Here is a 51407-nt window from a genome sequence, read left to right as displayed (position 1 = left end):
TCATGCTCTGCTTCACCATCACCATTCTTCTTGCCGGCATGACGCTCTTCGGCGCTACGCTCACCCTGCCCGGCATTGCGGGCATCGTGCTCACCATCGGCATGTCCGTGGACGCCAACGTGCTCATTTTCGAGCGCATCAGGGAAGAACTCAAAAACGGCATGTCCGCCATGGAAGCAGTGAAGGCCGGCTTCAGCCGGGCCAGCATTTCCATCATCGACTCGAACCTGACAACGCTCATCACGGCGGCCATTCTGTACCAGTTCGGCACAGGTCCCGTCCGCGGTTTCGCCGTCACGCTGTCGCTGGGTATTCTGGCTTCCATGTTCACGGCCGTCTTCGTCTCACGGGCCGTCTTTGAAACGTGGGTTTCCCGTTCCGGCAGCCAGAAAATCAGCATCTAGGCCAAAGAGGTCCTTTCCATGGCATTCGCACTTCTTTCCCGTCAGACCAACATCGACTTTGTCGGCTTCCGCCGCATAGCCTACAGCATTTCCGGCTTCTTCATCATCCTCGGCCTGATCGCCATTATCATGAACGGCGGCCTGCGCTACGGCGTGGACTTTGCCGGCGGCGTCATGGTGCAGATTGAGTTCGCCCAGCCCATTCCCGACGAACAGGTGAAGACCGCGCTGCAGAACGTCGACCTGCCCGGCCTCACCGTGCAGCAGGTGGACACCGAAAACCGCGACTATCTGCTGCGTTTCTCCATGCCCTCAGGGGAAAATCAGGATCTGCGCGAACAGGTTTCTTCCGCGCTCAAGTCCAGCATTCCCGACAACGCCTCGACCATCCAGCGTCTGGAATCCGTGGGTCCCAAGGTGGGCAACGATCTGCGCAACATGGCCATTGAAGCCCTGTTCTACGCCGTGCTGCTCATCACCGTCTACATCTCCGGTCGTTTCGAATACAGCTGGTTCATAGCCGGAGCCATGGCCCTCGTGCTCTGTGGGGCCGTGTACGGTGCCGCATATCTCGGCTTCAACAGACTGTGGGGCGTGGCCATCGGCATGATCATCACGCTCATCTGCTGTTGGAAGCTGAAGCTCAACTTTGCTCTGGGTGCCATTCTGGCCCTCATACACGACGTCATCGTCACGCTGGGCCTGCTCACGCTGCTCGGCGTGGAAATAGACCTCAACGTCATCGCGGCCCTGCTCACCCTCGTGGGCTACTCCATCAACGACACCATCGTCGTCTATGACCGCATCCGTGAAAACCTCCGTGCCGTGCCTTCGGACAGCCAGAAAAAGCCCTCCATGGGCGAAATCATCAACAAGTCCGTGAACCAGACGCTGTCGCGCACCATCATGACCTCGGCCACCACCCTGGTAGCCAGTCTGTCCCTGTACCTGCTCGGCGGCAACGTCATCCACAACTTCGCCCTCACCATCACCCTCGGCATCGTGTTCGGTACCTTCTCCTCCATCTTCGTGGCCTCTCCCATTCTCATCGCCTTCGGCGACGTGAATCTCTACCACGCAAAGACCAAGCAGAAGGATGACTACGAACGCCCCGGCGAACACGGCATCGTGTAGACTTCTGTTCCTGCGCACCCAAAGACCTCCGTTTTCCGCTTATGGAATTCGGAGGTCTTTCTTATGCCTCAACATCTTGAATTACTGTCTCGTCTTTCCTGAAATAGCGCTGCCCCACAGTAAAGACAGTTCCGGAGCTTTTTCCGGTCACGTTCCCCTCCCACATCACGAAATTAAGGCAAAAGGGCGGTCGCCATTTCGGCAGCCGCCCCTCTCATGCCAGTACCGTTTCCGAGCTCAGTCGAGATACTCGGTAAGATCGCTGTGCAGGATATGATCCAGCTCCGTACGGTCGGAAGCCAGTGTCTCAGTAAACAGGAACCCGAACACCGGACCGGTGTGATAGTCTATGCGACGAAGCTCCATGACGTTGCGGAAGGATGCGCAGAGTCTGTCATAGTTGAACACGTCGCTGTCCTTGAGAGTCGCCGGAGGATTCAGCACGATGAACGAATAAATCCTGTCTTCCTTTCCTTTCAGAAGCGTATCCCAGTCGGGACGGATGTCGTTCAGGAAATAGTCGTAGGTGCGGAAGCCGTAGGCATGCAGAGACAGATCGGTCAGACACCATCCGGCAAAGCGCAGAGGATTGGCCTCAATGGGAATGATGCGGCCACGATCCACGCGAAGTTCCAGATGGATGGGCAGATTGCGCGCGCCCATCTCTTCGTTCATGCGGTTGAAGAAATCCGTGAACGGCTGAAGATGCTCACGAATAATGGAAGCTCCGGAGCAGTACAACCTGTCGCTCACGTCTTCGGCCGAGGCGAACTCGTGATGGAAAATATTGACGATGACCGCGCGGCCCTCGCCGTCATAGTAGAAGTCTACGGCGTATTCCTCGCCGCCTATGTACTCTTCAAGAATAAAGCGGGTGTTCGCCACCACGCTTTCATCGTAGCTCTTCTTCCAGTCGCCGGAATGAAGGCGTATGTCTTCCAGTGCCTTCTTCCAGTCTTCTTCATTGAAAATGGTGTACACGCCCACGCTGAAGAAGCCCACGGAAGGCTTGAGAATGAAAGGGGTCTTCAGCGTGCTGAAGTCGATGCTCTCAAGGTCGGCGGCGGCCACTTCCCGGAACATGAAATCAGGGTATATTTTCGAGAGCATGCGGCGAAAGGCGGCCTTGTCCTTGCAGAGGGCAATGCCCTTCTGAAGTCCCTTGTCGGGGGAATGCCTGAGCACCCAGGAAAGGGAATTTTCGCAGGTAGTGTAAATGCGGTCGCCTCCGGCAAGAAGCGCGTCGGCCTCCTCATCGGAAACGAGACGGAAGGTGCCTTCGGGCGCTGCGGCAAGCGCCGCCTCGTTGCGAAGCACGGGGACGCGGCTTTGGGAAAGATATTCCCGGAGCTCCCGGGACACATACTGTTTGTCAAGAATGATCATGCAATCCTCACAAGGGAAAATGGCAGCGCACGGCATGCCCAGGGTTGAGCTGAACGAGCGGAGGCTCCTCTTCCCGGCACAACGGTCTCGCATGAGGACAGCGCGGATGGAAGGCACAGCCCGCAGGAGGAGAAAGAGGGCTCGGCATCTCGCCGGAAAGAATCTGACCACGCCCGCGGCGCGAAGGATCGCGCGACGGCGCGGCGGCCATGAGCGCTTCCGTGTACGGATGCGCGGCATGGGAGAAAAGTTCATCGCAGCGGGCCACTTCCACGAGGCGGCCGAGATACATGACCGCCACACGATCGCTCATGAAGCCTATGACGCCGAGGTCATGGGAAATGAACAGATAGCCGAGGCCCATGTTCTGCTGCATGTCCTTCAAAAGATTCAGCACCTGTGCCTGAACCGAGGCATCCAGCGCCGAAACGGGCTCGTCGCACACGACAACGCCGGGTCCGGCCACAATGGCCCTGGCCACGGCCACGCGCTGCCGCTGTCCGCCGGAAAACTCATGCGGATACCGGTCGATGTGCTCGCTCTGGAGCCCAACCTGCACGAGCACGTCCTGCACTTTCTCCCTCCACTCCTGTCGGGAAAGAGGTCTGCCTGCGGCCTTTGCCGCCAGACGAAGCGGCTCGGCGATGCTTGCCCCCACGCTCTGACGCGGATCGAGCGAGGAGAACGGATCCTGAAAGACCATCTGAATGCGACTTGCGCGCTCAAGAGCGGACCACGCTCCGACGGGACGCCCGGAAAGAAGCACGTCGCCGGAAGAAGGAGGAAGAAGTCCGACAGCCATGCGTGCAAGCGTAGACTTGCCGCAGCCGGATTCGCCCACAAGGCCCAGCGTTTCACCGGGAAACAGATGCAAGCTCACGTCGCTCACGGCCTTCACGCTGGCCGGACGAGGATCGAAAAGACCTCGCTGTACGGTAAATGCACGGCTTACCTGCCTGAGTTCGAGCAACGCGTCCATGACTGTTCCTGTTTTTGTTCTTCATGCGCGGGGGAGCAATTCCGCCCGGGCAGCCATCCTACCTTAGCCTTTCCCGTGCCGCAAGGGGATAAAATCTCTGGACATGGAGCCGTTCCGGCTTTAAGTAGGAAAGGAAGACAAGGAACCGCGACGGCGTTCAACGCTCCAGGCCGGACAGGACGGCCGACCGCAAACTGCGGTCAGAGCTGCCGCGGCTCCTTTTTGCTTGTCAGGCTCCAACGACGCAATTACGGACAATGAAATCCCCAATCTTCAGGGAGTTATTTCGTATGGTTCACCGCATGATTACCTCTTTGTGCATGCTCGCGGCCCTTTTCGCGCTTCCCCTTTCCGCAGAAGCCGCAGCGCCCTTCACCTTTGCCGACGTGCAGGCAAAAGCACAGGATCTGGCCGGAACGAAGTACGTTCCCATCACTCCCGTGCCGGAATTTCTCTCCAAACTCAATTATGACGAATGGAGATCCATCCGCTACCTGCCGGAAAAAGCGCTCTGGGCCGAGGAATCCCTTCCGTTCACCGTGCAGTTCTTCCATCCCGGCCTGTACTACGACAGGCCCGTGCGCATGCACATCGTGAACGATGAAAGCGTAGAAGACGTGTCCTTCGATCCTTCGCTGTTCCAATACGGCAGCGAGGAGCTCTCCAAACAGGTCGCACAGGCAAAGGAGCTGAACTTTGCCGGATTTCGTCTGCATTATCCGCTGAACAGAGCCGATTACAAGGACGAAGTGGCCATCTTCCTCGGCGCATCCTACTTCCGCGCGCTTGCCGCAGACACTCACTACGGCATCTATTCCCGCGGACTCGCCATAGACACGGCCATGGCACAGGGCGAGGAATTCCCCTACTTCAAGGAATTCTGGATAGTGAAGCCCGCCCCCGATGCCAGGGATATCACCATCTATGCGCTCATGGACAGCGAAAGCATGGCGGGAGCCTACCGCTTCATCATCACGCCCGGCTCGCCTACCGTCATGGACGTGAAATGCGCGCTCTTCACCCGCAAGGATGCCAAGAACATCCAGAAAATAGGACTCGCCCCTTTGACGAGCATGTTCTTCTACGGCGAAGAAAAGAACGGACGCCCCGGCGACTACCGTCCCGAGGTGCACAATTCCGATGGTCTGCTCTACGTCAACGGCGACAATCACTGGTTCTGGAGCCCTCTTGCCAACCCCAAGCGCCTCAGCGTCAACACCTTCCCGCTTCAGAATCCCCGCGGCTTCGGCCTTCTGCAGCGCGACTTCGATTTCAAGAGCTATCAGGACATCGAGGCGGCCTACGAGCGTCGTCCCTCCCTGTGGGTGGAGCCCGAAGGCGACTGGGGCCCCGGTACGCTGAACCTTGTGGAAATCCCCACGGAAGATGAGATGCACGACAACATCGTGGCATTCTGGACACCCGACAAGCCGCGAGACAAGAACAATCCCGACCAGCCGGAAGCCGAGCTCCGCTACCCCGACACGCAGATGTACAGCTGGAAACTGTACTGGATGAAACCCGAAACCCCGCAGCACGACCGCGGTCAGGTGACCTCCACCCGCATTTCCAGAAACGGCGACACCATGACCTTCCATGTAGACTTTGCTGGCGGCGAGCTGGCCACACTGCCCGAAGATACGGGTCTTGCCAGCATCGTGGAAACGCCCGAACCCATTCCGCTGCTCGACAAGAAGCTTCTGCGCAACCCCGCCACGGGAGGCTGGAGACTCACCTTCACCGTGCGTCTTCCCAAGGAAGACGGCGTGATTCAGAGCCTCATGTCCGCCCGCAAGGGCCCCGTCATGCTGCGCTTCCGCGCACTGCTCAAGAAGGGCGAAAACCTGCCCGATCCTCTGACTGAAACCTGGATCTACGACTGGCAGCTCCAGCCGCAGTAACGGGAACGGCTCCGGGAACATTCCCGGAGCCCCGACGTCGGCACAAGCGAAGCGCATGAGCATGCCCGTTGTGCCGCCGCCTAAAAACCTCTTTCAAAGGTCTTCTCATGAACACCTATCAGGACATGGATTTCCGGGTCCGTGACCGCATTCTTCTCTATGCGCGCGGGCTTTCCCTCTCTCCGAAGGAAAGCGTGGAACTGGCATTTGAAAGCCTGAAACGCTGCGAATCCGAACATCCGAGCTATGACGAGGCACTTGCCTGCCTGCATGCCATTCTCTCCGAAAAAGGCCGCGATCTCATCCCCGGCGACGAGGCTCCCCACCTCATGTCCGCCCCGGGCATGACCCGCAGTTCGATGCTGGCGGAAGAACTCGACCGCACGCCCTGGCTCAGCATCTTCAAAAAAACGCTGAGCCGCCTTTTCCGCATTTTCCGTCCTTCGGGCATGGCCGCGCGCGCCACCTGGAAGGACAGCGCCGACAGGCAGCGCCAGCAGCTCGAATGGGAACGCGTGGCGGGTCGCCGACGTACGCTGCTCATGACGCTCATTCTCGTGCCCGCCATCATCGGCGCATATCTCATGTACAGCATACTGCCGCAGCAGGGCATAGAAGCCGTCAAAATCATGACAGCCGTGCTTTTTGCCATTCTGTTCGGCTGGATTTCCATAGGCTTCTGGATGTGCGTGGCAGGCTGCTGGGTACTGTCGAACAAGGTCGACCGTTTCACCCCCACGAAAGGCTGTGACGCCATAGACATTCCCGACTCCACGAGAACCGCCATTCTTTTCCCCGTCTACAACGAGGACACGCGCAAGTACATGGCAGGCATCGCCGCAACCTGGCATTCTCTGGTGCAGACGGGCGAAAGCGACAAGTTCGACATCTTCATTCTCAGCGACTCCACCAGCCCCGACGCCTGGGTGGCTGAAGAGGAAGCCTGGTACGAGTTCTGCCAGAGAGAAAACGTCTTCAACCACATCTTCTACCGCCGCAGGCGCAACAACACAAAAAGAAAGAGCGGCAACGTGGCTGACTTCTGCCGCCGCTGGGGCGCGCAGTACAAGTACATGATTGTCTTTGACGCCGACAGCGTCATGAGCGGCAAGACCATGGTGCGCATGGTGAAGTCCATGGATCTGCACCCGGAAATGGGCATGATTCAGACGCCGCCGCTCGCCGTGAACATGAACAGCCTCGTGGCCCGCGTGCAGCAGTTCGCGAACCACCTCTACGGCCCCGTGTTTGCCACGGGCCTGCACTTCTGGCTGCTCGGCGATGCCCAGTACTGGGGACACAACGCCATCATACGCGTAGACCCGTTCATAAAGCACTGTCAGCTTCCCACCCTGCCCGGACGCGGGCCTCTGGCCGGCGACATCCTGAGTCACGACTTTGTGGAATCCGCCCTCATGCGGCGCGCGGGCTACGGCGTATGGCTGGCCTATGACCTCGACGGCTCCTGGGAGGAAAGCCCGCCCTCGCTCATCGACGAACTCATCCGCGACCGCCGCTGGTGTCAGGGCAACCTGCAGCACAGCCGCCTCATCTTCTCCGGCGGCATATTCCCCACGCACCGCGCGCTGTTCATCAACGGCATCATGTCCTACGCCTCGGCGCTTCTGTGGCTGTTCTTTCTTGTGTTCAGCTCCATTCAGGCCGTTACCGAAGCGTTCATTCCTCCGTCCTACTTTCCGAACGGTCCCACGCTCTTCCCCGTGTGGCCAACCTGGTATCCCAAATGGGCGCTGCTGCTGCTCGGCAGCACCTGCATCATGCTGTTCATGCCCAAGATATTCGCCATCATCCTTACCCTGCGCAAGGGAGGAGCCAAAAACTTCGGCGGCGCGTTCAGCATGTGCATGAGCGTACTCGGCGAAGTATTCATCTCCACCCTGCTTGCTCCGGTACGAATGCTCTTCCACAGCTTCTTCGTGGTCACCACGCTGCTCGGCTGGAAAGTCTCATGGAATACGCAGAACCGCAGCGACACGGGCACGAGCTGGAGCGATGCCATACGCTTCCACTGGTGGGGCACGCTCATCGGTCTTCTTTGGGGCGGCGTGATGTGGCTCATCAACCCCGGCTTCTTCGTATGGTTCTCTCCCATTGCCATCGGCCTTGTGTTCTCCATTCCTCTGTCGGTATTCACAAGCCGCGTCAGCTGGGGACTTGCCGCCAGGCGCATGGGCCTGTTCATCACATCCTCGGAACTGAAAGCCGAACCGGAACAGGCAGACATGCACAGGGAACTTGAACGCCCCGAGCGGTATTCTCCCTTCACCATCGAGCGCGGCCGCGGTTTCACGCGCGCCGTGGTCATTCCCCGCGTGCACGCCCTGCACATCGCGCTCATCCGTCGCCGCAAGTGGGAACGCCCCATCGGCGAAGAGCGTGAAAAGACCCGCCGCGCCCTGCTGGCCAAGGCTCTGGAAAAAGGCCCCTTCGGACTTTCCAAGCAGGAAAAGTCGGCGCTGCTCATGGATCCGCGACTTTTGAACGAACTGCACAAGAAAGTCTGGCAGCTCAACCCCGAAAAGGGCCACGACTGGGGCGTAGCGCAGAACTAGCAACTCCTCCCGGAAAAGCAGGTTCCAAGTCTCCATTTCCGCCTGAATCGAAAGGCGGAAACAGCACAGAAAAGACAAAAAAGCAGGCTGCAATCGAAGAGGCCGGAAAGCGAAAGCTTTCCGGCCTCTTGGCGTTAAAGCAACTCCCGGGATAATGTCCAGGCCAGACGCTCCCTCAGGCAATGCCTTGGAAGCATGCCATGCTGCGAAGATCTTTCCCCCGGTAAAAACACCTTTCTTCGATTGTCATGCTCATGTAAGACGCCATTTCTGAACGTCCCGTCCCTTTCCCAGACGTCATTTTCAGACGCTGAGCGGCGGACTCAGCCCTTTTCTTTAAGCCTGAAGCAAGAAGGGCATACTCAATTCAAAAGCGCTCAAAAAATTCAGAGCCGGAAGAACGGACATGTTCCATTCTTCCGGCTCTGAATAATCTGCATTTCTCTTCCCGCGTTTTTCCCTCAGAACAATCCTGAAAGAAAACAGCGGAAAGCACGCCCGGAAACGCGACGACGTTCCGGAGCGACCGGGCTAGTCGAGGGAGGCCGCCTCTTCCACAACCTCGAAGGCTTCGATGATGTCGCCGATCTTGATGTCGTGGAAGTTTTCGAGCCCCACGCCGCACTCAAGGTTGCGCACCACTTCGCGGGCATCGTCCTTGAGACGCTTGAGGGATGCGACCTTGCCGGTGTAGACCACCACACCGTCACGCAGCAGACGCACGTTGGCCGTGCGGGTGATCTTGCCGTCGGTGACCATGCAGCCGGCGATGAGGCCGACCTTGGGCACGGAGAAGGTCTGACGAACTTCCGCCTGACCGAGGTAGACTTCCTTGGAGACGGGAGCCAGCAGGCCGGCCATGGCACTCTTGATCTCATCCACCAGCTTGTAGATGATGTCGTAGAAGCGGATGTCCACCTGCTCCTGCTCGGCCACTTCCTTGACCTTGGCCGTGGGACGCACGTTGAAGCCGATGATGATGGCGTTGGAAGCAGCAGCCAGCATGACGTCGGATTCCGAAATGGCACCGGCGCCGCCGTGAATGATGTCGATGCGGACCTTGTCGGTGCTGAGCTTGCGCAGAGACTCGGTAATGGCTTCCAGAGAACCCTGAACGTCGGCCTTGAGCACCACATTGAGCACCTGCGCTTCCTGCGCGTCGGCGCTCTGCTTGAGGAAGTTCTCAAGGGTCACGCGGGACACCTTGGCCAGTTCCTTCTCGCGCAGCTTGGTGGCGCGGGATTCGGCGATGCGGCGGGCCAGCTTTTCGTCTTCAAGACACACGAACTCGTCACCGGCTTCCGGCACGCCTTCAAAGCCCTGAATTTCCACAGGCATGGAAGGACCGGCTTCCTTGATCTTGCGCCCCTGATCGTTGAACAGGGCGCGCACGCGACCGGAGAACACGCCGCACACGAAGACGTCGCCCTGATGGAGCGTGCCTTCCTGCACCAGCACGGTGGCCACAGGGCCGCGGCCCTTGTCGAGCTTGGCTTCCACCACGTGACCGCGGGCGGGCTTGTTGGGGTTGGCCTTGAGTTCCAGAATTTCGGCCTGCAGGGCAATGAGTTCCAGAAGATCGTCGAGACCCTTGCCGGTTTTGGCTGAAACCATGCCCACCACGGTGTCGCCGCCCCAGGCTTCGGGCTGAAGACCGAGCTCGGAAAGTTCGCGAAGCACGCGGTCGGGATTGGCGGTTTCCTTGTCTATCTTGTTCACGGCCACCAGAATGGGCACGCCGGCAGCACGCGAATGGTTGATGGCTTCACGGGTCTGCTCCATGACGCCGTCGTCGGCGGCCACCACAAGCACCACGAGGTCGGTCACCTGAGCACCACGGGCACGCATGGCGGTAAAGGCCGCATGACCGGGCGTATCGAGGAACACGATGTCGCCGCGCTTGGTCTTGACGAGATAGGCACCGATGTGCTGCGTGATGCCGCCCGCTTCGCCGCTGGTCACGCTGGTCTTGCGGATGGCGTCAAGAAGCGAAGTCTTGCCGTGGTCGACGTGACCCATGATGGTCACCACCGGAGGACGGGGCTTGAGCATTTCAGGCGTATCCGCCACGGAGGGCACCAGGTAATCTTCTTCGGAGAAGCCCACCTTTTCCACTTCGTAGCCGAACTCCGAAGCCACCAGCGTAGCCGTGTCAATATCGAGGGCATTGTTGATGGTGGCCATCACGCCAAGACCGAACAGAACTTTGATGATCTCGCTGGACTTCACGCCCATCTGATGGGCGAGATCGGCCACGCGGATGGATTCCTCGATACGAATCTTGCGCTTGGCGGCCTTCATGGGCTGCGTGGACTGGCTCGGCGCCTGATGCTGCGGCTTCTTGGGCTTGTGCGAACGGCGGGTACGAACCATGCCCTCGTCATCATCCATGTCGGGACCGCCGTGACGACGGCTGAAATCGTCGGAATCCTGAGGGAAGTCGGAAGTGCGGCGGTTCTTGTTGTTGCGCTTCTTGCGGCTCTGCTCATTATCCATGGGCGGCTGCTGCCCGAAGGGAGGCGTGAAGGAAGCGCCGCCGGAAGAACGACCTGCCGGACGATTGCCGGAAGGACGGTTGCCGCCGGAACGACGATTGTCGCGGCTGTCGTTCTCGCGACCGTCGCGGGCATCGGGACGAGCATTGCGGTTGTCGCGGCGACCGCCGTCGCGACGGGAGTCTCCATCGCGGGAAGGACGGCTCTCGGAAGGCGCCGCGGGACGGATGATGCGGGCCTGTGTAGGATCGGGGCGGGAAATCACGCGCACGCGGGGCGCGCTGTCGGCGGCAGGCTGAGCCTTTCTGTGGGCATCCTCGCCCTCATTCTCCTCGGAAACGTGACGACGTTCCTGCACGGGGGGCAGAAGGCTGGGCTGCGAAGAGCCTTCAGGCTCGGCGGAAGCGGCAGGAGCCCTGCGGGCGCGCTCGGACTTCGGCGCTTCGGCCACCGCGACCACCTTTGCTTCAGGCTTCGATTCCTGAGCGGCAGGCGTCACCACCGTGGCGGGACGGGGCGAAACGATGCGCGCGGCGGGAGTCTCCACCTTGCGGGCACGGGGAGCCTTGTCGACTTCCTTTTCCGCAGCGGGCTTCTCAACAGCGGCGGATTTTTCCACCACGCGGGCTTCGGCTGCGGGCTTTGTTTCGGCACTCTTGACCACGGCGGCCTTTTCAGCCGCAGGCTTCTCGGCAGAAACCGGCTTTTCCTCCACTCTGGCGGCAACAGGAGCCGGAGCCGCGGGAGCGGGTTCCGGCGTCACCACTCGAGCCGGACGCACGATGCGCGCCACGGAAGCGGCCTCACGGGGAGCTCTGGCCTTTCTGGGGGCCTTTTCCGCGGCAGGTGCGCTCTTCGGCTCCGCGGCTCCGGTTTCGGGAGCGGCGGGAGCGGCGTTTTCCACCGCGGCGGCAGGTGCCGCGGCCTTCTCTTCGACTACGGGAGCGGCAGGAGCTTCCGCCGCTGCCGGCTTGGAACGACGACGTATAATAACGTCTTTGCGGACAACTTCCACAGAGGCCTCCGACTTTTTAACCTTGACTTTTTCGTATTCTTCCGGGGAGATGGAACCTTTGACCGTCTTTTCTATCCCGGCCTCGCGCAGGCGGGCCACCAGCTCCTCGGGCTTCATGCCCTGTTCGAGCGCGGCATCCTTTATCTTTATCTTATCCATTCTTTCTCCCCTTGTGAGATTTGCGCCTGAATTTCATGCCCGCAAAACGCGCCCGGCAAGCCGGGTCGTCGCATACATACCAGCCTCTGCCCGGCCTTGTCTGAGCTTCATCTGCTTCAAGCCCGTTCCCGGCGGCGGCGCCTTCTGGGGCAGACACATGACGCAGGAGCTGCGACTTGGCAAAGCGCCGTCTGCATACGACACACATGCGTACGGGTCCCTGCCAATCCTCCATGCTCTATTCCTCGCCGGATTCCGTTTTTTCCTCGGCTTCGCCTTCAACCACGGGGCTGAGGAAATTCACGGCAGCGCGCAGATCGGCAATGCGCGCGGAGGCCAGTTCAAGCTTTTCGGCAAGTTCCTCGTCCGAAGCCGCACGCAGGGCGTCAAGCGAACGGAAACCGGCTTCCATGAGTCTGTCCACGGGAATCTCGGCCACGCTGGCCACCTGTTCCAGTCCGCGACCGGCGGCGTTGGCTTCGTGATAGCGGGATTCGGTGAAGATATCGATCTTCCAGCCGAGGAGCTTGGCGGCCAGCTTGACGTTCTGACCCTTGCGGCCGATGGCATTGGTGAGCTGATCGTCGGGCACGGTGACTTCCAGAAGATTGGAAGCTTCGTCCACGTTGATGCGGGACACGATGGCCGGAGCCAGAGCATTGCGGGCATATGTGGCAATATCGGGACTCCACACCACGATGTCTATGCGCTCGCCGTGCAGCTCCTGCACGATATTCTGAATGCGGGAACCGCGCACGCCCACGCAGGCGCCCACGGCGTCAATGTCGCGCTCACGAGAGAGCACGGCAACCTTGGCGCGGGAACCGGGATCGCGGGCCACGCCCATGATCTGCACGCTGCCGTCGTCCACTTCAGGCACTTCGCGGCGGAACAGCGCGGCCATGTAGTCGCGGTGTGCACGGGAAATGATGACCTGCGGACCGCGGCCTTCACGACGCACGTCGATGATGAGCGCCTGAATGCGGTCGTTGCGCTTGTAATGTTCTCTGGGAATCTGCTCCTCGCGGGGCAGCAGGGCTTCGGTACGGCCGAGATTGATGACCCAGCCTCCCTTATCGCGACGCTGAACCATGCCGCTCACGATCTCGCCCACGCGGTCCTTGAACTCTTCATAGATGAGTTCCTGCTCGGCGTCGCGCATGCGCTGAATGATCACCTGCTTGGCGGACTGGGCGGCGATGCGGCCGAGATCCTCCACCTTGAGACGGAAGCCCATTTCGTCGTCGATCTGAATGGAGGGATCGTGCTGACGGGCGTCCTCCAGGGAAATCTGGGTGAGAGGGTCTTCCACCTCGTCCACGACGAACTTGAACTGGAACACCTCAATGTCGCCGGTGTCGTCGCTGTAATGCACTTCCACGTCCAGATCGTCGCCGTACTTGCGGGTCACGGACGTGCGCACGGCTTCTTCAAGCGTGCTGATGAGCATATCACGATCCAGCCCTCTGTCCTTGCTGATCTGTTCAATGGCTTTCTTCAGTTCCAGGCTCATGCTTGCTTACCTCCGCCTTTGCCGGCCGCCTTTTTCGCGTTCTTTCCGGCTCCGGGCTTGCTGGTGTCAGGAAAAACAGGGACAAGGCGCGCCTTTCTCACCCAGTCCCATCGAATGGAAACATTGGAAGGAGCGGGCTTTTCTCCCTCGGCAGGAGCAAGAAGCACCTCCATGACGAAAGAATCGCCCGCAACGCTCACGAGCGGCCCCCTGAACTTGCGCCTTCCGGCGATGTCGGGATGGGGATCGGAAAGCATCACATCCAGCTCGCGCCCCGCATAGGAAGCAAGCTGGGAAGGCTCGAAAAACAGCCGGTCCATGCCGGGGGATGAAACTTCCAGAACCCACGCGTCGGAAAACACTTCGTCCACGTCGAGCGCCAGTCCCACCATGCGCGAAATTTCCGCGCAATGATCCACGGACACGCCTTCCAGCACACCGTCCTCACCGCTGCCGTTTTCCATGGCCGAGCTTCCGGCCGGAGCATCCACATACACGCGCACCACCGTGCGCCCGCCGGACACGACCTCGATGCCCCAGAGCATCAGGTCGAACGACGCGATGACAGGCTCGGCCGCCTCGCGCACGCGACGGACGAGCTGTTCAGGAGAAAGACCTTTTCCCATGTATCATACCTTATATAATAAAAAAGGGAGGCCGTCGTCAGGCCACCCTACCAGAACCGCCTTGCGCGGTGCATCAGGATGTAAGAAAGGCAAGACCCGAAATGAATCTTACCTTCCACTGCGTGAAGACGTTTTACCCGCGACGCCTGGCGTTGTCAAGAGCTCCTTCGAGGCCGCTTCCTGCACAAAAAATTTTTTGGGCCGCCCCGGAGCCGCGCCCTCAGACGAATCTCATGATAAGAGTATCGGATAAGCCTCAGTTCTTTTCGGAACGATGCTTGACCCACTCCTTCCGGCAGGCTAGGCTCTTCTTCTCGGGTCGGGAAAAGAATACCCAAACGGCTTGGGACAGTGATCAAAAACGCTGTCCATCGGTATGGAACCCGAGTTTTTTTGTCTGTATAATCGCGCTGTTGCCACAAAGCCGAGCATACGGCGCACACCCCTGGATCCCCAGGAATTTTCAAGTTCATCAGAGGTTGCAGAGTTTATGATTCGCTTCATCAAGAAACGCGACTCTAGAATTGTCCCCTTCGACATAGCCAAAATCGACGAGGCGATCTTCCGAGCGGCCAAGGCGCAGGGCGGTACCGACCGTGCCATGTCCCGCAACCTTGCCGATCAGGTGCTCGATATGCTTGAGGCCGAAGGCGACGATACCCCTGACGTGGAACATGTGCAGGATCTGGTGGAAAAGGTTCTCATCGAAGCCGGCCATGCCCGCACGGCCAAGGCCTACATTCTCTATCGCAACGAGCGCACCCGCGTACGCGAAATGAAGACCAGGCTCATGAACACCCTGAAGGATCTTTCCTTCACCGATGCCAAGGAGCTCGATCTCAAGCGCGAAAACGCCAACATCGACGGCGATACGCCCATGGGCACCATGCTCCGCTACGGCAGCGAGGCCGCCAAGGCGTTCTACAAGAACTACCTGCTCTCGCCCGAATACAGCCGCGCTCACGAAGAAGGCGACATCCACATCCACGATCTGGACTTTCTTTCCCTCACGACGACCTGCTGTCAGATCGACATCAAGAAGCTCTTTACCGGCGGCTTCAACACCGGTCACGGCTTTTTGCGCGAACCCAACAGCATTCAGTGCGCGAGCGCCCTTGCCTGCATCGCCATTCAGTCCAACCAGAACGATCAGCACGGCGGCCAGAGCATTCCGAACTTTGAGTACGGCCTCGCCCCGGGCGTAGCCCGCAGCTTCATCAAGAACGTCGATCTCGCCCTCGACATGCGCGATGCTCCGGAAGACTTCCGCAAAGACGTGAAGACCGCTCTTCGCAAGTATGCCTTTCCTACCGGGGAATACGCATCCTTCCGGTCCATTCTCGACAAGGACGGCCTTGCGTTCGTGAAAGAACAGCTCATGACGAAACTTTCCGAAAAGGAAGTCTCCCACGTCATCGACAAGGCCATCACCAAGACCGACAAGGACACTTATCAGGCCATGGAAGGGCTCATTCACAACCTGAACACCATGCACAGCCGTGCCGGCGCTCAGGTGCCCTTCAGCTCCATCAACTACGGCACGGACACCACTCCCGAAGGCCGCATGGTCATCAAGAACACGCTCCTTGCCGAAGATGCCGGTCTCGGAAACGGCGAAACGCCCATTTTCCCCATCCACATTTTCAAGGTGCGCGAAGGCTACAGCTTCAATCCCGAAGACCCCAACTACGACATGTTCAAGCTGGCCTGCCGCGTGTCGGCCAAGCGCCTGTTCCCGAACTTCTCCTTCATGGATGCGCCGTTCAACGCCCCCTATCTCAAGGGCGACGACCCCAACCATGAAGTCGCCTACATGGGCTGCCGTACCCGCGTCATGGCCAACCGCTACGATTCCGAGCGCGAAACCACCTTCGGCCGCGGCAACCTGTCGTTTACGTCCATCAACCTGCCCCGTCTCGGTCTCAAGCATCGCGGCGACGTGGAAGGATTCTTCGAGGAACTCAACGAAAAGATCGACCTCGTGTTCGGCCAGCTGCTTGAACGCTTTGAAATTCAGAGCCACAAGCGCTGCCGCAACTATCCCTTCCTCATGGGTCAGGGCATCTGGCTGGATTCCGACGAGCTTGCGCCCAACGACGAAGTGGGCGAAGTGCTCAAGCACGGCACGCTGACCACCGGCTTCATCGGACTTGCCGAATGCCTCAAGGCGCTCATCGGCGTTCATCACGGCGAATCCGAGGAAGCTCAGGAACTCGGCCTGCGCATCGTGCGCACCATCCGCGAGCGCTCTGACGCCAAGGGCGAGGAAACGGGTCTCAACTTTACCGTCATCGCTACGCCCGCCGAAGGTCTTGCCGGCCGATTCGTCAAGTACGACCGCAAGCTGTTCGGCAACATTCCGGGCATCACCGACAGGGACTACTACACCAACTCCTTCCACATTCCGGTGTACTTCCCCATCAATGCCTTCAACAAGATCCGTCTTGAAGCTCCGTACCACGCCTTTACCAACGGCGGCCACATCAGCTATGTGGAAGTGGACGGCGACCCGCTCAACAACCTCCAGGCCTTCGAAGACATCGTCAAGGCCATGAAGGAAATGGGCATAGGCTACGGATCCATCAACCATCCCGTCGATCGCGATCCCGTATGCGGATATACCGGCATTATCGGCGACGTCTGCCCCCGTTGCGGGAGGCACGACGGTGAAGGCATTCCCCTTTCCGTTCTGAAACAGCTCAAGGGCTATATCCGTGACAGCCGCACCAGCGACGAAAAAAGCGAAGCCCCTGACAAAATTGCGAATATCAAACTTTAAGGAGCGTTCTCATGATCCATTGCAAGTCCGATGTGGCTGCCACCACCGATCAGATTCTCGTCGGTTCCAATGTCAAGTTCGAGCGTATCCGCCGCATTACCGGCTACCTCGTCGGCACTCTCGACCGCTTCAATGACGCCAAGGCCGCGGAAGAACGCGACCGCGTGAAACATTGCAGCATGGACAGCTGGAAGTAACTTTTCGCTGCACAAAAAAACAGAGCGGGGACGGACCGAAGGGGCCGTCCCCGCTTTTTTCTTTCCTGAAGTCGAACATATCGCCGACAAGGGATAAAACTCTCGTGAATACTCACGGCAACACTTCAAGAACACAGCAAAAAACGCATCAGCATGTGACACAGTTCCCGCCAGTATTCAGACGGCGAAAAAGCCAGGCCCCCTCCGGCAGCGACGAAGTAGACTGCTTTTGATTCCGCACTTCTGCAAAGAGGAGAGTTCTCCGCACCCAGCGCCACGATAAACCCGTCTCAGACGCCGCAGAAAACTCTTTTCTTCCTTTTCCACGGATGATACCGACAATCGAACCACGAGTCTCAAAACAGATGCAGACGCGTTTTCCGACGACGTGAGAATCCCAGAAGCTCCCCGCAGAACTCCGCCCCGCCTCCGAACTTCGGGCCTCAAAAGGCGCTCAGGCCAAGAACACAAAAGCCCGTCGTCTCCGAAGAAACGACGGGCCCGACAAAGTCTGCAAACGACGGCGCTACCGTTCCACCTGATTGTTCAGCTCATCCAGTACCGGCTTCCAGCCGGCGGCTCTCGAAGCCGACAGATTGATGATACGCTGATTGCGAGAGCCGCGGAAACGCAGTTCCAGCGACTTTTCCGCCTCAATAAAAGGGCCGTCCACCAGAAGATCCAGAAGAGAGAGCAGTTCTCGACACCCGGGCTTCGGAAGCAGCTGTTCAAAGGTGTAGCCGCTGAATGCCATGAGATGATAACCGCGTCTCTTCAGCTCTTCAGCCAGGGGCAGCAGAGCCGTTGCCTGTTCAAAAGGCTCGCCTCCGCTGAAAGTAATGCCGTGAACCAGGGGATCGCACTGAACGCGGGAGAGAATGTCTTCGGCCGAAACCAGCGTTCCTCCATCGAAATCCCACGTCTGCGGGTTCTGGCAGCCTTTGCAGTGCGTGCGGCATCCCTGAAGAAAAAGCACGAAGCGGAGTCCCGGTCCATCCACGATGGACTCTTCGATAATGCCTGCCACGCGAAGCGTGACATTCTTCAGCGCTTCCATGCTAATCCTTGTTCGGTTCGGGGATGACGGTCTCTTCCGTTTCCTGGGCGACCGTGCCCTCCGTGTCGTCCACGCGCCCCTGAAGCCAGAAGACCATGTCCACGTCGTCGCCTTCCCTGGGCTCGTAGCCTTTAACGCACACACGTTCCGGAGCATAGATGATGGCATAGAGGGGATTATCGGAATTACCGAAGCCCACGCCGAAACGGTATATCTTCATCTGGGAATTTTCCGGACCGAACATGAAGCTGTCGACTTCAAAGATGTTGGCGCGGCACTGATACTCGCAGCAACGGTCGGTAATGTCGATGAGCGTCCTGCCCTTGAGCGGAATCTTGAGAGCTGGCACGTCGAGACGCGTCTTGTCGGGATGCTGCTTCATCCATTCCAGTGCGTGCTTTTCGTAGGCCGGTCCTTCCGTCACGGTCAGCTCGTCGAGCAGGGCACGGCGAATGCCGAAGCAGAGACCGGAAAGCAGAATCTGACAGCTTTTGCCCTTGACCTCGCCGTCCGCATCACGGAAAAAGAGCGGATCATAGAACCAGAACGGAGGAAAATTCTCGCCCGCCGCGAGGATTTCCCCCGCGTGATTGTCCTTCCAGGGGTAGACGTCCTGAATGGTCATGGTGTTGGCAAAGCCTTCCATGAACGGGGCCACGGCCCCGACGGAAAGCTTGCCCTCCGGCTTGCCCGCCATGAGCACGGACGTGCGCAGAAGGGAGTCGCTGGGCCAGGCCATGAGCATGCGCTCCACCTTATCGTCCCTCATGCTCCATGCGGGACGGGTTCCTCCGAGCTCCAAAGTGGTGGCAATGACACCGTTGATGTCTTTAAGGGCAACTCCAAGGGCGAACCACTTGTCCCCCATGCTTTCAATATGCTGCATATGACGTTCCATTGAATTGATGAAGATTCAGACGCGGCCGTACACGGCGCAAAACGGCGTCCTGTAGAAGAATAGCACAGAGGCCGCCGGCAGAACAATAGGGAAGTCTCCCTAAAAAAAATGCCGTAGGCGTACGCCTGCGGCATTTTACAATATTTCCTGACAAAAAACTACATGGAAGAAGCCCGAAGCTCAATGGCCTTTTGGACGGCCTCACGGGAGGCCATTTCACTGTCCAGAGAAACAGGCACGTCAGTATAATAAATGGCTCCCGCCGAAATGTCGAACTTTGCCTGCTGATCCCGCGAATGACGAAGGGGAGGAACCACGTCGTATACCCACGGGAGGAATTCACCCAAAAACAGCCATGTGACAGCGCTGAGCACAACGAGCTTCAGCCATGCGACCTTTCTGCTGGAAGAGGAGAGAGAAGTCATTTCAAGTCCACAGTCCGCACCGCCAGAAGGCGGTACGGACGACGTTCAGTGTTGCAGTTAGATGCTGGCGGTGATTTCCGGGAACACCTTGTAGAACATGATCCAGGCCATGAAGAGCGTCAGAGCCAGGTTGAAGGACTGACCGCAGACGTACAGGATGATGGGCTTGCCGCCCTTGAAGTAGCCGGCAAGTTCCTTGAAGTTGGTGGCCAGACCGATGGAGATGAAGGCCAGGGCGAAGAACCAGCCGCGCAGAGGCACGGTGATCTTGTTGGTACCGTTGGAGATCAGGGCATTGCCGAGATCCGCGCCGAGGTTACCGGCGATGGTGGACAGCACGATGGAGGCGGTGAGGAAGCCGATGACGAACTTGGGGAAGCGGTTCCAGATTTCCATGGGACCGACCTTCATGCCTTCTTCATGGGCTTCAACCCTGGTGGCGAAGTAAATGGCCACGCAGAAGGCGCTCACGCCGATGAGGACGTTCTGGATCATCTTGATGGTGGCAGCAACCTGCAGAGCCTTGGGGCCGATGAAGGCACCGGCGGCGGCCACGGAGCCCGTCGCGTCGATGGTGCCGCCGATCCAGGCGCCGCCGAGCACTTCAGGCATGCCCACAGCCTTGATGAAGGCAGGCATGGCGATCATCATGATGGCGGTGAACACCATGGAAAGACCGACGGACAGCGTCAGTTCTTCCTTCTTGGCGCGGCAGGCGGCAGCCACGGCGATGGCGGCGGAGGTACCGCACACGGACATGTCGGCCGAGATGGTGATGTTCAGGGTCCTGGAGGGCATCTTCAGAACGGTCTGACCGAAGATGTAGGTGGAGATCAGCACGATGGGGGTGACCACCCAGGCCACGAAGATGCCGGGGATGCCGATGGCAAGAATCTTGTTGAACAGAACTTCGGCGCCGAGCAGCACGAGACCGGCCTTGATGAAGTATTCAACCTGCACGGCGGGCTTCATCCACTTGGGCGTACCGATGGTGTTGGCCACCACCATGCCGACGATGATGGACCAGATTTCGGCGTTGAGGCCGTAGGTCGCCGTAGGCTTGTAGCCGCCGAGGAAGTTGGCGAACAGGCACAGCACATACACACCGAGGAAGCCGATGAAGTACTGAACCATGTTGAAGCCCATGACGCCCATGCCAATGGCGGTGATCACGCCGAGGCTGATGCCGAGAATGATGAGGCCGGGAATGAGGTTGGTGTCGGAACCGATCTTGGCCTTGGCCTTGGCGGCGGCACTGTCGGCCTTCTGCCAGTCGGCGATGGCGGTTTCGGCGGCCTTGTTCAGATCGGCATTCTGATAGGAGGCAGCGGAAGCGGCATCCTGAGCGATCTTGGCGGCGGCCAGAGCGTCGGCGGCAGCCTTGGCGGCGGCATCGGCGGCGGGCTTGGCCGATTCATCCGCATGCGTCATGAAGGAATCCATGGGATTCCCGGACCACTTGGCGGGCGTCTTGAGGTAACCGATGATGGTCTTGGCGGCAGGCAGCTTGTTGCCTGCAACGGCCTTCTTGCCGGCCTGAGCCTGAATAAGCTCGATGGTTTTGATAGGCTTGGCCTTTTCAGCAGCGATGACGGCGTCATACTTGCTGAGCTGGGCTTCAATGTCGGCGCGGCCATTCATCATGATGAGGCCGGAGATGATCAGGATGAAGAACCCGATCCATATCGCCCAATAGTCTTCCTTCAGCCAAAGATCAGACCATTTTGCGCGGCCATCGTCAACGACTATGTTTTCATTAGCCATAAAAAGTCCCCTGCTTAAAAAATTAAAAACAAACTCTCCTCAAGCCCATTTGTACCTTCAATAACAAACTCATGCTCTATTGACAAGTATTTGTCTGCCACTCTCCCTTTTTGCCGGGAAAACTCCCTGTTTTATCCGACTCCACCATCATGCAATAAAAAAACCGGCGCCGATTCATCTTGCGGAACATTGCGCCGGTCTGGTGCAGATGGTGAAAAACAACTGCTCGTGCAGAAAAAAACGCTCTATGCCTTTTCCGCTTCCTTCTTTTCGAGGGCTTCGGTAATCATCTTCCAGTAGTCGTCGGCGACGTCGTAGCCGAACTCACAGGCCTTCTCTGCGTATTCCTTGGCCTTTTCCACGTCTCCGAGCTCAAAGCATGCCAGCGAAAGATTGTTCCAGGCAGGAGCGAAGGACGGCTCCTGCTTGAGAACCATGCGGCTCATTTCCGCACTCTTTTCATATTCGCCTTTCATGTACAGAGCAGAAGCGAAGGAGGCGCGGGCCTGCAGGTAGTTCGGATCCCAGGTGAGCGCCTTGTGCAGGGCAGCAATGGCATCGTCCACTTCGCCTTTCTGCAGATGCACGAAGCCGATGTTGCCCCAGGCAACGGGGAACTTGGCGCGGCACTGCGCGGCTTCCTTGTTGTACTGCATGCATCCGTCAAGATCGCCGCGACGCAGGCAAAGTCCGCCGAGCTGCACGAAAGCCTCGGCCATATGACCGGAATTACGGACGGCGTTCAGGAAGCATTCCTCGGCCTCGGCATAGTCGCCGAGAGAAAGCATGGCCACACCGAGATTGTAGTGGTGTATGGCACACTTGGGATCTTTTCCTATTTCTTCCTGAAGATCGTGAATATACTCATGAATATCGTCATAGCGGTCTTTCATTGGATATGACCTTCCTTCTTTAGGAGTTCGTGATACCAGGCGGCAAACTCATAGGCGCCCAAAAATTTGTCCTGCTTGTTGACCACACCTATGGCCGCTTCCATGGCCCCCTGAATGAATGCCTCACCGGGATCGGATTCACCGGCAAGCTGTGCCTCGCATTTTTTCGACTTCATGAATTCCTTCATGAGCTGCTGGGCCGTACGCTTGGTGATGTCGGTGCGTATTTCAATAGGGTCGTTGGGTTCGGGAAAAGGATCCCAGTTCTCATAGCCTATACGGTCGATGAACTTGCGCCGCCTCGGAGATATCTTCTCATACAGGTCCCGCTTGAGCTTTTCCTCATCAGCGGTAAGCTCACGGGGCTTTTCATTGCGCAGAAGCGAAGCGATGGACATGGCTACTCCTTCGGGGCCGGACCAACACCGAGATAGGCGTCGTCATACTTTGTGATGAGTGCCATGGACACAGGAACATACACGCGGTGCAGTTCACGGAAACGGGAGCCCACGGCTGCACCGATGCGGCGGCTCATGTCGGACAGACGGTCCTGAATTCGGTCAAGAGCCACAGTAGGGTAGGACTGTCCTTTCTTGAAGCGGCATTCTCCGCAAACATGGGCCTTGCCGTGAATGGAAGTTGGAATACCATAAAGACGGCAGGTGATGGGCCTGTGTTCATAGAGCAGGCAGGTATCGTCCAGGCCGAGCAGCGGGCAACGGATGCGCTCCTTTGCGGCCTCAAGCATGATTTCCTCGTCGCTCATGCCCTGACGGGCCTGCTGAAAATAATGATGCTTGAGGCGGGCGAGCTGGCGGTCGACGTCGCCTGCGGCCTGAAGCACGGCGGAACGGCGAATGCCGAAGTCAAATTCCTTGTTGAACGCCCGGTTCAGCGCCATGGCCTCCACAAGGGAAAGATCGAAGGCCGCATGGCAGCAGCTGCTGCAGCCCGAGGCGCAGGCCACCTCTTCAGGAAACTGGTTCTTCACTCGCTCGAAAAGCTGATCTGCCTGCGCGGCAAGCTGCGCGTACTCCTGAAAAATAGCGTCCAATTCCGGGTTATTCATCATAGTTCCCACTGAAAAACGTTTAAAAAGCCGCCGGATGAGCAAAACCCATCCGGCGGCAACAGGCTCACATTGGCCGCCGCACTGCGGCGGTTCTGTCAGCTTTGCGGATGACTCCGATCATCCGCCGACTCCCGCGAAAACGCGAGAGCCCGGACGGCCTGAGCCGCCCTCGCCGAGGAAGACCTCGAGCGTTAGTCTTCTTCGATGGCGATGGCGTCGTGTTCGCAAACGCCGGTGCAGGATTCGCAGCCGAGGCATTCTTCAGCGTTGACGGGATCGCTCTTGCCGTCGTGCATTTCCCACACGGAAACGGGGCAGATGTCCACGCACTGGCCGCAGCCGACGCACTTGTCCGCATCAAAAGTAATCTTGTAGCCCATAACAGCCTCCAATGTTCGGCCGAAACGTTGTTCGGCGCAAGTTAAGAATTCCGAGTTGAGCATCGGACACCTGTCTGGAGTATCCGATGCATGAGGGATAGCCTGTGCGCCACACGCTGTCAAGCGGCTTCTCCCAAAACTGCCGGCTCCGCAGATATCCGGTGCCCGGCTTCCGAAAGGACATGCTTTCGGAAAGCCTGACCGCGCCTCTGCGAACATCATGTCTTTCCGCCGAACTTCCGGCATCCGTCTCGCGGCGGCCGACTTCGGCATGACGAATCTAGTCTCTGGCATCCAGGCCCGCAGCCCTGGCCACGGCAAGAGCAGCCGCCCGGGTGAACTCTCCGGCAGGCATGGCCGCGCGCTCCTCTGCAGTCAGCAGAAGCTGCGGATGATTCACCAGGTCGGGACGGGCCTTCACGCCGTATTCGGCGGGGAAGGAGTCCTCGAAATACATATTCTGGAATCCGGCGAACTTCAGGGCGTGCGCCGTGGAATCAAGCACGCAGAACTCGTCCTTTTCAAGCAGGCCGAGCTCATCGGCGCGCAGCATGCCGGCAAAGCTTTCACCGCCCTGCGTACAGGCGATGTGCCCATGGCGGTTGGCGAGAATCATGCCGTCCATGATGGCCTGCTCGGTCACCTGCACCACGTCGAAACGACCGCCGAGGGCCTCGAACTTCTCCACGAGATTTCTCACGCGGGGGAAGGACACCGGGTTGCCTATCATGGCGGCCTGCGCCACGCTGGGCTGCACCTCTACGGCATGATATTCGCGCGTTTCCTTCGGCTGGCTGTAATATCTCCACACGGGATCAGCGTGTTCGGACTGCACGCCTACAATGTGGGGCAGACTTTCGATGATGCCGAGGCGATGCATTTTGAGGCAGGCGGAAATCATGGACGTGATGTTGCCCGCATTGCCTATGGGCATGAACAGAGCCTTATCCGCCATGTTCCAGCCGTACCACTGAGCCACTTCGTAGGCGTAGGACTCCTGCCCGAGGACTCTCCAGCTGTTCTTGGAGTTGAGCAGGGCCACGCGGTAATGTTCGGCCAGATATTCGACGACCTTCATGCAGTCGTCGAAAACGCCCGGCACTTCCAGCACCTGCGCGCCGGACCCGAGAGGCTGGGAAAGCTGCGCGGGCGTCACCTTGCCGTGGGGCAGGAGCACCACCGTGCGTATGGGGGCGCCCACATAGGCGCCGTACATGGCTGCCGCGGCCGACGTATCACCCGTGGAAGCGCAGATGGTGAGCACCTCCTTCCATCCGTTCCTGCGTACGAGCGACCTGAGATAGCTGTACGCTCCGGCCATGCCGCGATCCTTGAATGAGGCGCTGGGATTCATGCCGTCGTTCTTGTAGGCAAAGCGGCGGCCTACCTGTTTCTCAAGCGCGGCGGAAGCCTCAATGGCGGGAGTATCGCCTTCGCCGAGGTAGACGATGTCCTCTTCCTCCAGCACGGGAGCCATGAGCTCATAAAAGCGAAATACGCCGCGAAGGGCCGTGGTGCGCGTGGCGCGGCGGGCGTCAAAAAGGTCGCGCCAGTACTGCGCGCCCCTGTCCTTCATGTCGTCGAAATCGAGATCTTCGAGAAGAAGGACTCCTCCGCAGTCGGGGCAGGTATAGAGAAGGGCGTCCACCGGATGACGATGACCGCAGTTCATGCATACATATTCCATGCGCGCGCGGCGCGTGGGGAAATCCTGAGACATATCACAACTCCTGAGTGATGGTCGAACATGGAACGGCAAGCATAGGACGTTTGCCTTCACGCCGCAACCATCATCCTTTCGCAGGGCAGAGAAAACGCACGCGGGGTCGCAGTGCTAGACCTTACGCACGGAAACGCCGGCTTTTTCCATGTAATCCTTCAGCTCGGCAATGCCGTACTGACCGTAATGCACGATGGAGGCTACCAGCGCGGCGGAGGCCCCGCCTTTTGTCACGGCATCCACGAGGTGCTGAGGCGCGCCCGCGCCGCCGGACGCGATGACCGGAATGGTCACGGCATCACATATCATGCGCGTAAGATTGAGCTCGTAGCCGTCGAGCGTGCCGTCGGCATCGATGGAGTTCACGCACAGCTCGCCCGCGCCGAGCTCTTCGCAGCGGCGGGCCCAGGCAACGGCGTCGATGCCCATGGGCCTGCGGCCGCCGTGGATGACGATTTCATAACCGGAAGGGCAGGTTTCGCTTACAGGTACCTGCTTCACGTCCATGCCCACCACCACAGCCTGCGAGCCGAAGGCGTCGGCGCCGCGGCTGATGAGATACGGATCCTTCACGGCCGCCGAGTTGACGGACACCTTTTCCGCTCCGGCAAGAAGCACGGCGCGCATGTCCTCAACGGACGCGATGCCTCCGCCCACGGAAAAGGGAATGAAAATGTTGCTTGCCACCTTCTCGACCACGTCGAGAAAGATGCCGCGTGCCTCGCAGGAAGCCGTGATGTCGTAAAAGACGATCTCGTCCGCGCCTTCCTCATAATAGCGGCGTGCCGTTTCCACGGGGTCGCCGATGTCCACGTTTCCCTTGAACTTGACGCCCTTGGTCAGGCGTCCGTTGCGCACGTCGAGGCAGGGAATGAGACGCTTGCTCAGATGGCTTTTTTCAGACACGGGCTGCCTCCTGGCAGTAGCGGTAGAAATTCGTCAGGATGCGAAGTCCGGGACGGCCGCTCTTTTCGGGGTGGAACTGCACGGCCCAGAGTCCGGGACGGCCGTACATGGCCGTGAACTCTCTGCCGTAATGACTGGTGGCAATGACAAGCTCAGGCGCCGGCTCGGTATAGTAGCTGTGCACGAAATAGAAACGTGATCCGGAATCCACGCCTTCAAGAAGCTCGGAGGGACGAACCACATTCAGCGTGTTCCAGCCCATATGAGGAATGCGTATGGGCTCGTCGCCGTCGCGCCATTCCGGACGGAAGCGATGGCACTCGCCCGGAACGATGCCGAGAGCTGTCGTATCGTTCTCCTCGCTGCGTTCCAGAAGAATCTGGCAGCCGAGGCAGATGCCGAGCAGTGGCTTGTGCATGGCAACGACCTCGCGCAGCACCTTGTCCATGCCTGTGGAAACAAGCTGACTCATGGCCTGACCGGCCGCGCCCACGCCGGGAAAGACCACGCCTTCCGCAGCAAGAATGACCGAAGGATCGGCCGTAATTTCAGCGGGTATCCCCAGAGCACGCAGCGCTCTCAGAACGCTGGTCTGGTTCCCCGCCTTGTAATCGAGAATGGCAAGCATCGGGATGACCTGTCTTAGAAGGATAAGCTCTCAGAGCTAAAAACTGATGCCGGTACGGGTTCGGCCATACATATGGGAAGGCCCGCTTCCCGTCCTGAACACCGTGGACATTTCTCCATCAACCTTGACGCTGTCGAAGCTGTCTTCCTGAAGACATCCCGTCAGACAGACCGCAAGCAGCGCTACAAGAGCCAGAGGAACAAGAAACGTTTTCATGCCGCGTCCTCCTCAGGTCATCATAACCAAGACGTAAAACAGCGCAAGTCCCCTCCAATACGGAAGACAAAAAAAGGATTGTTGAAATAATATATTATTTTCATTGATTTTAATACGAAAAATTAAAGAAAAGCCACGCATGACTTGACAGTTTTGCACGTCGGGTGCAAACATTCGTTTTACAATAATGAAAAACCTGCCTCAAAGGGCAGGTTTTGCAACAGGAGAATTTTCCCCATGAAGAAGTCCCTTAACGTTGCTGTGTGCGGCGCTACCGGCGCCGTCGGCCGCGAAATGCTGAAAACCCTTGCCGAGCGCCATTTTCCCTGCGCCTCCATCACCGCTCTCGCCTCCTCCCGTTCCGCCGGAACCCGCGTCCCCTTCGGAGACGATGAAATTACGGTGAAGGAGATGACGAAGGACTCCTTCAAAGGCATCGACATTGCCATCTTTTCCGCCGGCGGCAGCGTGTCCACGGAATTTGCTCCTCATGCCGTGGCTTCCGGCTGCGTAGTGGTGGACAACTCCAGCGCCTGGCGCATGGACGACCGCTGCCCCCTCGTCGTTCCCGAAGTGAACCCCGACGACCTGGAAAAGCACAACGGCATTATTGCCAACCCCAACTGCTCCACCATTCAGATGCTTGTCGCCCTGAAGCCTCTGCACGACGCCGCGAAGATCAAGCGCATCATCGTGACCACCATGCAGGCCGTGAGCGGTACCGGCAAGAAAGGCATCGACGAGCTTGAAACCCAGGTGCGCCGTCTGTTCAACATGCAGGACGTGGAGCCTAAGGCCTATCCCCATCAGATCGCCTTCAACTGCCTGCCCCACATCGACGTGTTCCAGGCCAACGACTACACCAAGGAAGAAATGAAGATGGTGAACGAGACGCACAAGATGCTCGATCCGAACATCCGCGTCACCGCCACCTGCGTACGCGTGCCCGTGTTTTACGGCCACTCCGAATCCGTGAACATTGAGACAGAAAAGAAGCTCACCGCTGCCGAAGCCCGCGTGATTCTCTCCCAGGCCCCCGGCGTGCAGGTCATGGACAATCCCCGCGCCAATCTCTATCCCCTCGCCATCGACGCCGCGGGTGAAGACGACGTCTTCGTCGGCCGCATCCGCGAAGACGAAAGCTGCGAGAACTCCCTGAACCTGTGGATCGTAGCCGACAACGTCCGCAAGGGCGCGGCTCTCAACGCCGTGCAGATTGCGGAAGAGCTGCTCAAGCGCGACCTCGTGTCCGTAGCCAATCCCGGAATGTTCCTGTAGTCCTCCAACCGACAGGACGAGGCCGCCGCTCCGCAAGGAACGGCGGCCTTCTTTTTTGTCGACCGAACAAAAGACGCGGCTTCCGCATGGCTGAAAAGTGCCTGCCCGCTCATTCTCCCGCATACGCAAAACGGCCGGAGACGACGTTTATCGTCTCCGGCCGCGACACGTTTTCAGCAAAAAGAAACTAGATGACCTTGTTCAGGCTGTATTCCAGAATGCCTTCGGCCCCCAGAGCATGCAGCTGAGGAATGAGATCGCGCACCACGTTGGTGTCGACCACGGTTTCCAGCGACACCCAGGCAGGATCGCGCAGGGAAGCCACGGTGGGGGAGTTCAGCGCGGGAAGAAGGCCGAGAATGGCATCGAGACGAGCGGTGGGAGCGTTCATCTTGAGGCACACGAAACTTTCGGCCCGCAGAGCGCCCTGAAGCAGAAGGTCTATCTGCTCGATCTTGCGACGGCTGGCCGGATCATTCCATACCTCGCGGTTGGCAATGAGCACGGTATTGCTGGCCATGACCTCGTCAATGACACGCAGGCCGTGCGCACGAATGGTGGTCTCGGTTTCCGTCACTTCCACGATGGCGTCGGCCAGGCCTTCCACGACCTTGGCTTCGGTGGCACCCCAGGAATAGTTGATCTGTACCGGAACGCCCTTTTTCTCGAAGTAGCGGGTGCTCACCCCCACAAGTTCCGTGGAAATGCGCTTGCCCTCAAGATCGGCTGCGCACTGATAGGGAGAGTCTCCGGCCACGGCAAGCACCCAGCGGGCCTTGCGGTTGGACACCTTGGAGTAGACGAGGTCGGAAATCACCACCACGGGGGCGTCGCTGTCTTCCCTTCCGCCGTAGGGCACGCCTCGCTCTTCCAGCCAGTCCTTGCCCGTGAGAGCCACGTCCAGAATGCCGTTCTGGATGTACTCGGGAATCTCCTGCACGCGGCAGAGACGCGCGGTGAGTTCGGGATCGTTGATGTCGGGAAAATAGTTGCGGACGTGCTTATGAATCTTCCATCCGGCCTTGTCGAAAAGGGCGATGGTTGCTTCTTCCAGAGAACCTTTGGGAATGCCGAGCTTGAGCTGAGATTTCATGCTGAGAGCCTCTATTTCTTATACACTTCGGCGGGGTCAAAAATCTGCGGGCAGCAGACGGACACTTCGGAGCTGCCGGGCGTGATCCGCCGGTAAAAACAGCTGCTTCTGCCGGTATGGCATGCGGCGCCGCCTATCTGTTCAATTTCCAGCACCACGGCGTCGGAATCGCAGTCGAGACGGATGGCCTTAACAATCTGCACGTTGCCGGAACTTTCCCCCTTGTGCCACAACTTCTGACGGCTGCGACTCCAGTAATGGGCCTCGCCGGTGGCAAGCGTGGCTTCCCATGCCTCTCGGTTCATCCATGCAAGCATGAGCACTTCGCCGGTGGCGGCGTCCTGAGCAACGGCGGCAATGAGGCCCCCGGACTTGGAAAAATCGGGAACAAAGTCGGACGGAGCTTGGAACATGAGTCGGTATCCTTATAAGGGTTGTGCAATGAACGTCGTTGTAATCCGCAAAGATGACGACCGTATGACTATTTTGCAAAGCCCACGGCACGACGCTCACGGATGACCGTAACGCGGATCTGGCCGGGGTAGGTGAGATTTTCCTCGATCTTGGCAGAAATGTCCTTGCACAGAAGATAGGTGCTGTCGTCGTCCACGTTGTCGGAATTGACGATGACGCGCAGCTCTCGGCCGGCCTGAATGGCATAGGACTTGGCCACGCCTTCGAAGGAATCAGCGATGTTTTCGAGATCTTCAAGGCGCTTGACGTAGTTTTCAAGCAGCTCCTTGCGCGCGCCGGGCCTTGCACCGGAAAGAGAATCCGCAGCCTGCACGAGCACGGCAAGGGCCGTTTCGGGATGCACATCCTCATGATGGGCGGCAATGGCGTGAACGATGTCCTTGCCTTCCCCGTACTTCTTGGCGATGTCTGCGCCGATGAGGGCGTGAGAACCTTCCACTTCGTGGTCCACGGCCTTGCCGATGTCATGCAGCAGACCGGCGCGCTTGGCGCGCTTGATGTCCATGCCGAGTTCTGCAGCCATCATGCCGCAGAGGGCGGAAACTTCAAGGGAATGCTGAAGAACGTTCTGCGTGAAGCTCGTACGGTACTTGAGCTGACCGAGCAGACGGATGATGTCGGGGCTTATGCCGTGCACGCCAGCGTCGAAGGTGGCCTGTTCGCCTACTTCGCGAATCTGCACCTCCAGTTCCTGCTCGCACTTGTGCACGACATCCTCGATACGGGCGGGATGAATGCGGCCGTCCTGAATGAGGCGCTCGAGCGCCATGCGCGCCACCTGACGGCGGATGGGGCTGTAGGCGGAAAGAATGACGGTTTCCGGCGTGTCGTCGATGATGAGATCAACGCCCGTGGCGGCTTCCAGAGCGCGGATGTTGCGGCCTTCGCGACCGATGATGCGGCCTTTCATGTCTTCGCTCGGCAAAGTGACGGCCGTCACCGTCTGCTCGCCCACATAGTCGCCGGCATAGCGCTGAATGGCGCAGGCCAGAATTTCCTTGGCCTTGCGGTCCGCAGTCTCGCGGGCCTCGGTTTCGATGACGCGCATCATCTTGGCCGCCTCGTGACGGGTACGCGCCTCGATTTCCTCAAACAGGCGGGTCTTGGCTTCTTCGGCCGTCAGACCGGAAACTTCCTGAAGACGGCGCTCCTGCTCGTCGAGCCTGGCTTCGACCTGACTTTCCTTTTCGGCAATCACGCGCTCGCGCTGCGTCTGTTCCTTCTCCTGGGCAAGGATGTCATGCTCCTTCTGCGTGATGCGCTCCATCTTCTCTTCCATGCGGTCGCTGATGTCCTGGAGCTTCTTCTCACGGTTCTTGAGGGCACGTTCCTGATCCTTGCACTCCATTTCAAAGGCGTGCTTCTGGCTGAATATTTCGTTCTGCCCCTGCAGCAGGATTTCCTTTTTCTGAGCCTGTGCTTCCTTGCGGGCTTCTTCCACGATGCGGCTGGCGAGATCGTTGGCTTCGCCTATGCGCTTGCTGGTCACATGACGCTGTATGAAAACGCCGATGAGCGCTCCGGCCACGAGACTGACCAGCGCAAAGGCGTAGATAATGATGTCATCCATGATAATTCCTGTGATATGTTGACGGGCAAAGCACGACAGTCCGGAACGGCCGAAGGGCACGCCGAAGCATCGCGGACAGGCCGCGTCCCGAAGGGGAAAGTCTGGAAATTCCGTCCCGCGGACGGACAAGAAAACTCAGAGGAAGGAAAAAAGAACCCGGGATGCCGTGAAAAGCTGCTGGCACGAGACCTTGTGGTCTCCAAGTGGGCGCCTGTCCGAAACTTCAGGCTGCCCGCCGTTGCGGGTATGCACACCATTTCGGAGACTGGCTCCCTGCTAACGCTAGTGAGGCCGGCGCAAGCCAGCTTCCCACGCACACCCCAGGGAATATGGGTACCGGACGAGGACGGAAGTCTGCTACTTGCCGCCATCCTCCGGCGTGTTCTCCTTCAAGTTCTGCAGAAGCTCGTCAAGCCGCGAATTCATGCGACTTTTCTGCTCCTGCAGTTCCAGCAGGTCGTCCGCCATGCCTATGAGAAGCATGACCAGCAACCTGTCTCTGCCGAACTGACCGCCCTGCGCCTTTACCTTGCCATATCTTTCCTCGACGTACTGTCTGGCCTTTTCCACACGATCGGGAGCAGCCTCGGTACGGAACGCGACCTGAAGGTCGCAAAGGTCAAGATGATAGCTGTGCATGGCGGCTGCCTGCCATTAACCGTTCTGCTGCGGTTCTGCGGCAGGCAAGGTATCCTGGATACGGCTGATCAGCGCGTCGACCCTGTTGCAGGCCTCGTCGCGAACGCTGCGTTCACGATTGAGCTGTTCCTGAAGTTCCTCGGAAGCCATCTGTCCGAGCTCCAGATCTTCACGAAGACGCTTGCCTTCCTCGCGGAGCTGATGGTTCTCCTCCCGGAGTCGGTCCAGTTCCTGAATGAGACTATCAATACGCTGAGCCAGCAGTTCCAACTTTTCCATAACTCGTCTATCTCCTTGAGAACCGGCGGGACGCAATCAGCGCCGGTTCCGAGCATTTTTGTACATGCCGGAAACTTCCGGCCATTATCGCAAGGCGCAGAGAACATGATTATGACGGCAATGTTTCCTCTTGCGCTCTTTCCTTATTGATAAGCTATGGCGGCCGGATGAGCAAGTACATAGAGCGCCCATTATTGGCAAAGTTCGCAGAAAAAACAAAAAAGACGGCTTCCGGTCGTCCCGCCGGAAAATTTTGTCGCGAAACTCGCGTCCGGCAACCGCACCGGGTGAAAAAACGCGCTCCCGCAACGGCTGCTGTGCGGCAAAAGAGCCTCGAGGCAGCTGTTCTCACGACCACCAGGCGTGAGCGACCGTGATTTTCCGAAAATCCATGCCCACTCAAAGAATGCATGTCTGACGTCACGCGTTAAAGCGACTGGAAAAGAGCGCAGCACGCCAACTCCGATGAAAGCAGAATCTTCCGACCGCTTCGGAATATATTGTGAAAAAATATTTTATTTCGAGGCGAGCGCCATGCGGCTCATAACCGAAACAGCACGAAAAAAATAATAAAAACTTAAATATAATAAAATGTTATAGAAAAAAAACACTTTTCTAAAAAAGCCCCTCAAAAAAGAAACGTCCGATCTCCTTTTGCCATCCAGAACTGCCGTCGCCTCACAACGCCCCCCCGTCATGCTCGTATCAGAAACATTGGAGCCTCACGCCGTACGACGACGCCCCGACAGACTCCCGGCTGATTTTCCGCCTCAGAAAAAGGCTCGCCGCTTCGAGAAGGTGCGCGAAAGCTGCATAAAAAAGGCACAGATCCGTCCGCCATGCAGAACGTCAAACAATGACGACGCCCCAGCGTCAGACAAGAGCTTCTTTCATCACCTGGCCTGACCTTGAGGGGAAAACGACGTCCATCATGAAGACACGATCTTGCAGCGTTCGAAAGCCTTCATCCTGCACTCTGGCGGACTCGAAACCACAGAACAAAAAGCCCTCGTTTCTTGAAAAAACACGCCGACGCGCCATATTCCCTTGAGAAGAATAAAAAAAGCCCGTCAGAGCAAAGTCCGACGGGCTTGAAAGGCGAAGCAGAACGACTCAGCGCTGCTTCGTGGAGATGTTGAACGTCAGGGAGTAGATCTGATGGAAGAAGTTGACGTATTCCACGAAGACATGGTCCGGCACGGTGATTCGGGCGGCGGAGTAGTTCAGAATGCCCTTGATGCCGGCATCAACGAGCTGGGTAGCTGCACGCTGGGCACGTTCCGGCGGTACGGTGATAATGCCGATCTCTATGCCGAGTTCAGGCACCTTTTCCATAAGGGTCTTGGTGCAGTAGACTTCCAGCCCGTAGAGCTTTTCACCGATCTTGAAGGGGTCGCAGTCGAAAGCGCCCACGATGGTGAATCCGTGACGGCGAAATTCCTGATAATTGAGCAGGGCCCGGCCCATGTTGCCCACGCCTACGAGAGCGGCGCGCCACTCGCGGTTGGCATTGAGGCATGCTTTGATGACTTCCAGCAGATACGACACGTAGTAGCCTACGCCGCGAACGCCAAATTCGCCGAAGTAGGCGAGATCCTTACGGACCTGTGACGCGTTGACGTCGCAAGCGCGGGACAGGGGTTCGGATGAGATGACCTGGACGCCGTCCTTGTCCATGGCTTCAAGAACCTGGAGATAGGTGGCGAGCCGCTGAATGGTAGCGCGGGGAATGTGTTCGTATTTAGGAGTCTGATTCATTGTCTTGGCTGGCCGGTTAAAAGAATAGGGGCGGAAAGGAATATATCCTCCCCGCCCGATAAATGCAACTACATCTTCACGAAGAGCAGGATGAGCGCCACGAGAAGGGCATAAATGACGAGGGATTCGATGAAGGCGAGACCCAGGATGAGGGACTGGGAGATCTTGCCGGAAGCGTCAGGATTGCGGGCGATGCCTTCGCAGGCGGCCTTGATGGCAGCACCCTGGCCGCAGGCGCCGCCGGTAGCGGCGAGGCCGATGCCGAGAGCGATGCCGGCAGCGGCGAGACCGAAGCCGCTGGTGACGCCGCCGTCAGCGGCGAAGGCCACGGCAGCCATGGAAACGAGCATGAGGGTGGTCAGGGTCGTAAGAACGATCTTGCGCATGGTGAAACTCCATTACAATTATGAGTGTTGAGGCCGTAAGGCCATTCCCCCGAAGTAGGTCGGCTTAGTGGGCGTGTTCCACAGAGCCCTGGATGTAGATCATGGACAGAATGAACAGGATGAAGGCCTGCAGCACCTTGCCCAGAAGGAAGAGGAAATACATGGGTACCGTGCCGAGCAGTACGCCGACGTAAATGCTGGCACCGAAGCCGAAGAAGATGATGAGCGTCATTTCTTCCGCGAAGATGTTGCCGAAAAGACGGAGCGACATGGACAGCGGACGGGCGAGATGGGAAATGATCTCAATGGGGAACATCAGGGGAATCAGCGGCTTGCTGGAGCCGGTGAAGTGATGGATGTACCCGAATCCCCAGGTGCGGATGCCCACATAGTTGTAATAGATGAACACGCACAGCGCGATGGAAATGGTGGTGTTCAGGTTGGCGGTAGGAGCGTCGCAGCCGGGCACAAGACCCAGCAGGTTCATGGTGAGAACGTAGATGAAGATGGAGGCGAGCAGGGGCACGAAACGGCGACCTTTTTCCTCGCCGAGGTTGTTCAGAACGAACTTTTCCAGTCCGTCCACGAGCGCTTCGAAGAAAATCTGGAACTTGCCGGGCACGATGCTCAGCCTCTTGCGCAGCACGAGGCCGGTAACAAGCAGAATGGCCATGCCGAGCCAGGTGAAGAACACATACTTGGTTTCAATGGTCATGCCCGCGACCGTGATCTGATCCATATGAAAAACGGTCGACAAGAGAAGCGGGTGCGCCAGTCCAGATGCTGCCATGGAAAACCTCCTGTATGTGCCCCAGGCTTTTCAACCCCGGAAAATCAGAGAGACCGGAATGAGTATCATCACTGCAGAAAGGCCGACCGCAAGGGCAGCCGGACTCGCCTGAAAAAAGACTAATGCTATATACACGAAAAATCCGGTAATGAAAAGCCTCAATTGCGATCTGATGAGCAAACCTTTTTTCACAATGCGGGCACGGGAAAGCCCGTTCTTGTCCTCCTGCGGAATGGATGCAGGAAGCGACGCCTGGATAAAAAGGGCAAGTGTATAAAAATTCCAAAAGGATAGCATGGCCATGGTGCCGCTCCAGACCACGGCGGTCGTCCAGGGAAGAAGGGCCATTCCCACGGCGAAAAGCATGAGAGAAAAAAGAAAAAGATTCCTCGCCGCCCGCCGCAGAGGGGCGTGAATGAATCCGCTTCTCCACAGACGGCGGTCCACTTGTTCAATTATGCTCATGCTCATCCTTTTTTCCGTCTTCCTCATACTCCCGAAGCTCCCGACGGAGAGCCTCAAGCGACTCCCCGAGCTCATCGAGATCCCGTTCCGAAGGATCGGCCGTACCGGCAAGTATGGAAGCCGTCAGAACCTCCTTCCGTCCGGCCATGCCCTCTGCGGCGGTGACGGATTCCGCAGTGTCGGGAACGATTGAGGCTTTTGCCGGATCCGGCGCGGCTCGTTTGCGCTCCTTTTCCCCGGCCTTCCGCTCCGCCTCGCGTCTGGCCTTTTCCGCCGCGTCGCGCTCGGCGTTGCTTCTCGCCAGATAGCGGGCGTCTATCCACACGTTGCGGAAGCCTGCGGCAAGGCCGAGCAACAGGCCCACGGACGCACCCACAGGCCAGGAGTCAAGCCATTTGTCCACCAGCCATCCGAGAACGCCGCCCACGATGGGGCCGGACACCATATGCAGTCCCATGGTGCTGGCCGTGCCGAGCAGGCTTATCTGTCCCTTCGGTTCGCTCTGTTTTTTCTCCTCGCTCATGCGGGCCTCCATCCATTAAATGCGCTTGGAGTTGGGCGCTGTCTGTGTTAGGTATCGTCCTGTGCCGATGCCGTCAATCGAAAAGGCCGCAGTCCTTCCGGCGCAGTCTTCGGACGCATCTGCACCTTCCCATCCCTTCAACTCTCTTCCTCAGAGGTTCTCATGCCCATTAAACCCGGCGACACTGTTTCTGTCCATTATGTTGGCACTCTGAACGACGGTTCCGAGTTCGACCGCTCCCGCGAAGGCAGCCCCCTGCGTTTCAAGGTCGGCTCAGGCCAGGTGATTCCCGGCTTCGACAAGGCCGTGACCGGCCATGAAGTCGGCGACAAGTTCTCCGTGACCATTCCCGCAGCGGAAGCCTACGGCGAAAGACAGCAGCAGCTTCTCTTCTCCGTTCCTCTGGACAAGGTGCCGCCTTCCATCAAGCCGCAGGTGGGCATGATGCTCCACGTTTCCACCGATCAGGGCGAGCTTGAAGTCGCCGTTCATGAAGTGACCGACAAGCACATCGTGCTCGATGCCAACCATCCCATGGCCGGCAAAGACCTCACCTTTGCGCTGGAAGTCGTTTCCATCGACTGACTGCGCGGGGCATGAGCCCCTTTTTGAGAACACAGGGCCCGCATGACGGGCCGCTTATCTTTCTTCAAGGAGTTCGCATGAGTTCTGCCAATGCCAGCCGCAGTCATGCCGTTCTTTCCGTCGCCACCAGACGTCATGACGCGGAATTCATAGCGGGAGGCCGCCCCTCGGCGACCGAAGCCCACACCGATCCCACCGAATATTACGGCTGCAACGTCTTTGACGACAAGGCCATGCGGCGCTACCTGCCCAAGGCCGTCTACAAGTCGCTGCGCACCACCATAGACCTCGGCAGACGCCTCGATCCCGCCGTGGCCGACGTGGTGGCCAACGCCATGAAATCCTGGGCCATGGAACGCGGTGCAGACCATTACACCCACGTGTTCTATCCCCTTACCGGCCTCACCGCGGAAAAGCACGACAGCTTCCTCGATCCCGACGGCAAGGGCGGCGCGCTTGCCCAGTTCAGCGGCAGCGCCCTCGTGCAGGGCGAAGCCGACGGCTCAAGCTTCCCCTCCGGCGGCCTTCGCTCGACCTTCGAGGCCAGAGGCTACACAGCCTGGGACGTGACGAGTCCCGCCTATCTCATGGAAAGCCCCGCGGGCATGGTGCTGTGCATTCCCACGGTGTTCCTCTCCTGGACGGGCATAGCGCTCGACAAGAAAACCCCCATTCTGCGCTCGAGTCAGGCCCTGAACCAGCAGGCCGCCCGCGTGCTGCGCCTGTTCGGCGTGAATCCCACCATGCCCATCACCTCCAACGGCGGTCTTGAGCAGGAATACTTCCTCATCGACGGAACCTTCGTGTCGGCAAGACCCGACCTGCTCATCGCCGGACGCGCCCTGTACGGCGCCCGTCCCCCCAAGGGACAGGAATTCGAGGATCAGTACTACGGCGTCATTCCGAGCCGCGTGCTCGGCTTCATGGCCGACGTGGAACGCCAGCTCTACCGTCTGGGCATTCCGGTGAAGACCCGCCACAACGAAGTGGCGCCCAGCCAGTACGAAATCGCCCCCACCTTCGAGTCCGGCAACCTTGCCTGCGACCACAACCAGCTCATCATGACCGTGCTGCGCAAGACGGCCCGCCGTCACGGCATGTCCTGCCTGCTGCATGAAAAGCCCTTCGACTGCATCAACGGCTCGGGCAAGCATCTCAACTACTCCATAGGCAGCCCCGAAGTAGGCAACCTCTTTGCTCCCGGCGACAATCCCCACGAAAATGCGCAGTTCCTCGTGTTTCTGTGCGCCGTCATCCGCGCGCTGCATCGCCATGCGGGATTTCTGCGCGCCGTGGTGGCTTCCGCGTCCAACGACCGTCGTCTCGGCGCCAACGAAGCCCCGCCCGCCATCATGTCCCTGTTCCTCGGCGATCAGCTCACCGACGTGCTCGAACAGTTCCGAGTGGGACAGGTGGTCGGTTCCGCGCACAAGCGCATGATGAACGTGGGCGTGGACACTCTGCCCCCTCTGCCCGCCGATCCCGGCGACCGCAACCGCACGAGCCCCTTCGCCTTCGTGGGCAACCGCTTCGAATTCCGCGCTCTCGGTTCCTCCATGTCCGCTGCCGACTCCCTCGTGGTGCTCAACACCATGATGGCCGAATCGCTGGACTACGCCGCCACCTTCCTTGAAAACGCCATGCACGGCGAACATCTCACCCTGGGCGAAGCCGTGCAGAAGCTCATTGAAAACGTGATGGAGGAAGACAGCGCCGTCATCTTCAACGGCAACGGCTATTCCGAAATCTGGCAGCGTGAGGCCGAACGCCGCGGTCTGCCCAACTATCCCGCCACGCCCGACGCCGTGCCCGTGTTCTCCTCGCCGGAAGTAGTGGCCCTGTGCGAACGCTATCAGGTCTTCTCCCGTCAGGAACTCAAGGCTCGCGAAGACATTCAGCTTGAGCAGTACATCAAAACCGTACACACCGAGTGCAGCCTCGCCATACGCATGGCCCGCACCCAGATATATCCCGCGGCCGTCCGCTACCGTCAGGAGCTCGCCTCCTCGCTTGCCTCCTGCACGGCCCTCGGCGTACCGGCGTCCGCTGACTCGCTGAAGGAGCTTGCCGACGTCATCGCCGGATTCGAGTCCTCCCTGCATATGCTTGAAGAGCGTGCCGGAGAGCTCAACTGGACGCCCGAAGAAGAGCAGCTTCTGCCCGTGGCGCAGACCTGCCAGCACGTCGTTCTGCCTGTCATGGAAGAGCTCCGCCACTGGGCGGACAGACTGGAAACCATGGTGGCCGACGATCTCTGGCCTCTGCCCAGCTATCAGGAAATGCTGTTCATGAAATAAGGGAGGTTCCTCATGCGCATACTCATCATAGGTTCGGGCGGACGCGAACACGCCCTGACATGGAAGCTCAGCCAGCGCCCCGACGTGACCGAAATCTTCGTTGCTCCCGGCAACGGCGGCACGGCGGGCATTGCCACCAACGTGGACATCAAAGACAGCGACATTCCCGCCCTCGTGGCCTTTGCCCGGGAAAAGGCCGTGGATCTCGTGGTTCCCGGTCCGGAACTGCCCCTCACGCTCGGCGTGGTGGACGCCATGAAGGAAGCGGGCATTCCCTGCTTCGGCCCCGTGGCGGCATGCGCCAGACTCGAAGGCAGCAAGGCCTTCGCCAAGGAAGTCATGCATGCCGCGGGCGTGCCCACGGCGGCCGCCGGGGTGTTCACCAGCCGAGCCGACGCCGACGCCTTTGTCGCCGCCCACGGCGCACCGCTCGTCATCAAGGCCGACGGCCTTGCCGCGGGCAAGGGCGTCATCGTGGCCATGACCGACGAAGAGGTCAAGAACGCACTCGACCTCATGTTCGACAACAGGGCCTTCGGCGACGCGGGCAGCACCGTGCTCATCGAAGAATTCCTCAAGGGCGAGGAAGTCTCGCTTCTGTGCTTCTGCGACGGCAAGACCGCACTTCCCCTGCCTTCCGCCCAGGACCACAAAGCCGTGTTCGACGGCGACAAGGGCCCCAATACCGGCGGCATGGGAGCCTACAGCCCCGCGCCCGTGCTTCCCGACGACAGGCTCGACGCCATGGCCGACATCGTGGCACGGCCCATTCTTGCCGAAATGGCGCGCCGCGGCACGCCGTTCACCGGCATTCTGTACGCCGGTCTCATGATGACCGCCGACGGCCCCAAGGTGCTTGAATACAACGTGCGCTTCGGCGATCCCGAATGTCAGCCGCTGCTCATGCGTCTCAAAAACGATCTTGCCGACGTCATGACGGCGTGCATCGAAGGGCGTCTCGACGCCATGAAGCTGGACATCGAGGACCGCTCGGCCCTCGGCGTGGTGCTCACCTCGGCAGGTTACCCCGGCTCCTATCCCAAGGGCATGCCCATTTCCGGCATAGACGAGGCCGAAAGCCTGGACGACGTGCAGGTCTTCCAGGCCGGTACCCGCAGGGAGGGCGAGCGCATTCTTGCCAACGGCGGTCGCGTACTGTGCGTCACCGCACTCGGCAGGGATCTCAGGGAAGCGCAGAAGAAAGCCTATGAAGGCCTCGACCATCTCTCCATGGAGCACAGCCAGTTCCGCAGCGACATCGGTCTCAAGGGCCTGAAACGCCTGGGCCTCGCCTGATTTTCTCTTTCACTCTGCGCCGGAAGCGTCTTTTGCAATGCTTCCGGCGCGTCATGCATCAAGGATTCTCCCATGACTCAAGTTGCCATTTTCATCGGCTCCGCCTCCGACGATTCCGTCGTGAGCCCCTGCGCCGACGTCCTGAAAAAGCTCGGCATTTCCTACCGCTACACCATCACTTCGGCCCACCGCACTCCCGAACGCACCGAAGAGCTCATGAAAGAGCTTGAAGCTGACGGCTGTCAGGTCTACATCTGCGCCGCGGGCATGGCCGCCCATCTTGCCGGCGCCGTGGCCGCCCGCACCATAAAGCCCGTCATCGGCATTCCCGTGGCCGGTTCGACCATCGGCGGGCTCGACGCCCTCTACGCCACGGTGCAGATGCCTTCCGGCTTCCCCGTGGCCACGGTGGCCCTGAACGGCGCGAAGAACGCCGCCTGGCTCGCCGCCCAGATCATCGCCCTGCACGACGAGCGCGTGGCCGGTCTCATCCGCGCCGAACGCGAAGGCTACAAGGCCTCCGTCAGCAAGGCTGCCGCCGAGCTGGAAGCCAGGCACAGCGCTTAATCCTTCTTTCATCCCCCTTTGTTCCTGACCTCCGGCCACGGAACCGCACATCCTTTTACCGTACAGGAGAGATGACCATGGACGCATCCATTAAACAGCTTGCCCGCGAACGCATGAAGGGCCACTGCCGCGTCTGCCCGCAGTGCGACGGCCGCGCCTGCTCCGGCGAAGTGCCCGGCATGGGCGGCCTCGGCACCGGCTCTTCCTTCCGCGCCAACGTGGAAGCTCTGGCCAAAGTGAAGCTTGCCATGCGCTGCCTCCACACCGCGGCCCAGCCCGACACCTCCACTGAAATTCTCGGCCTCAAGCTTGCCCTGCCCCTTCTTGCCGCTCCCATCGGCGGCGTGGCCTTCAACATGGGCGACTCCTCCCAGAATCCCGTGGATGAAGCCGCCTATGCCGAAGCCGTGATCTGCGGTGCCAAAAAGGCGGGCATCATCGGCTGCGGCGGCGACGGCGTGGGTTCTCTCATCCCCGACTGCGCCTTTGCCGCCGTCCGCAAGGCCGAAGGCTGGGGCATTCCCTTCATCAAGCCCTGGGAAGGCGATTTTCTGTGGAACAGACTGGAATCCGCCACGGCCACTGGCTGCCCCGTGGTGGGCATGGACGTGGACGCCGCGGGCCTTGTGACCCTGCGTCTGCAGGGCCGTCCCGTTGCTCCCAAGAGCGCGGAAGAACTGGCGGAAATCGCAAAGTTCGTGCATGAGCGCGGAGCGAAGTTCATGATCAAGGGCGTGATGACCGTGGCCGACGCGCGCATCGCCATCGACGCCGGCGTGGACGCCATCGTGGTGTCCAACCATGGCGGCCGCGTGCTTGACGGCACGCCCGGCGGCGCCGACGTGCTGCCCGGCATCGCCGCGGCCGTTGGCGACAGAATCCCCGTTCTGGCCGACGGCGGCGTGCGTTCCGGCACCGACGTGCTGAAGCTCCTTGCTCTCGGCGCGAAGGCCGTGCTCATCGGTCGTCCCTTCTCCGTGGCCGCCATCGGCGGACAGATCGACGGCGTGGCCGCCTACGTGGCCGACATCAAGGGTCAGCTCACCTCGGCCATGGCCCTCACCGGCTGCGCCGACATCGCTTCCATAAGCTCCGACATTCTGGCCTAGCTCTTTGGCCGGTCCGGACAACCGGACCGGCCCCGGCCCGCATCTCTTCCACGCGATGCGGCAGGACACGAAAAAACGCACAGCATCATTGACAGCATGATTCAAGGCACAGGATTCGACCTTGCGGCCCTGCCGCGCATCAGAACGCTGCTCGAGCGCTACGGCGAGCGCTTTGTCCGACGCGTGCTCACGGGCAGAGAGCGCGAGCGGCTGCCCGTCGCAGCCGCGGGACGCACGGCCTATGTGGCCGGACGCTTCGCCGCCAAGGAAGCCGCCGTAAAGGCGCTCGGCACCGGATTTTCCGGCGGCATAGGCCTGCACGACGTGGAGATCCTCTCCACCGACTCCGGCAGTCCACGTCTTCTTCTGCATGGAGAAGCCGCCGCACGGGCCGAACGACTGGGCATAAAGACCCTGCACGTGTCCATTTCCCACGAGCGCGACGTGGCCGGAGCCGTGGTCATTCTGGAATCCTGACAACATTTCCGCCCTCCCTGCGCAGGAGGACAGGCCGCATGGCGACCGCATTTCTTGAACGCGCGGCATGACCGTTTCCGCCTGCCGCACAGGAGGAAATCATGTTCGTACCCGTTCCCGCACCGGAAGAAATGGCCCGCTGGGATGCCGCGGCCATACGCTCTGGCATTTCTGAAGAAACGCTCATGGAAAACGCCGCACGAGCCGGCATGGATGCACTGCGCGCCCATGCTGCGGAAAAAGGCGTCCCTCTGCCCGAAGCGTCCGTGCTTCTTCTTGCGGGCGGCGGCAACAATGGCGGCGACGCCTTCTGCATGGCGCGCCATCTTCTGGATGCCGGAGCCAGGCCCGTTCTCGTGTGCACCCGAACCATGGAGCAGTACCGCGGCGCTGCCGACCACTGGCTGCGCGTGGCCGCAAGCCTCGGCGTTCCCGTCGTTTCCGCGGAGGCATGGGAAAAGGGCGAAGCAGACGTTCCTGCACGGCCGGACATCGTGGTGGACGGTCTTCTCGGCACCGGCTTTCACGGCGAGCTGAGGGAGAAGGAAAAAAGGCTCATAAACAGGCTGAACGACCTCGACGCGCCCCTCGTTCTTGCCGTCGACATTCCTTCGGGCCTTTCCGCCCGCACGGGCCGTCCCTCGCCAGTTGCCGTACGCGCCCACGTCACCGTCACCTTTCAGGCTGCCAAGCCCGGCCTGCTTCTTCCCGAAGCACAGGAGTTCACCGGCACGCTCGAGGTGCGTCCCATAGGCATGCCGAGGCGCGTGCAGGAAGAAAACCCGCCCTCGTTCCGCACCTGGATTGCCGCCGATTCCCGCTCGTTCGACCGCGGCGCGCCATATAGGCTGGAGCACGGCGTATCCGCCCGCATCGAAAAGCTTTTCGAACGTCCGGCAACACCGTCTTCCCGAGGTCCGGCCCACAAGGGCGCGGCCGGACGGGTGCTCGTGGCAGGAGGAAGCGCCGCCTACACGGGCGCGCCCTGTCTTGCGGCCTGGGCGGCGCTTCGCGCAGGCGCCGGACTCGTCACGCTGGCCGGCCCGAAAAACGTGCTCGACGCCGCCGGACTTTCCATGCCGGCCCTGACCCTGCGCGCCCTCTCCGGTCATGCGCAGGACGGCGACTGGTGCGCAGAGGATGCAGAAGTCATCGCCGACGTGCTGCCCACCTACGGCGCGCTGGTATTCGGTCCCGGACTCGGGCGCAGTGAAGGAGCCTTTGCGTTCACCCGAGCGCTCATGCGCCTTTCCTGCAGGCCCCCCATGGTTCTGGACGCCGACGCCCTGTTCGCCCTGGCCAAGGAGCCGGAGCTTCTCTCGCAGCTTCGCCCTTGCGACGTGCTTACGCCGCACCCCGGCGAGGCGGCCACGCTCCTCGGCATGAGCGTACGCGACGTGCAGGCCGACCGCTTTGCCGCCCTCAAGGCGCTTGCCTCCCTTGCTCCCGCCGTATGGGTGCTCAAGGGCGAAGGCACGCTCATTGCCTGCCCGGGAGAACCTGCCGTCATTTCGCCCTGGCAGGTGCCTCAGCTTGCCGTGGCCGGTTCCGGCGACGTGCTCGCCGGTCTCACGGGCGCCCTGCTCGCCCGCAGCTGCCCTGCCTCTCTGGCTGCCACGCTCGGCGTATGGCTCCACGCCTTTGCGGGCATGCGCCTCTCATATGAATTTCCCATGCGCGGCAACGGCCCGCATGACATAGCCAACACCCTGCCCGCCGTGCTCGGTCTGGCAGGCGAAACGGGGGAATCATGCCCATCCTTCTGAAAAGCCCCGAAGACACCATGGAATTTGGCGCCATGCTGGCGCAGGCCATGACTGCCTCGTCTCTTCGCACGCTCTACCTCTTCGCCGAACTCGGCGGAGGCAAGACCACCTTCACGCGGGGCTTCGTGGCTGCGCTGCCCGGCGGCCAAAACGCCGAAGTGGCAAGCCCGAGCTTCACGCTGTGCAACGTGTACCCCACAAGCCCCGAAGTGCTGCACGCGGATCTCTACCGCCTCTCCGAAGGCGCGACGCTTCCCGAAGAAATGGAAGAAATGCTGGATGAAGGCGATCCCTTCCTCATCCTCGAATGGCCTCAGTATCTGGCCGCCGACCACTACGCGCCGGAAAGACTCGACATTCATCTTGCGCCGGTGCGGGGAAACGGGGCAAAAGCTCTGGACAAGACTGAGGAATCATGCAAAACTTTTCGGCTGGCAACGATTGAAGCCCGCGGCGAAGCGGCTGAAAAGCTTCTGAGCGAGCTCATGGGCCGGCTTGAAAAACGTTTTCTGTCCGCCCACGAGGCTTAACCGTTCCTTATCTCCTTTTTTCAGGATGTCCTATGCGTATTCTTGTGCAGAAATTCGGAGGTTCCTCCGTCGCCGACCTGGAGTGCATGAAAAAGGTGCGCACCAAGGTACTTGCCGCGCTTGAGGAAGGCTACAAAGTAGTGGTGGTTCTCTCCGCCCGCTACGGCCAGACCAACAGCCTGCTGGAAAGGGCCTATCAGTGGTCGGACGAACCCGATCCCGCAGAACTCGACGTTCTGCTCACCACCGGCGAACAGGAATCGGTGGCGCTTTTTTCCATGCTCCTGCGCGACTCCGGCGTGAAGGCCCGCTCCTTCCTGGGCTTTCAGTTGCCCGTCGTCACCGACGATGCCTACGGCAACGCCCGTATCGACACCATCGACGCCGACACCATCAGAGAGGCCTTCAAGACCTATGACGTCGTCGTCATGGCCGGATTCCAGGGCCGCACGCCCGACATGCGTCTCACCACACTCGGCCGCGGAGGTTCGGATACGTCCGCCGTTGCCGTAGCGGCCGCTCTCGGAGACGAGACCCGCTGCGACATCTATACCGACGTGGACGGCGTGTATACCACCGATCCGCGCATGTGCAAGGACGCCCATAAAATGGAGCGCATCAGCTACGACGAAATGCTGGAAATGGCTTCCATGGGCGCCAAGGTCCTGCAGATACGTTCCGTAGAAATCGCCGAAAAATATAATGTTCCCGTCCGGGTTCGTTCCACCTTCTCGAACGATCCGGGCACGCTGGTCACCAAGGAGGACATCATGATGGAGTCCGTGCTCGTTTCGGGCATCGCATTTGATAAGGATCAAGCCAGAGTCACGCTCCGCGACGTGCACGACAGACCCGGTTCTGCGGCCAGCATCTTCAGCCCGCTGGGCAATGCGGGCATCGTGGTGGACATGATCATTCAGACCGCCAGCCGCGACGGCGTCACCGACATGGCCTTCACCGTGTCCCGCAAGGATCTGAAGCGTACCCTCGACGTGCTGGAAAAGGCTGCTCCCGCCTGCAGCAGCATCGAACATTCCTCCAACATCGCCAAGGTGTCCGTGGTCGGCGTGGGCATGCGCAATCACAGCGGCGCGGCCAGCCGCGCCTTCGACGCGCTCTACAAGGCCGGCATCAACCTCATCATGATCAGCACCTCGGAAGTGAAGATTTCCTGCCTGGTGGATGAAGCCGACCTCGAACTTGCGGTCAACGTCCTGCACAAGGAATTCGACCTGTAGTCGTCCGGGCTTCGGCCCGGCCATGCCATATCGACAAAGGGGAGCATGCTCCCCTTTCTTTTTCCACCTGCCGCAAGGATACGGCGAGGCCGTCATGAATCTTCATCTGCCCGTTCCCGTCATCACCGTCCTTCTGCTCATCGGCTCCAACATCTTCATGACCTATGCCTGGTACGGGCATCTGCGTCATCACTCCCTCACCTTTGTGGGAGCCATTCTCGTGAGCTGGGGAATAGCCTTCTTTGAATACTGCCTTCAGGTTCCCGCCAACCGCGTGGGCTACGGCTATTTTTCCGCCGCCGAGCTCAAGACCATTCAGGAAGTCATTTCCCTGACCATATTCGGCATATTCTCCACACTCTATCTCGGAGAAAGCCTTACGTGGAATCATGCCGTGGGCTTTGCGCTCATCGTGGCCGGGGCCTTCTTCGTCTTCAAGGGTTGACGTTTCCGCACGCTGAAGCGTCGAGCCCATTATTCCCGCTGCCGAGCGGATTTTTCTCCGAAGGGGCTTCGCTCAGCGCTTCGGGTTTCGCCCCCATGGCCCGTCCCCATGCTTACGCCTCTCGCCTCCGGGAGACGACGCAACTTTCCAAGGTTTTCACGCGGAATCTGAACAGGACAGAACGATGATCTGCCATGTCGCCCTCTGCACGCCGCCCTACGCCACGCTGAGCTATCTGACGCCCGGAGAATTTCCCGACTTTCCGTGGCGCATCGGCCTTCGCGTGGCCGTGCCGCTCGGCAGCGGGGCCATACGCGCGGGCGTCGTCACGGCCGTATTTGCCGACGACGACAAGAATGCCCTGAAAGACTGCTCCTCCGGGCAGCACGGTATGAAAAAAAACGGGGACATCACCCTGCGCCCCATCACCTGGCCGCTGGAGCTTGCGCCGCTTCTTCCGCAGGACTACATGGAAACCGTGGAACAGCTTGCCGCGCGTCAGTACTCCTCTCCGGGACGCGTACTCGGCAACCTTCTGCCCCAGGGACTGAGAGTCACCGCGCGCATACGCGTACGGCAGTTTCTGCCGGACATCGACGGAAAAGGACGCAAGCCGCGCCTTTTCGCCCTGCGCGACATTCCCGCCATGGACGCCGAAGAGCGGACTTCTCTTGCGCGGGACTTCATGCACGGACGGGCGGAAGTTCTCATGCTGGCCGAAGATGCCGCCGACGGCGAGCTCTGCGCCCTTGCGTGCGATCCGCCGTGGCCGGTGCGCCCCAACGCCGTAAAGCAGCGTGAAATGCTCGACTGGTTGCTGCAAAACGGCGTGGTGCCTCGCAAAAGGCTGCGCGAGGCTCTGCCAGGCAGCGCCCAGACCCTCACGGCGCTCATCAAAAACAAGCTCGTGGAGCTGCGTCCTGCTGCGCCCGACGAAGAGGAGGCGGAACTAGGCGAGGAGCTTCTGCCGCCGCCCGAGCCCCCCTTCCAGCTCACAGACGAGCAGCAGGCGGCCCTCAACGAATACTGCGGAGAAATGGACGCCCTTGCGCGGGATGAAAAGCGCCCCTTTGCCCATCTTCTTTTCGGCATCACGGGCAGCGGCAAGACCGCCGTGTATCTGGAACTCGCCCACGCCTGCCTTCAACGGGGGCGCTCCGCACTCATTCTCGCCCCGGAAGTAGCCATAGCCCTCAAGCTGCGCCGGGATGCCGAACAGCGCTTTCCCGGAATGCCCATATTCTTCTATCACGGCTACCAGAGCCAGCAGCAGCGGGAGCGTACCTTCCGCCGTCTCGCCGCGCGCAGGGAGCCGTGTCTCATCATCGGTACGCGCTCCGCGCTCTTTCTGCCCGTACCGCCGCTCGGAGCCATCGTTCTGGACGAAGAGCACGACGGATCCTTCAAGCAGGAAGACCGCCTTCCCTATCAGGCCAAGGAAGTAGCCTGGGAGCGGGCACGCAGACACAGGGCGCTGCTCATACTCGGTTCGGCCACGCCGGACATCAAGACCTTTCACGCGGCCAAGGAGGGGCTCTTCCCCATTTCACGGCTGACGCACCGCACGGGAGGCGGCACACTGCCCGCCATAGAGCTTGTGGACATCAAGGATCAGCCGGCCTCAAAGCTTCTTTCCCCGCGGGCCGTGGAAGCGCTCAGAGAGACCGTGCAGCGCGGCGAACAGGCCGTGGTGCTGCTCAACCGCAGAGGCTACGCGCCGCTCATGTACTGCCTGAACTGCGGCACCGTGGCAAAATGTCCCAACTGCGACATAGCCCTCACCTATCACAAAAAGCGCGAACAGCTTGTCTGCCACTACTGCGGGCACACGCGCCCCTTTCCCTCGCCCTGTGAAAAATGCGGCGGCCTGAACTTCCTGCCCATGGGGGAAGGCACGGAAAAGCTGGAAGAAAGCCTTGCCGGGGAAGAACTCGCCGGGGCGCTTCCCCCCGGAGGCCGCGTGCTCCGGCTCGACCGAGACAGCACGAGCCGTCCCGGGCGCATGGAAGAGATACTTGCCGCCTTTGCCCGGCAGGAAGCGCAGGTGCTCGTGGGCACGCAGATGCTCTCCAAGGGGCATCACTTTCCCAACGTCACCCTGGCCGTGGTGGCCGACGGCGACATGGGCCTCAATATGCCCGACTACCGCTCGGCGGAACGCACGTTTCAGCTTCTCGTGCAGTCGTCGGGACGCGCCGGACGAGGCGAGAAACCGGGGCGTGTGCTCATTCAGACAAGAGACATTCATCACTACTGCTGGGACTTCGTGAAAACAGGCGACTACGAAGGCTTTTATGAACATGAAATCGCCCTGAGAAGGCAGCGCCGCTACCCGCCGTTCGTCAAGCTGGCGCTTGTCAGGGTCTCCTATCCGTGGGACTGGAAGGATGGACAGAGCCGTGTGAACGCCTTTGCCTCGGCCATTCGCTCCCACGGTCGCGCCCTCGGTCTCACCGTGCTCGGCCCGGCTCCTGCGCCGCTCTCCCGTATTCAGGGCCGCATGCGCTTTCAGTGCCTCATGAAGGCCGATTCCTGGCAGCACGTTCGTCAGGCCTACGCGCTCGCCCTGAGAGCCCTCGGCAACATGCCTCACGAGCTCAGAATCTCCCTCGACCTCGATCCTGTGAACATGCTGTAGCCTGCCGAGTGCCCGAAATTCTTCCTCTGCAAAGCCCTTGCCTTTCCAAAAGGCTCCGTTTTCCGGAAGCGTGTCATGCCGGAGAAACGCAAAAAGGCCGGGTCTCCCGCAGACGGGACGACTCCGGCCTTCATGACTGACGAAAACCGACCGATCAGAACTTATACACGTCCAGAGAAATGGCGGAAGAAGGCTGACCGTCATCGCCGGGGAACACGCGGGCGCGCACCTTGTCGCCCTTCTTGAGGTCGGCGATGCCCTTCTTGGTGTCCCAGGTGAAGATGTCGGCGTACACGTTTTCCACCAGCGTGTTGTCCGTCACCTTGATGGTGGAAACTTCGCCCTGCTTGTCCTTGAGGGTGAAGGTACCTTTCTTGACGTCAACGCTTTCCACCACGCCGCGTTCCACGACGAACAGCGGGAAGGTGACCACGATTTCCTCGCTGGGAGCCACAATGACGAAGGGAGTGTCGGCCACCGTCTGCTTCTCCGCCTTGGGAGCGGGAGCGGAATCGGCAGCAAAAGCCATTGCGGGAGCCAGAAGGATACCACAGCAGAAACCGGTGAACAGAGTCTTGATGCGCATAAGTTCCTCACTTGTTGATCATTGGAGGAACGGCACGCCTCCGGTCACAAGAGCGTCATGCAGCAGATGGCGCAGCCTGTCCGCCATGGGACCGGGACGGCCGTCGCCTACAGGCTTGCCGTTGTAGTGCGTGACCGCCACGCACTCGCATGTAGTACCAAGTACCAGAATCTCGGAGGCCTGTTCTACTATTTCTTCAGTGATATCAGTGATAACTACGGGCATGAAGGATTTTGCGATCTCCATGGCGCGTATGGCCGTGGTCCCAGGAAGCGCATGACGGAACCTGGGCATGAGCATGCGGCCTTCCCTGTCCACCAGCGCCACGTTGGCAATGGCCGCCTCGGCAAGAAAACCGTCGTCATCAAAGGAAAACGTGAGGTCCACGCCCTGTTCCCGGGCTTCCTTTGCCATGAGCGCATTGGCGAGGTAGTTGGTGGACTTTATCCGGGCAAGCCACTCCTGCTTGGCCGGAATCGCACTTCGTGCCGCCGTAAGCCCCTTCTGCCAGAAAGCCCCGGGAAGAGGCTTCCCGCGGGTGGCCACGATGTACAGACTGCTTTCCAGGCATTCCGCAGGATCTACGCCGAGCCCGCCGCAGCCGCGACCGAGCAGCACCTTGAGGCCGCCGTACGGTTCGCCTCCGGCCTTTGCCACGTCGAGCATGAGGGAGCGTACCTCTTCCCACGGACAGGGCGGAAGCAGCGACAGCGTGGAGGCGGAATGCTTCATGCGTTCAAGATGGGCGTCGAGCTGCACGATGCGGCCTTCAAGAAAGGTAAGACTTTCAAAAATGGCGTCGCCGCGGTGCACCATATGGTCGTCCAGCGGCACGAGCAGCAGACGGGGATCCCGGCAGATCGCTCCCATGCGATGTTCGTAAAAGGCCGTGACACTGGCCGCGCCCCTGCGCGGCAGCTCCATGAGCTTTGCCGTCCACTCGGCGGCGTTTATGACGGGAACAGACATGACACACTCTCCATGGCTGGCTCAAAAGCCAGGATTTCCGCGCCGGAGCGGCACACCTGGGGCAGACGCGGCATGGCGTTGCCCAAAACTTCCGTGCACACGGCCGGCGCAGCGGCGGAACTTGCAACGGCGCGCCGCAACTGTAACACTGCTCTAGCTCAAAAACAGGCGGGAGTACAGGCATGAGCCCTCTTTCAGGCACGAAAAAAGGCCTGCCGAAGCAGGCCCTTCTTGCACGGGACACCGCCCTGGACTACGCCTCTTCACCGCCGTTGAGTTCCATGCGGAACTTGCGGGAGAGACGGAACACCACCACCTTGCGCGGAGGCAGAGTGATGGATTCGTCAGTCTGCGGGTTGCGTCCCTTGCGGGCGTTTTTGTCGTAGGCTTCAAACTTCCCGAAACCGCTGATGAGAAGCGCGTCATCCTTCTTGATGGCCTGCTTCATCAGTGCAAGCAGATTTTCAACGATATTCTTCACTTCCGCACGGTTGCGGCCGAGATTCTTGTCATTGTACACCGCTTCCAC

Annotated in this window: 49 protein-coding genes and 1 other RNA gene; 18 read left to right on the top strand and 32 right to left on the bottom strand. The window is 59.7% G+C overall.

From position 1 onward, the window contains the following. Both Q0J81_RS01615 and secF read left to right on the top strand, forming a co-directional pair. Positions 1 to 404 (top strand): MMPL family transporter (locus Q0J81_RS01615; protein ID WP_294445663.1); only part of this gene is annotated, 404 nt, incomplete at its 5' end. A gap of 18 nt (positions 405 to 422) precedes the next feature. Further along, positions 423 to 1538 carry a protein translocase subunit SecF gene (secF, locus tag Q0J81_RS01610; RefSeq protein ID WP_294445662.1) on the top strand — a complete coding sequence of 372 codons (1116 nt, stop codon included), beginning with the start codon at positions 423 to 425 and terminating at the stop codon, positions 1536 to 1538. Positions 1539 to 1775: 237 nt separating this feature from the next. Here secF and Q0J81_RS01605 read toward each other — a convergent pair whose 3' ends face one another. Further along, on the bottom strand, positions 1776 to 2924 hold the full coding sequence (locus Q0J81_RS01605; protein ID WP_294445661.1) for an ATP-grasp domain-containing protein: 1149 nt from the start codon (positions 2922 to 2924) through the stop codon (positions 1776 to 1778). Between the two features lie 7 nt (positions 2925 to 2931). Further along, entirely contained in the window at positions 2932 to 3903 is a 972-nt protein-coding gene (locus Q0J81_RS01600; RefSeq protein ID WP_294445660.1) for an oligopeptide/dipeptide ABC transporter ATP-binding protein, read from the bottom strand. A 290-nt stretch (positions 3904 to 4193) separates the two neighbouring features. On the opposite strand from Q0J81_RS01600, the gene Q0J81_RS01595 reads away from it, so the two are divergent. Together Q0J81_RS01595 and mdoH are read left to right on the top strand one after the other, a co-directional pair. Further along, on the top strand, positions 4194 to 5804 hold the full coding sequence (locus Q0J81_RS01595) for a glucan biosynthesis protein (RefSeq protein ID WP_294445659.1): 1611 nt from the start codon (positions 4194 to 4196) through the stop codon (positions 5802 to 5804). Between the two features lie 107 nt (positions 5805 to 5911). Then, positions 5912 to 8377, top strand: a complete 2466-nt coding sequence (gene mdoH, locus Q0J81_RS01590) for a glucans biosynthesis glucosyltransferase MdoH (protein WP_294445658.1) — start codon at positions 5912 to 5914, stop codon at positions 8375 to 8377. 531 nt (positions 8378 to 8908) lie between these two features. On the opposite strand, the gene infB is transcribed toward mdoH, so the two are convergent. Genes infB through Q0J81_RS01570 form a run of 4 tightly spaced genes read right to left on the bottom strand, consistent with a single transcriptional unit; the run spans position 8909 to position 14185 of the window. Next, complete coding sequence (gene infB, locus Q0J81_RS01585) at positions 8909 to 12046, bottom strand: translation initiation factor IF-2 (protein WP_294445657.1); 3138 nt, start codon at positions 12044 to 12046, stop codon at positions 8909 to 8911. Then, entirely contained in the window at positions 12039 to 12254 is a 216-nt protein-coding gene (locus tag Q0J81_RS01580; protein ID WP_366937499.1) for a DUF448 domain-containing protein, read from the bottom strand. The genes infB and Q0J81_RS01580 overlap by 8 nt, the downstream gene beginning before the upstream one ends. A gap of 30 nt (positions 12255 to 12284) precedes the next feature. Continuing rightward, positions 12285 to 13559, bottom strand: a complete 1275-nt coding sequence (gene nusA / locus Q0J81_RS01575; RefSeq protein WP_294445655.1) for a transcription termination factor NusA — start codon at positions 13557 to 13559, stop codon at positions 12285 to 12287. Next, positions 13556 to 14185, bottom strand: a complete 630-nt coding sequence (locus Q0J81_RS01570; RefSeq protein ID WP_294445654.1) for a ribosome maturation factor — start codon at positions 14183 to 14185, stop codon at positions 13556 to 13558. The genes nusA and Q0J81_RS01570 overlap by 4 nt, the downstream gene beginning before the upstream one ends. Positions 14186 to 14675: 490 nt before the next feature. On the opposite strand from Q0J81_RS01570, the gene Q0J81_RS01565 reads away from it, so the two are divergent. Next, positions 14676 to 16964, top strand: coding sequence for an anaerobic ribonucleoside triphosphate reductase (locus Q0J81_RS01565; protein ID WP_294445653.1), 2289 nt, complete (start codon positions 14676 to 14678; stop codon positions 16962 to 16964). An 11-nt stretch (positions 16965 to 16975) separates the two neighbouring features. After that, a complete protein-coding gene (gene nrdD, locus Q0J81_RS01560) occupies positions 16976 to 17161 on the top strand; it encodes an anaerobic ribonucleoside-triphosphate reductase (RefSeq protein WP_294445652.1) in 186 nt (61 codons plus the stop codon). A gap of 526 nt (positions 17162 to 17687) precedes the next feature. On the opposite strand, the gene nrdG is transcribed toward nrdD, so the two are convergent. From nrdG to Q0J81_RS01500, 12 genes are all read right to left on the bottom strand, one after another. Then, positions 17688 to 18218 (bottom strand): anaerobic ribonucleoside-triphosphate reductase activating protein, encoded by a 531-nt coding sequence (gene nrdG, locus Q0J81_RS01555; RefSeq protein ID WP_294445651.1) that lies wholly within the window; start codon positions 18216 to 18218, stop codon positions 17688 to 17690. A gap of 1 nt (position 18219) precedes the next feature. After that, positions 18220 to 19104, bottom strand: coding sequence for a hypothetical protein (locus Q0J81_RS01550; RefSeq protein ID WP_294445650.1), 885 nt, complete (start codon positions 19102 to 19104; stop codon positions 18220 to 18222). 170 nt (positions 19105 to 19274) lie between these two features. Further along, positions 19275 to 19541, bottom strand: coding sequence for a hypothetical protein (locus Q0J81_RS01545; RefSeq protein ID WP_294445649.1), 267 nt, complete (start codon positions 19539 to 19541; stop codon positions 19275 to 19277). A gap of 57 nt (positions 19542 to 19598) precedes the next feature. Next, a complete protein-coding gene (locus tag Q0J81_RS01540; protein WP_294445648.1) occupies positions 19599 to 21305 on the bottom strand; it encodes a putative sulfate exporter family transporter in 1707 nt (568 codons plus the stop codon). 245 nt (positions 21306 to 21550) lie between these two features. Then, positions 21551 to 22198, bottom strand: coding sequence for a tetratricopeptide repeat protein (locus Q0J81_RS01535; RefSeq protein ID WP_294445647.1), 648 nt, complete (start codon positions 22196 to 22198; stop codon positions 21551 to 21553). Beyond that, positions 22195 to 22596, bottom strand: a complete 402-nt coding sequence (locus tag Q0J81_RS01530) for a hypothetical protein (RefSeq protein WP_294445646.1) — start codon at positions 22594 to 22596, stop codon at positions 22195 to 22197. Before Q0J81_RS01530 ends, Q0J81_RS01535 begins: the two co-directional genes overlap by 4 nt. A gap of 2 nt (positions 22597 to 22598) precedes the next feature. Next, a complete protein-coding gene (locus Q0J81_RS01525) occupies positions 22599 to 23270 on the bottom strand; it encodes a YkgJ family cysteine cluster protein (RefSeq protein WP_294445645.1) in 672 nt (223 codons plus the stop codon). Positions 23271 to 23461: 191 nt separating this feature from the next. Further along, a complete protein-coding gene (locus tag Q0J81_RS01520) occupies positions 23462 to 23650 on the bottom strand; it encodes a 4Fe-4S binding protein (protein WP_294445644.1) in 189 nt (62 codons plus the stop codon). A gap of 280 nt (positions 23651 to 23930) precedes the next feature. Further along, complete coding sequence (gene thrC, locus Q0J81_RS01515) at positions 23931 to 25370, bottom strand: threonine synthase (protein WP_294445643.1); 1440 nt, start codon at positions 25368 to 25370, stop codon at positions 23931 to 23933. A gap of 114 nt (positions 25371 to 25484) precedes the next feature. Next, positions 25485 to 26276: an imidazole glycerol phosphate synthase subunit HisF gene (hisF, locus tag Q0J81_RS01510; RefSeq protein ID WP_294445642.1), complete on the bottom strand. Its 792-nt coding sequence runs from the start codon at positions 26274 to 26276 to the stop codon at positions 25485 to 25487. Beyond that, entirely contained in the window at positions 26269 to 26904 is a 636-nt protein-coding gene (gene hisH / locus Q0J81_RS01505; protein WP_294445641.1) for an imidazole glycerol phosphate synthase subunit HisH, read from the bottom strand. Before hisH ends, hisF begins: the two co-directional genes overlap by 8 nt. A 36-nt stretch (positions 26905 to 26940) precedes the next feature. After that, a complete protein-coding gene (locus tag Q0J81_RS01500) occupies positions 26941 to 27120 on the bottom strand; it encodes a hypothetical protein (RefSeq protein ID WP_294445640.1) in 180 nt (59 codons plus the stop codon). A 237-nt stretch (positions 27121 to 27357) separates the two neighbouring features. Between Q0J81_RS01500 and Q0J81_RS01495 the strand changes: the two genes are divergently transcribed. Continuing rightward, complete coding sequence (locus tag Q0J81_RS01495; protein ID WP_294445639.1) at positions 27358 to 28398, top strand: aspartate-semialdehyde dehydrogenase; 1041 nt, start codon at positions 27358 to 27360, stop codon at positions 28396 to 28398. Between the two features lie 187 nt (positions 28399 to 28585). Here Q0J81_RS01495 and hisG read toward each other — a convergent pair whose 3' ends face one another. The 11 genes from hisG to Q0J81_RS01440 all read right to left on the bottom strand — a co-directional run bounded on the left by hisG (position 28586) and on the right by Q0J81_RS01440 (position 36375). Continuing rightward, a complete protein-coding gene (gene hisG / locus Q0J81_RS01490; RefSeq protein WP_294445638.1) occupies positions 28586 to 29491 on the bottom strand; it encodes an ATP phosphoribosyltransferase in 906 nt (301 codons plus the stop codon). 11 nt (positions 29492 to 29502) lie between these two features. Then, positions 29503 to 29904, bottom strand: coding sequence for a phosphoribosyl-AMP cyclohydrolase (hisI, locus tag Q0J81_RS01485; RefSeq protein ID WP_294445637.1), 402 nt, complete (start codon positions 29902 to 29904; stop codon positions 29503 to 29505). 68 nt (positions 29905 to 29972) lie between these two features. Further along, complete coding sequence (gene rny, locus Q0J81_RS01480) at positions 29973 to 31535, bottom strand: ribonuclease Y (RefSeq protein ID WP_294445635.1); 1563 nt, start codon at positions 31533 to 31535, stop codon at positions 29973 to 29975. Positions 31536 to 31684: 149 nt separating this feature from the next. Further along, positions 31685 to 31865: non-coding RNA, 6S RNA (gene ssrS, locus Q0J81_RS01475), on the bottom strand. A 27-nt stretch (positions 31866 to 31892) separates the two neighbouring features. Continuing rightward, on the bottom strand, positions 31893 to 32174 hold the full coding sequence (locus Q0J81_RS01470) for a cell division protein ZapA (RefSeq protein ID WP_294445634.1): 282 nt from the start codon (positions 32172 to 32174) through the stop codon (positions 31893 to 31895). Positions 32175 to 32189: 15 nt separating this feature from the next. Then, on the bottom strand, positions 32190 to 32453 hold the full coding sequence (locus Q0J81_RS01465; protein WP_294445633.1) for a cell division protein ZapB: 264 nt from the start codon (positions 32451 to 32453) through the stop codon (positions 32190 to 32192). Between the two features lie 1113 nt (positions 32454 to 33566). Further along, on the bottom strand, positions 33567 to 34211 hold the full coding sequence (locus tag Q0J81_RS01460; protein WP_077074016.1) for a redox-sensing transcriptional repressor Rex: 645 nt from the start codon (positions 34209 to 34211) through the stop codon (positions 33567 to 33569). A 68-nt stretch (positions 34212 to 34279) separates the two neighbouring features. Beyond that, positions 34280 to 34597, bottom strand: coding sequence for an ATP synthase F0 subunit C (gene atpE, locus Q0J81_RS01455; RefSeq protein ID WP_294445632.1), 318 nt, complete (start codon positions 34595 to 34597; stop codon positions 34280 to 34282). Positions 34598 to 34661: 64 nt separating this feature from the next. Then, entirely contained in the window at positions 34662 to 35387 is a 726-nt protein-coding gene (atpB, locus tag Q0J81_RS01450) for a F0F1 ATP synthase subunit A (RefSeq protein ID WP_294445630.1), read from the bottom strand. A 30-nt stretch (positions 35388 to 35417) separates the two neighbouring features. After that, the gene (locus tag Q0J81_RS01445) at positions 35418 to 35852 is read right to left on the bottom strand and encodes a hypothetical protein (RefSeq protein WP_294445629.1); all 435 of its coding nucleotides are present in this window, start codon (positions 35850 to 35852) and stop codon (positions 35418 to 35420) included. Beyond that, positions 35839 to 36375, bottom strand: a complete 537-nt coding sequence (locus tag Q0J81_RS01440) for an AtpZ/AtpI family protein (protein ID WP_294445628.1) — start codon at positions 36373 to 36375, stop codon at positions 35839 to 35841. Before Q0J81_RS01440 ends, Q0J81_RS01445 begins: the two co-directional genes overlap by 14 nt. Positions 36376 to 36537: 162 nt before the next feature. Between Q0J81_RS01440 and Q0J81_RS01435 the strand changes: the two genes are divergently transcribed. The 11 genes from Q0J81_RS01435 (at position 36538) to priA (ending at position 49323) form a co-directional block, all read left to right on the top strand. Next, positions 36538 to 36960 (top strand): peptidylprolyl isomerase, encoded by a 423-nt coding sequence (locus tag Q0J81_RS01435; RefSeq protein ID WP_294445627.1) that lies wholly within the window; start codon positions 36538 to 36540, stop codon positions 36958 to 36960. A 77-nt stretch (positions 36961 to 37037) separates the two neighbouring features. Next, the gene (locus Q0J81_RS01430) at positions 37038 to 39257 is read left to right on the top strand and encodes a glutamine synthetase III (RefSeq protein WP_294445626.1); all 2220 of its coding nucleotides are present in this window, start codon (positions 37038 to 37040) and stop codon (positions 39255 to 39257) included. Between the two features lie 12 nt (positions 39258 to 39269). Beyond that, complete coding sequence (purD, locus tag Q0J81_RS01425) at positions 39270 to 40553, top strand: phosphoribosylamine--glycine ligase (protein WP_294445625.1); 1284 nt, start codon at positions 39270 to 39272, stop codon at positions 40551 to 40553. Positions 40554 to 40625: 72 nt separating this feature from the next. Next, positions 40626 to 41120, top strand: coding sequence for a 5-(carboxyamino)imidazole ribonucleotide mutase (gene purE, locus Q0J81_RS01420; RefSeq protein ID WP_294445624.1), 495 nt, complete (start codon positions 40626 to 40628; stop codon positions 41118 to 41120). 77 nt (positions 41121 to 41197) lie between these two features. Further along, positions 41198 to 42229, top strand: coding sequence for an alpha-hydroxy-acid oxidizing protein (locus Q0J81_RS01415; RefSeq protein WP_294445623.1), 1032 nt, complete (start codon positions 41198 to 41200; stop codon positions 42227 to 42229). A 96-nt stretch (positions 42230 to 42325) separates the two neighbouring features. Further along, complete coding sequence (gene acpS, locus Q0J81_RS01410; RefSeq protein WP_294445622.1) at positions 42326 to 42706, top strand: holo-ACP synthase; 381 nt, start codon at positions 42326 to 42328, stop codon at positions 42704 to 42706. Between the two features lie 101 nt (positions 42707 to 42807). Next, positions 42808 to 44472 (top strand): NAD(P)H-hydrate dehydratase, encoded by a 1665-nt coding sequence (locus tag Q0J81_RS01405; protein ID WP_294445621.1) that lies wholly within the window; start codon positions 42808 to 42810, stop codon positions 44470 to 44472. After that, a complete protein-coding gene (locus Q0J81_RS01400) occupies positions 44457 to 45002 on the top strand; it encodes a tRNA (adenosine(37)-N6)-threonylcarbamoyltransferase complex ATPase subunit type 1 TsaE (protein WP_294445620.1) in 546 nt (181 codons plus the stop codon). Before Q0J81_RS01405 ends, Q0J81_RS01400 begins: the two co-directional genes overlap by 16 nt. A gap of 32 nt (positions 45003 to 45034) precedes the next feature. Continuing rightward, on the top strand, positions 45035 to 46240 hold the full coding sequence (locus Q0J81_RS01395) for an aspartate kinase (RefSeq protein ID WP_294445619.1): 1206 nt from the start codon (positions 45035 to 45037) through the stop codon (positions 46238 to 46240). Positions 46241 to 46334: 94 nt separating this feature from the next. Continuing rightward, positions 46335 to 46685, top strand: coding sequence for a DMT family protein (locus Q0J81_RS01390; RefSeq protein ID WP_294445617.1), 351 nt, complete (start codon positions 46335 to 46337; stop codon positions 46683 to 46685). 184 nt (positions 46686 to 46869) lie between these two features. Next, positions 46870 to 49323 (top strand): primosomal protein N', encoded by a 2454-nt coding sequence (gene priA, locus Q0J81_RS01385; RefSeq protein ID WP_294445616.1) that lies wholly within the window; start codon positions 46870 to 46872, stop codon positions 49321 to 49323. Between the two features lie 154 nt (positions 49324 to 49477). On the opposite strand, the gene Q0J81_RS01380 is transcribed toward priA, so the two are convergent. The 3 genes from Q0J81_RS01380 to Q0J81_RS01370 form a co-directional block, all read right to left on the bottom strand. Beyond that, positions 49478 to 49909 (bottom strand): hypothetical protein, encoded by a 432-nt coding sequence (locus tag Q0J81_RS01380; RefSeq protein ID WP_294445615.1) that lies wholly within the window; start codon positions 49907 to 49909, stop codon positions 49478 to 49480. An 18-nt stretch (positions 49910 to 49927) separates the two neighbouring features. Beyond that, positions 49928 to 50878, bottom strand: a complete 951-nt coding sequence (locus Q0J81_RS01375; RefSeq protein ID WP_294445614.1) for an aminotransferase class IV — start codon at positions 50876 to 50878, stop codon at positions 49928 to 49930. A gap of 253 nt (positions 50879 to 51131) precedes the next feature. Next, a partial coding sequence (locus Q0J81_RS01370; RefSeq protein ID WP_294445613.1) for an HU family DNA-binding protein occupies positions 51132 to 51407 on the bottom strand: 276 nt, incomplete at its 5' end.

The sequence above is a fragment of the uncultured Mailhella sp. genome (assembly GCF_944324575.1).
Lineage (GTDB): Bacteria > Desulfobacterota > Desulfovibrionia > Desulfovibrionales > Desulfovibrionaceae > Mailhella.
Note: the sequence above shows the minus strand (reverse complement) of the source record. Positions and strands in the feature narration are given on the sequence as shown.

Excerpts from the sequence above, each read along its gene's own strand:
- secF (WP_294445662.1), top strand. The coding sequence starts at position 423 with ATGGCATTCGCACTTCTTTCCCGTCAGACCAACATCGACTTTGTCGGC.
- Q0J81_RS01605 (WP_294445661.1), bottom strand. The coding sequence starts at position 2,924 with ATGATCATTCTTGACAAACAGTATGTGTCCCGGGAGCTCCGGGAATAT.
- Q0J81_RS01600 (WP_294445660.1), bottom strand. The coding sequence starts at position 3,903 with ATGGACGCGTTGCTCGAACTCAGGCAGGTAAGCCGTGCATTTACCGTA.
- Q0J81_RS01595 (WP_294445659.1), top strand. The coding sequence starts at position 4,194 with ATGGTTCACCGCATGATTACCTCTTTGTGCATGCTCGCGGCCCTTTTC.
- mdoH (WP_294445658.1), top strand. The coding sequence starts at position 5,912 with ATGAACACCTATCAGGACATGGATTTCCGGGTCCGTGACCGCATTCTT.
- infB (WP_294445657.1), bottom strand. The coding sequence starts at position 12,046 with ATGGATAAGATAAAGATAAAGGATGCCGCGCTCGAACAGGGCATGAAG.
- Q0J81_RS01580 (WP_366937499.1), bottom strand. The coding sequence starts at position 12,254 with ATGTGTGTCGTATGCAGACGGCGCTTTGCCAAGTCGCAGCTCCTGCGT.
- nusA (WP_294445655.1), bottom strand. The coding sequence starts at position 13,559 with ATGAGCCTGGAACTGAAGAAAGCCATTGAACAGATCAGCAAGGACAGA.
- Q0J81_RS01570 (WP_294445654.1), bottom strand. The coding sequence starts at position 14,185 with ATGGGAAAAGGTCTTTCTCCTGAACAGCTCGTCCGTCGCGTGCGCGAG.
- Q0J81_RS01565 (WP_294445653.1), top strand. The coding sequence starts at position 14,676 with ATGATTCGCTTCATCAAGAAACGCGACTCTAGAATTGTCCCCTTCGAC.
- nrdD (WP_294445652.1), top strand. The coding sequence starts at position 16,976 with ATGATCCATTGCAAGTCCGATGTGGCTGCCACCACCGATCAGATTCTC.
- nrdG (WP_294445651.1), bottom strand. The coding sequence starts at position 18,218 with ATGGAAGCGCTGAAGAATGTCACGCTTCGCGTGGCAGGCATTATCGAA.
- Q0J81_RS01550 (WP_294445650.1), bottom strand. The coding sequence starts at position 19,104 with ATGCAGCATATTGAAAGCATGGGGGACAAGTGGTTCGCCCTTGGAGTT.
- Q0J81_RS01545 (WP_294445649.1), bottom strand. The coding sequence starts at position 19,541 with ATGACTTCTCTCTCCTCTTCCAGCAGAAAGGTCGCATGGCTGAAGCTC.
- Q0J81_RS01540 (WP_294445648.1), bottom strand. The coding sequence starts at position 21,305 with ATGGCTAATGAAAACATAGTCGTTGACGATGGCCGCGCAAAATGGTCT.
- Q0J81_RS01535 (WP_294445647.1), bottom strand. The coding sequence starts at position 22,198 with ATGAAAGACCGCTATGACGATATTCATGAGTATATTCACGATCTTCAG.
- Q0J81_RS01530 (WP_294445646.1), bottom strand. The coding sequence starts at position 22,596 with ATGTCCATCGCTTCGCTTCTGCGCAATGAAAAGCCCCGTGAGCTTACC.
- Q0J81_RS01525 (WP_294445645.1), bottom strand. The coding sequence starts at position 23,270 with ATGATGAATAACCCGGAATTGGACGCTATTTTTCAGGAGTACGCGCAG.
- Q0J81_RS01520 (WP_294445644.1), bottom strand. The coding sequence starts at position 23,650 with ATGGGCTACAAGATTACTTTTGATGCGGACAAGTGCGTCGGCTGCGGC.
- thrC (WP_294445643.1), bottom strand. The coding sequence starts at position 25,370 with ATGTCTCAGGATTTCCCCACGCGCCGCGCGCGCATGGAATATGTATGC.
- hisH (WP_294445641.1), bottom strand. The coding sequence starts at position 26,904 with ATGCTTGCCATTCTCGATTACAAGGCGGGGAACCAGACCAGCGTTCTG.
- Q0J81_RS01500 (WP_294445640.1), bottom strand. The coding sequence starts at position 27,120 with ATGAAAACGTTTCTTGTTCCTCTGGCTCTTGTAGCGCTGCTTGCGGTC.
- Q0J81_RS01495 (WP_294445639.1), top strand. The coding sequence starts at position 27,358 with ATGAAGAAGTCCCTTAACGTTGCTGTGTGCGGCGCTACCGGCGCCGTC.
- hisG (WP_294445638.1), bottom strand. The coding sequence starts at position 29,491 with ATGAAATCTCAGCTCAAGCTCGGCATTCCCAAAGGTTCTCTGGAAGAA.
- hisI (WP_294445637.1), bottom strand. The coding sequence starts at position 29,904 with ATGTTCCAAGCTCCGTCCGACTTTGTTCCCGATTTTTCCAAGTCCGGG.
- rny (WP_294445635.1), bottom strand. The coding sequence starts at position 31,535 with ATGGATGACATCATTATCTACGCCTTTGCGCTGGTCAGTCTCGTGGCC.
- Q0J81_RS01470 (WP_294445634.1), bottom strand. The coding sequence starts at position 32,174 with ATGCACAGCTATCATCTTGACCTTTGCGACCTTCAGGTCGCGTTCCGT.
- Q0J81_RS01465 (WP_294445633.1), bottom strand. The coding sequence starts at position 32,453 with ATGGAAAAGTTGGAACTGCTGGCTCAGCGTATTGATAGTCTCATTCAG.
- Q0J81_RS01460 (WP_077074016.1), bottom strand. The coding sequence starts at position 34,211 with ATGAATCAGACTCCTAAATACGAACACATTCCCCGCGCTACCATTCAG.
- atpE (WP_294445632.1), bottom strand. The coding sequence starts at position 34,597 with ATGCGCAAGATCGTTCTTACGACCCTGACCACCCTCATGCTCGTTTCC.
- atpB (WP_294445630.1), bottom strand. The coding sequence starts at position 35,387 with ATGGCAGCATCTGGACTGGCGCACCCGCTTCTCTTGTCGACCGTTTTT.
- Q0J81_RS01445 (WP_294445629.1), bottom strand. The coding sequence starts at position 35,852 with ATGAGCATAATTGAACAAGTGGACCGCCGTCTGTGGAGAAGCGGATTC.
- Q0J81_RS01440 (WP_294445628.1), bottom strand. The coding sequence starts at position 36,375 with ATGAGCGAGGAGAAAAAACAGAGCGAACCGAAGGGACAGATAAGCCTG.
- Q0J81_RS01435 (WP_294445627.1), top strand. The coding sequence starts at position 36,538 with ATGCCCATTAAACCCGGCGACACTGTTTCTGTCCATTATGTTGGCACT.
- Q0J81_RS01430 (WP_294445626.1), top strand. The coding sequence starts at position 37,038 with ATGAGTTCTGCCAATGCCAGCCGCAGTCATGCCGTTCTTTCCGTCGCC.
- purD (WP_294445625.1), top strand. The coding sequence starts at position 39,270 with ATGCGCATACTCATCATAGGTTCGGGCGGACGCGAACACGCCCTGACA.
- purE (WP_294445624.1), top strand. The coding sequence starts at position 40,626 with ATGACTCAAGTTGCCATTTTCATCGGCTCCGCCTCCGACGATTCCGTC.
- Q0J81_RS01415 (WP_294445623.1), top strand. The coding sequence starts at position 41,198 with ATGGACGCATCCATTAAACAGCTTGCCCGCGAACGCATGAAGGGCCAC.
- acpS (WP_294445622.1), top strand. The coding sequence starts at position 42,326 with ATGATTCAAGGCACAGGATTCGACCTTGCGGCCCTGCCGCGCATCAGA.
- Q0J81_RS01405 (WP_294445621.1), top strand. The coding sequence starts at position 42,808 with ATGTTCGTACCCGTTCCCGCACCGGAAGAAATGGCCCGCTGGGATGCC.
- Q0J81_RS01400 (WP_294445620.1), top strand. The coding sequence starts at position 44,457 with ATGCCCATCCTTCTGAAAAGCCCCGAAGACACCATGGAATTTGGCGCC.
- Q0J81_RS01395 (WP_294445619.1), top strand. The coding sequence starts at position 45,035 with ATGCGTATTCTTGTGCAGAAATTCGGAGGTTCCTCCGTCGCCGACCTG.
- Q0J81_RS01390 (WP_294445617.1), top strand. The coding sequence starts at position 46,335 with ATGAATCTTCATCTGCCCGTTCCCGTCATCACCGTCCTTCTGCTCATC.
- priA (WP_294445616.1), top strand. The coding sequence starts at position 46,870 with ATGATCTGCCATGTCGCCCTCTGCACGCCGCCCTACGCCACGCTGAGC.
- Q0J81_RS01380 (WP_294445615.1), bottom strand. The coding sequence starts at position 49,909 with ATGCGCATCAAGACTCTGTTCACCGGTTTCTGCTGTGGTATCCTTCTG.
- Q0J81_RS01375 (WP_294445614.1), bottom strand. The coding sequence starts at position 50,878 with ATGTCTGTTCCCGTCATAAACGCCGCCGAGTGGACGGCAAAGCTCATG.